Source organism: Exiguobacterium sp. SH1S21, assembly GCF_004337175.1.
Classification (GTDB): Bacteria; Bacillota; Bacilli; order Exiguobacteriales; family Exiguobacteriaceae; genus Exiguobacterium; species Exiguobacterium aurantiacum_A.
The window spans coordinates 1-57671 of sequence record NZ_SJUY01000010.1 but is presented as its reverse complement, the minus strand read 5'-3'; the positions used below and the strand labels follow the sequence as shown (position 1 = coordinate 57671).

Below are 57671 nucleotides of genomic sequence, written 5' to 3'. Positions count from 1 at the left end.
CTCAACAATTGCGGACACGGTCGACACGGTAAGGAGGGGAAACCCTTCTTTTTTTCGTTAACTTACGCGATTGACGGTACATCCAGCCGGTTCAAAACGAGTGATTTCCCATCATTCGTCGACAATTGTTTGATATGATGTTAAAAAATGCTGCAGAGGTGACTAAAATGTACACGATCTATTTAGTCGATGATGAGGTCAATTTAAACAAAATGCTCGTCACGTATTTAGAGCAAGAAGGCTACCAAGTCCGTTCGTTCACGGATGGTGTATCAGCCCAAGCCGCGATTCAAGACGAACCTGACTTATGGGTGCTCGATATTATGCTGCCGGACCTCGATGGTTTTCAGTTGTTGAAGCAAATCAAGGCGACGAACGCCAATACACCGACGATCTTCATTTCGGCCCGTGATGAGGACATCGATAAAATCATCGGACTGGAGATGGGTTCGGATGACTACATCGCCAAACCGTTCTTACCGCGCGAGCTCGTCATCCGGGTCAAAAAATTGATCGATCGGGTGTACGGGTCGAAATCGAACGAACATATCGAGTATGGGGAATACACGATTTATCCGGACAAACGACTGATCAAGCATGCTGCGGATGATATCGATTTGACGTCCAAAGAGTTCGATTTATTGTTGCTCTTCCTCGAACATCCGGGCTCGGCGCTGTCGCGTGAGCAAATATTAGAAGGTGTTTGGGGTCGCGACTATTTCGGCTCAGACCGTGTCGTCGATGACTTGGTCCGACGCTTACGGAAGAAGTTGCACCGACTCGAACTTGAGACGCTGTATGGGATCGGTTATCGACTCGTTAAGCCATGAGACTTCACGATCTTAAGCCGAAACGGCTCATGTGGAAAATCTGGGTATTGATTTTACTCATCATCGTCACCTTGGCGTTGATGATCTTGTTGACGGTCCGCTCCTCGATCACGCAGTTCATCGATGAACAAGTGTATGAGACGCTTCAAGATGTCGATTATTACCTCGGAAATACGAATGAGCTCGAAAATATTCCGAGCAACCCGATCGAGTACGATCGGCGTCAACAAGAATCACGTTCGGTCAATCAGCTTATCTTTTTGCCGAACGGACGCATCATTTACGGCTCGGCCCCGCTCGAGCTGACGAATCGGATGTATCAAGAGGCGCTCGAACAGACGAGCGAGGTCGCCAAATATCAGACGACGATCGATGGGGAAGACGTCTACTATACGATTCGTCAAAACGAATATGACGGTGCCCTCATCTACCAGGCGTCATACGCCTGGGACGCTTATCGCCGTGAGCTCGTCTCGACATTGTACTGGCGTATCTCGATTTTAATTGGTGTCATCAGCCTCCTGTCACTCATCCCGGCCCTTTGGATGTCGAGAGAGTTGACGAAACCGATCGTCGAGATGGAACGGGCCGTTGAGAAAATATCAAACCGCCAATGGGAGACGGTGTTACCACTCGCCAGGGAAGACGAGCTCGGACAATTGGCACGGTCGATCGACGCGATGCGCCAAGAACTGCAAGAGCAAGATTTGGCGCAACAGGCGCTCTTACAAAACATCTCTCACGATTTGAAGACGCCGATCATGGTCATTCGCGGCTATGCCCAGTCGATCGGGGACGGCATCTATCCGACTGGAGACTTGAAAGGGTCGGCCGAAGTCATTGATGAAGAAGCATCGCGTCTCGAGAAAAAAGTGGTCGACTTGTTATACGTCACCAAGTTGGAGTATTTTAAAGGTCAAGAGATGAAACTCGATCCGATCAACCTCGATAAGTTGGTCGAACTGCTCATCGACCGCTTCAAACTCCGAGGAAATCTCGAGTGGACGTTGACCGGCCACGCAGGCGAGATGCTCGGTGACGGGGAACAGGTTCGGGTCGCGCTCGAAAACGTGCTCGACAATGCGATTCGTTACGCCGAGTCGACGATTCAGGTCGAGCTCGAACGAACGGATGCAGGAATCGACATCGTCATCAAAAATGACGGCCCGTCGGTCGATGAGAACCTTGACCTGTTCCATCAATTTTCCCGTGGGAAACAAGGCAAGTTCGGTCTCGGCTTATTTATCGTCCAGCGCATCGTGACCCTCCATGGCGGGTCCGTTACCTTGGGTAATACGAACGACGGAGTTGCTGTCCAATTCCACTTCCCGCACCTGAAAGACACACAAAAATTAAAAACGGATGACAGATTTTAAAAACCAGCCTGCGAACGGCTGGTTTTTTTAGTGGGAAATGTCGACGAGCTGTTTGCACACGTTTAAGGAACTTGTTATGAATAACGTGTAAGTCATATTATACGTTTTGGAGGAAGAACAGATGACACAGTTGACGAATGATACAAGAGCGTTGGTTCCGGTATTTAATGAGTACGGTGAGGCCGAGACACTCGTCTATCAGCCCGATGGCGTGCACCGTCTGAAAGGTTCTCCGATTCACTTGCTCGAATCGGCTTGTCTCTATTATGGATCAAGTATCCAAGGGCGAATTGAAGCGGCCCGTCACGTGCTTGGTCCTCATCGAAAAACCCCTGTCGTCATGGATTGGCATGCCGATGCCGTCTTTTTCCCGACGATCGCCAAAGAGAGTCCTGATTGTGCATGGATCAATTTTCAACATGTCACGGGCATCAAAAAGTTTGGCAACGGGACCCGGATTCAATTTCTGACCGGGGAATCGATTCAAGTCCCTGTCTCCGATCATACGGTCCAACGGCAGAAGCAACGGTCGATTGAATTATCTTATGCGTTCCAAAAACGTTTCCATAGTAGCACATTGCATCACGTTTAAGGATTGAAAACTGATTCAAACCCCTCTATGATGAAGAAGAATAGTTCATATGTGTATTTGCACATCATCCGAAAGCGAGGGGTCAATATGTTTTTTCAGAAAATGATTGAGCGAGGAAAATTGATTATTGTATTTTTACTCGTTGCAATCGTCGTCGGGGTACTCACGTTTTTCCAGCTACCGAAACGTGAAATCCCAGAGACTAGCGTCAATATCATTCTCATTCAGACCCCATATCCAGGGGCGACCGCTGAGACGGTCGAACGGAACGTCACAAACATCCTTGAAACCGAGTTAAGAGGGCTTGAAGGGGTTGAGAACGTATCGTCGCTGTCCGCGTCGGAGTTCTCGAATATCACTGTCGAGTATGAAGACGGATTTGATCAAGGCGAACTGCAAGCGAACGTGAGGCAGGCGATCTCAGACGCGGCGCCTCGGTTACCTGACAACGCCTTAGCACCGACGGTCAACGATTCGATCGGTCAGCTTCCGGTCGCTTCCTATTTGTTGACGTCGAGCGATCGCGAGTCGCTTGAAGCGGTTCGAGAACAAGTCGAACGGCTAGAAGACCGTTTGTTACGAACAGATGGTGTGACCGGGTTCACGATCAAAGGGCTCCCGGAAACAGAATTCGTCGTCTCACTGGATTCCGAAGCGCTTGGGGAACGCCAACTCGCATTCCCAGACGTCTTGACGGCAATCAATGAAGAATATAAGACGACACCGCTCGGTCGTCAATCAACGGACGGCGGTATTTATCAATTGGCGATCGATAACTTGACGAACGTCAACGACATGGATGAAGTCATCGTCGGTTCTGTCGACGGTGAACCGGTCCGCCTTGCCGATGTCGGTACGGTCGAAGAGACGACGAAAGCAGTCACCGACCTCGTCTCACTCGACGGCGAACCAGCAATCTCGCTCACGGTGACAATCGAGCCAGGTCAAGACATCCCGACGCTGCAACAACGCGTCGACGAAGTCGTCGCTTCTGAAGTGGGAGACCTAGACGGGGTCGAACTCGTCACTTATTACGATCAAGCGAAAGCGGTCGATGCGATCTTCTCGTCACTTACGAAAGAATTCATCATCGCCATGATCGCAGTTATCGTCGTCACGACGATCGGGTTGACGTTCACAGGGTCACTCATCGTCAGCCTGGCGATTCCATTGTCATTCTTGATCGCGCTCATCCCGCTCCGCTTCACGGGAGTCGATTTGAACCAAATCTCGATCATCGGGGCGATCATCGCGCTCGGTATTCTCGTCGATGACGCGATCGTCGTCAACGACAACATTTTGCGTCGCTACCGGAAAGGCGATACAGCCATGGTCGGTGCCGTTCGCGGAACGAAAGAAGTCTGGGGATCGATCGTCACGTCGACGCTCGCCGTCGTCTTCGCGTTCTTACCGCTGACACTCTTGTCAGGCGCGAACGGGAACTTTATCCGAGCGTTACCGACAGTACTCGCCTTGTCGGTGCTCGCATCGATGGTCATCAGTTTGACACTCGTGCCGATCGCACAGTATTGGTTGAACCGGAAGAAAGTGAAAGTGTCGAAGCGTGAGCCAGGCTGGCTTGGCGGACCGCTCAACCGTCTCAGCAATTTTTATGCGGATCGGTTGCTCCCAGTCGTCGCTAAACGGCCGTGGACGTTCGGAGTGGTCGGGTTTGTCATCACGACAGCACTATACGGGCTGATTCTGTTGACACCGTTCGAGTTCTTCCCGGCTGCTAACCGACCAGAAGTCGTGACGAGCGTCACGTTCCCGGTTCAAACCGACTTAGAGGAAACAGAACGTCGCCTCCAACAGATCGAGGCCGAATTCCAACAGATTGACGGTGTTACCGAGACCGCTATTTTCGCTGGCGGTGGGCTCCCGAGCTTGTTCACCGGTGGACTCGACCAGTCAGGTGACAATGCAGGACAAGTCGTCGTCCGAGTCGACAACGAACAAATCGATGCGATTCAGTTGATTGATGAGTACACGTCGCAAATACGTGAAAACTATCCGGACGCTGAAATCTTCTTAGATACGCAGCAGCAGGGACCACCAACGTCTGCCCCGGTAGAGTTCACAATGCGCGGTGAAACGATCGAAGAACTTGTCGAGGCACGGGATACGGTCAAGGCTGACCTCGAAGAAATCGATGGTGCGCTCGTGCTCGACAACATTAAAGAACCTTTCCAGACACTCACGTACGAATTGAACCGAGAAGCGATGGCTGCCTCTGGAGTGACCGCGAAAGCAATTAGCGATCAGATCCGGTTAGTCACGGACGGCATCCCGATCGGTACGTTCGACGATGGTGTCGAACAACGCGATGTGAAAATCGTCGTCGATGCGGCCGCAAACCGCGAGGCGCTCGCCCTTGACGAGATTCTCGTTCCGGTCGACACGGAAGCCGGTCCGCCGGTCGCACCGCTCAGTACGTTCGTCACCGAAACGACGACTGAACAGATCCAACAGATTCCGCGTGAGAACGGGGAGCGGATCGTCACGCTTCAAATCTATGCGACTGAAGGAATGGATGAAGATGCGTTCAAACAAGACGTTGAACAGATTCTCGATGACGCAAAAGCAGACTTGACGAGCGATGGCATCTCGTTCGAACAGTCAGGAGCGAGCGATACGCAAAATGAGTTCTTCGTTGAACTCGCGACGTTGTTCATCGTCGTCTTGTTCTTGATTTTCTTAATCATCGCATTCCAGTTCAATTCACTTTCATTACCGCTTCTCGTTTTGTTCACGATTTACTTGGCGATTGCCGGTGCGGTCGTCGGGCTGTTCATCACGCAGACGCCGTTTAGCTTCATGGCATCGATGGGGATGGTCTCACTTGCCGGGATCGTCGTTCGAAACGCGGTCGTCTTGTTCGAATTCATCGAGCAAGGAATTCGCAGTGGAATGTCCGTCACAACAGCGGTATACGAGGCAGGACGTGCACGGATCCGTCCGATTCTCCTCACGGCGTTGACGGCGGTCGTCGCGTTACTACCGGTCGCGTTCGGTGAAGACCCGCTCTTCAAACCGCTCGCCATCTGTATCGTGTCGGGAATTCTGTTCTCGACCGTACTGACACTCGTCCTTGTTCCGGCTTATTACTTGATCTTGGCGAAACGTCGCCATCGGGATAAACCGTTCACGGATTGATCAGCAAGCGAATCGGCGCCCGGTCCAAATTAGGACCGGGCGCTTGTTTGTTTGTCTCGTCAAGACTGATGTTTTCGTCAGATGTTGTATGGGTATAATATGAAGAGATACTTCAGCATATTGGAGGGAATATAGATGAACGATTCATACACTTGGTTAAATCGTCGTAAGATTCGTCCGGCCTATAGCGCGACCGGTGCCCGCACATGGACGAGCGAACGTGTCGTCCGACCGGATGCCGCTCGTGGAAAGACGGTAACAGACGTCAAACGGGTTCGCCGGCCTTACACGGATGAATATGGAAACCGCCGCTATACGACAGGACGTGTCGTCGTGACGGACGCGGCCCGCAAAGCACGGGCGAACGGTCACGGTGAGACGGCCGTTCAACTTGAATTGTCGGTTCCGACACCGTACGAACGTGTCAAAAAGATGATTCCGACGAAGAAAATCCTCGTGCCTGCGATGGCTGGGATCGCCGTCGCCGGAGGAATCGCCGGAGTGATTTACGCGCTTCGCAAGAAAAAACGAAACAAGAAACAATAAAAAAATCGCCCGCGGGCGATTTTTTTATTTGAGTCGATCGGCAAGAATCCGCTTGAGCTGTTGCTCACCGAGTTTTTGCATCTCTGCTTCGTTCTCTTCGTCGTAGGCATCATCTGTGAAACGCCCGACAAATTCGACTTTCCCGTTTCCAAGTTCACGGAACACGAGGTTTTTACGGTCGTGATAAAAGACGACGCGATACTCCCGTCCGTTCTTCTGTGTATAGTTGAACACACCTTTGATGTGGTCCATGTTCTTTTCTTCGGGTAAATCTTCTTCCTCATCCTCTTCAAGGACTTCGGCGAGGACTGCCGTAGGTTCTACTTCTTCCGTTTCCTCTTTAGCTGAAACGGTCTCTTTTTTCTCTTCTTCTGTCATGAAAACCGACCTCCTTTGCTTACTTTCCTATCATACCCGCTTTTTTAAATGATGACTACTCAAAATGGTGCGAGCAGACGCGGATGACGTTTGACGACGACATGATCAGACGTTGAAACAATTGTCGCTTGATCGCTTCCGGTGCGTCGACCGTCTTGAGCGCTTGTTCCATGCACCCGAGCCAATGACCGGCGTGTGTTTCTGAGATTGGGTGATCGCGGTGGATCATCGCCAAGTTGCCGCCGCCACGTCGTTCCGTATACAGTTTTGGTCCTCCGAGCAGTTGCGTCAAAAATTCGAACTGATGTTGTTTTACCCGGTCTTTGTCGTCTGGAAACAGTGGCAACAGTACGGGATCAGCGTAAACGAGTTCGTAAAAAGCGTCGACGAGCTGTTGGACGCCGCGTTCGCCTCCGAATTGTTCATATGCACTCATAGTATTCCCCCTCATACGTTCAGTCTAATCGATTTTCGAACGAATAGGATACGAGAAGGTTGTGTTTTTTTCTTACAAGGTAGCCGGCAGGTTTCCCTCTACAAACAGCAGGCGATACGTCATAATAAAAGAAAAAGGGAAGGGGTGTTCGCCTAAATGACGGTCACTTTTCATGTCGGACGGTCGGGTAGCGGTAAGAGCGAGCGGATGACCAATCAAGTCATTCAAGAGCTAAAGCGCGATCCGAGCGGCCCGACCATCTATATGCTTGTCCCAGACCAAATGTCGTTTGAAATGGAACGGAAGATGGCGATGACAGACGGTTTAAACGGATCGACGCGGATTCAAGTGCTGTCGATGCGCCGTCTCGCATTCTTGATCATGCGCGATCACGGTGTCGCGACCGAGCAGTTTTTAGACCAGACAGGGACCCATCTTTTGTTACGGCGTGTCGTCGAGATGAACGAGGAACGGCTGACGCTGTTCCGACGCACGATGAACCAGTACGGGTTTTACGAAGAGCTGAACGAGTTGATCACGATGTTGAAACGCGGCCTCGTCGAGCCGGAGCAGTTGCTTCGCCTGAGCGAGCAAGACCAACATCGGGCCTTGAAGTTGCAAGACCTCTCCATCCTCTATGAAGGCTTCTTGACGATGACGGCCGGCAAAACGCTTCACGCCGAAGACTACTTCAAAGTGATGTTGCAGTTGTTACCGGAAGTCGATTTAACAGGGACTCACTTTTATGTGGACGGGTTCAACGAGTTTTCGGAACAAGAGCTCGCGGTACTCGTCGCTTTAGCCGAGAAGGCGCCGCTGGACGTCTTGTTGACGGTCGACCCAGACTCGCTCTATCGTCCGCACCCGTTGTTCGGACCGACACAGCGGACGCTGATGCGCTTTAAAGAGCTGCTCTCAGAACGTCAACTTTCGTCGACGGATGAACTGTATCATGGGGTGCATCGCTTTAAACATCCGAGTCTCGCTTATCTCGAGGCGACGTTCGGGCAAGTGAAGGCAGCGCCATATACGCGGCCGGAAAATCAAGTCGCCTTGAATGCAGCCGTCGACCGGACCGTAGAAGTAGCGGCCGCTGTACGCGAGGTCACACGACTTGTCCGCGAAGACGGCTACCGCTTCCGAGACATCGTGTTCATCTCAAGGTCACTTGAAGAATATGGAGATTTGGCGTCACAAGCGCTTCAAAAAATGAACTTGCCGTTCTTCCTGGATGAACGGCAGCCGATGCTCGATCATCCGGTCGTCGAGTTGTTGAAGGCGACGATCGAAGTCGCGCTCCGCGGCTACCGGGAAGAAGCTATATTCCGCGCGTTGAAGACCGAGCTGATCGTGCTCGACCGAGATCATCGGCGTACGTCTGTCGATCGGCTCGAGGCGTTCGTGATTGAGCGGGGCATCAAACATTATCACTGGCATGACGAGTGGCAATTGAAACGCCGGGCCGAAGATGAGGCCAAGTTGACGGGGGAAGAACTCGATACGGAGGCGGCACTCAACGCCTATCGTCAAACCGTCGTCGAAACGTTCGATCCGCTCCTCACCGATTTGAAAGCGGCCAAGACGATGCAGGCTTACACGCACGCCATTTACGCTTTTCTAGACCGAATCGATGTCTCGTCATGCCTTGCCCATTGGCGCGAAGAAGCGCTTGAGGCATCACACCTGATTGAAGCAAGAGAGCATACACAAGTATGGGACGCCGTCCTCCATCTTCTCGAGCAACTCGAGGCGGCTGCGCCGGAAGAGACGCTCTCGACGGAACTGTTCCTGCAAATGATGGACACCGGCCTCGATAGCCTGCGCTATGCACTCGTCCCGCCGTCACTCGATCAATTGACGGTGACCGATTACGTGCGGGGGCGTTTGATTGATAAAAAAATCGTCTTCTTGCTCGGTGCTAACGAAGATCAAATCCCGCTCGTCGCGACGCAATCGAAACTGTTGACGGACCACGATATGGACTTCATGCATGAGAACGGTGTCCGGGCGGGGAAAGCGACCGAGCACTTGTTTGACGATGAGACGTACTACTTGTATAAAGCGTTGACGGCGCCAAGCGACCGGTTGTACGTCAGTTACGCACTCGTCGACCGGAGCGGGAAAGCGATTCAACCGGCGAGTTTCATCGCCGACGTCAAGGCACGGCTCGGTAACGGCAAGGCCATCAAGACCCACTTCGCAGAAGCGGGAGAGCATCGCCCGACAGATCAGCTCGCCTTCATCACGAACGTGAACCAGACAGCGGCCGTGACGGCGCTCGAGTTGCAACGGCTCAGCCGTCACTACCCGATTCAAGAGACGTGGTTCACGGTGTACAACGAACTGTTGAAGCATCCGGAAGGACGCGAGCGAATCCGACTGTTGACGAGTGCGCTGTTTTATCAAAACGTTCCCGAGCCGTTGCCAGAGTCGGTCGCGAAGTCACTTTACACGAACTCGATTCGGGCGAGTGTGTCCCGCCTCGAAACGTTCCAAGCCTGCCCGTTCCGTCATTTTGCGAACTACGGCTTGCGTCTGAAAGAACGACGGCTCTATCGGCTCGAGGCACCGGACATCGGTAACTTGTACCACCGGACGATCGAACATATGTCTCAAACCGTCAAGATGGACGGGAAAGAATGGCGTGACGTGTCGCCCGACCAATGTGCGACACTCGCGGAGTCGGCGGTCGAACTCGTCACACCAGAGATTCAAAATGCGATTTTGATGAGCTCGAACCGCTACGGTTACTTGAAGAAAAAGCTGACGGACGTCGTCAGTAAGACGGCCGAAGTATTGATCGAGCAGTCGAAACGTGACGGGTTCGATCCCGTCGCGTTCGAACTCGCGTTCGGGAGCGGCAACTTCCCGCCGGTGTCGTTCACGCTCAGCAACGGGGCGACGTGTGAACTTGTCGGCCGGATCGACCGGGTCGATACGGCACAGGTCCATGACCAGCTGTACGTCCGCATCGTCGATTACAAGTCGAGCAAACGGGAGATCGACTTCGCTGAGATTTATTATGGTTTGGCGATGCAGATGCTCATCTATTTGAAAGTGTTGATCGAGCAAGCAGATGCTTGGGCGAAAGGGTCCGTAGCACCTGCAGCCGCGCTGTATTTCCACGTCCACCGACCGCTCGTCACACCGGCCGAGACAGATGCCGAAACCGAGCGGAAAGTGCTCGAGTCGTATCAGATGCAAGGGTTACTCGTCGACGATCCAGCCATCCTTGAGGTGATGGACAAGACGGCGAGAGGGGAACAGAAAAAATCGATCGTCATTCCGGTCAAATATAAGAAAGACGGGACACTCGATGCGAACACGACGAAAAAAGTCGTCTCACCTCCTCAGCTCGAGCAGTTGATGGACCACGCGCTCGACCTTGCCGAGACGAGTGTGGAGGCGATGTATGATGGGAAAATTGGTGTCGAGCCTTATGAATATAAAGAACGGCGTCCGTGCCAGACGTGTCCGTATCAAAGTGTCTGTCATTTTGACGAGGCGCTCGCCAACGAGCCCCGTCAGCTGAAAAAGTTAGATAAAGAAGAAGTTTTGTTTAAATTAGGAGGTGACGCCGATGAAGTGGACGAGTGATCAACAAGCAGCCATCGACGCACGGGGGTCTCATGTACTCGTCTCGGCGGCAGCCGGTTCAGGGAAGACGGCCGTGCTCGTCGAACGGCTCGCGAGCCGTTTGCTCGATGAAGCGGACGAGTTGACGGCGGACCGTATGCTCGTCGTGACGTTCACGAACGCCGCAGCGGCCGAGATGAAACGACGGATCGCCAAAGCGCTCGATCAGGCGCTGCGGGAACATCCGGAAAACGACTATATACGAAAACAACGGCAAATGCTGAACCGGGCGCTCATCACGACGATTCATTCATTCTGCTTAGAAGTCATTCGTGAGAATTACTACTTGCTCGACCTCGATCCGGCCTTCAAAATCGCCGAGGAGCGAGACTTGGTGCTTTTGCAAGACGATGTGCTCGAAGACGTGCTCGAAGAACAGTACGGTCAAGAAGACAGCTCGTTTTTCGCACTCGTCGATGCCTATACGTCTGACCGTGGTGACAGTGAAATCGAAGAGCTGATCCTAGGTTTGTATCAATACGCGCGAACCCTTCCGGATCCGGAATCGTATTTAGATGAGCTGGTCTCCCTTTATCAATTTGAAGGCGACCCTGACGAGGAACGGCTTCTCGTCGAGTTCGGGCAGTTGCTCTGGGTCGATATTGAAAAGGCACTTCGGCAACTCCGGCGTGTAGCGATCGAACTCCGGCTTGCCGGTTACGAGGCGCAATCGGAGAACGTGTCCAAAGCGATTTTCCCGTTCCAAAGCATCGACGAAGACACGCTCAAATGGAGTGAACTCGAGACGGCGTCCCGAGCGGTCAAATTCGGAACGATGAAATCGGTCCAGAAAAAAGACGAGCATCACATCTATCACACGGTGTTGAAGCCGGCCTATGACCAAGCGAAAAAACGGCTTGTGGATGCGGTCGGTCAAGCGAGTGTCAGCGGAGCTGATCATTTAGACGTCTTGCTGTCACAGCGTCCGCTCGTCGAGACGCTCGTCCGCACCGTCCGAACGTTCGGGGCCGCTTACGAGCAAGCCAAGCGGGACCGCGCCTTCGTCGACTTCAGCGATCTCGAGCATTACGCGCTCGCCATACTACGTGACGGGGATGCCCCGTCCTCGGTCGCGTCGCTCTATAAACAGCGATTCGCCGAAGTGTTGGTCGATGAGTATCAGGATACGAACGAGATCCAAGAGACGATCATCGGACTCGTCAGCAATGAGAGTGAACAGCTCGGCAACTTGTTCATGGTCGGGGACATCAAGCAATCGATCTATCGGTTCCGGCACGCCGAGCCGAGGTTGTTCATCGAGAAAGCGACGCGGTTCAAACAAGCGGGGTCAGGGCAACGGATCGACTTATCACAAAACTTTAGGAGCCGCTCCGAAGTGCTGCACGGAATCAATGACCTATTCATTCAGTTGATGGACGAAGAAGTGAGTGAGATCGAGTACGACGAGGCGGCACGCCTCGTACCGGGTCGGGCGTATGAAGAACTCGAGGCAAGTCCTGAACTCTTGATCGTCAACGGTGAAAGCCGTGACTTGTCGAAACAGGAGCTTGAAGGCCGTGCCATCGCCACACGTATATTAGAGCTCGTCTCTGGGGATGAGCCGTTCAAAGTGACGGACGAGGCGACCGGATTGCTTCGTTCCTGTGAGTACCGGGACATCGTCATCTTGGTTCGTTCGAAAAAAGAGCGGGTCGAGCAGTTGATGGATATTTTGACGCAGTATAATATCCCGGCTTATACCGATTCGGACGGCGGCTATTTCCAAGCGACGGAAATTCGAATGATGTTGTCGCTCTTGAAGTTGATCGACAACCCGCTCCAAGACATCCCGCTCGCCGGAGCGCTCCGGTCACCGATGTTCGGTTTCACCGATCAAGAGCTGGCCAAGATTCGCTTAGAGTCGGAAGCGTCGTTTTTCGATGCGCTCAAGGCGAAAGCAGACGATGACGACGAGCTCGGATTGAAGTGCGGGGACATGCTCGATCAGTTGTCGGAATGGCGCACGTTCGCCCGCAACCACAGCTTGTCGGAGTTGATTCAGCAAGTGTTCAACGACACTGGGTTTTACGATTTTGCCGGCGGACTGCCGGGCGGGAAAGGGCGTCAAGAGAACTTGAAGGCGCTCTATGACCGGGCCCTCTCCTATGAACGGAGCGGCTACCGTGGGTTGTATCGCTTTTTACGGGTCATGGACCGTCTCCAAGATAACGGTGAAGATCTATCGGAAGCACGTTCACTCGGAGAAGAAGAGAACGTCGTCCGCATCATGACGGTCCATAAATCGAAGGGGCTCGAGTTTCCGGTGACGATCGTCGCCCAACTCGGCAAACAGTTCAATAAACGTGATCAAATGCAACGTGTCATCTTCCATAAACGATACGGCATCTCCCTCGACGCGATCGATGTCGTCACACGGACGAGAACCGAGACGTTCGTGAAAGAGATGATCCGTCGCGATCTCGATGCGACGATGAAAGCCGAAGAGATGCGTGTCTTGTACGTCGCGTTGACCCGGGCAAAAGAAAAATTGATCTTAGTCGGTACGGTCGCAGAACCGGTTAAACAGATCAACCAATGGCTACAAGTCGAAGCGACGGGTGAGACGTTGTCCGCTGACGCACGACGCGAGGCGAAGACGTATCTGGACTGGGTCGCGCCGGCGCTCCTCAAACTAGAAGGCGCGGTACCGTTCATCGAGGAGATGGGCTTACCGGTCTTTTCGCCGATACGGGAAGCGACGAGCTGGACGTATCGCATCATCGGACAAGACGATTTAGCGGAAGTGGCCACACTCCAAGCGATGATGGCCCAGCTTCATCATGTGCAACAGTTCGAGGCGATTGATTTTCCAGTCAAAGACGAAGAAGCGACGATGCAAGTCGTCAATCGAGCCTTTTCGTACAGCTATCCGGCCCAAGCCGCGACCGAGACGGCAGCGAAACAGACGGTGACGGAATTGAAGCGAGCGATGCAACTCGAGCAAGCAGCGTTCGAAGACACGTTCCGCCCGAGCGATACCCCGTATCGGGAGCCGAAATGGAAGCAGACGAAGCAGACAGGTGCCGAGCGCGGGACGACGCTACATCTCATCTTCCAATTGTTTGAGCCGACTGAACCGCTCGACATACAAATCGACCGGTGGGAAAATAATGGGATGCTCGGTCCGATCGAGGCAGAGACGGCACGGCTAGCGCTGCCTGAAATCGAGTCGTTCTTCAACTCGGAGATCGGTCGGGCGCTGTCTGAAGCGCTACAAGCCGGGCGAGGATGGCGCGAGCTACCGTTCACGTATACGGTGCCTGCGGAGCGAGTGAATCCGAAGGCGACGTTCACGGACGAGCACGTGTTGATTCAAGGGATCATCGATTGCCTGTTCTTCGATGGTGAGACGTATGTCCTGCTCGACTATAAATCGGACTCGGTCTTGTTCACGAGCGCATCGCGAGAAGAGGCAAGACAGTTGCTTCGTGACCGCTACGCTGTTCAGCTGTCGCTCTACCGCGAAGCGATCGAGTCGATTTGGAATATCCAAGTCGGGACGACGGTCATTTATTCTTTGGAATTGCAGGAAACTGTTGTACTATAATGTAGACGATATGATTGTAAAGGTGTACGGTTATTAACCGTGCATCTTTTATTTTTGTGATTACGAAATAGATTAGGTAAAATAATGGAATGAGATAATAATGGAGGAAACGTCATGGTGAAAATTCTACTAGCAGAAGATGAAGAAGTATTGCGCATGCTCGTATTAGATACGTTAGAAGATGAAGGATACGATATTGATGAAGCGCCAGACGGTCTTGAAGCCTATCGGCTGATCGAACAGAACGAGTACGATCTCGTGATTGTCGACCATATGATGCCAGGAATGACAGGTCTTGAAGTCATTGAGAAAGTGAGGAAGTTGCCGGGACGTCAACATACGAAAGTGATGATGTTGACGGCGAAGAGCCAACAATCTGACCGTGATTGCGCGAATGAGATTGGGGTCGATTATTTCATTTCGAAGCCGTTTAGTCCGCTTGAACTTGTGAAGATCATAGGAGGCATCGTGAAGTGAATAAATGGTTTAAACAAAAACTAGGACGTGACATCATGACCGTCCTGTATTCGTTCCTCGCGCTCGCGCTCGTCGGATCGATGATCATGTACGTACAGATGGAAACGAGGGTCAGAGAGAATGAAGCCCGTCTCCAACAAGTCGATGAACGGATCAACCGATTGAATACACTTTGGGACGAATGGCAGAGCGCGCAGTATGACTCACGGGGCTACCTGCTGTTCGGCGATACGGAAGCGCTCGAGCGGGCCCAAAGTAAAGAAAATGAGTTTCAACAAGAAATCAACTGGTTCAAGGGCGCTGTCGAAACAAAACAAGGTGAGATTTTTGCAGCCGACTTACAAACCTTTCACGATTTTTACTTCGATGTGATCATGCCGGTCACGGCGGAATATGGTCAACTGCGAGCTTCTGGTGAAATCACCGAGAACACGATTGATCCTGAAACCATATTGGCGTTGCCGACGGCCGAACGGTTGATTGAACAAGGAACCGTACCGTACGATCCGGAACGCGGTATCGATACACTCGGTCCGATCCAACAGATCGAATCGTCACTCATTGACTACAAGGCGTTGATGAACAGCGAGAAAAACAGAGTGTACGCCGACTGGAAAGTGAACAATGATGTCTTACAGTTCTTATGGATTGCGAGCATTTTCTCGTTCGCGGCGTTGATTTTACTATTCGTCCAACCGTTCTTGCGTCGTCAGTCCCGTCTGATCTCTCGCTTGTCGGTCGCATCTGACCGCTTATTGAAAGGTGAGATCGTCGACTTGAGCGATCAAATGGAGCGTGAAGACGAGATCGGGACGATGTCCCGTTCGTTCAATAAGATGGCGGAGACGCTCCGTGAAAATGAACGTCACTTGATTGAAAAGAACCATGAGTTGCAGGCACAACAAGAAGAATTGATTGCCCAGCAAGAAGAGCTACAAGCGCAGCAACAAGAGCTTGAAGAGATCTTGGAGCAGACGCAACAAAACGAACAGCACTTGGCGTACCGAAACGAATTGACCGAGACGCTCGCGGCTCGCGATTCGTTGACGGCTTACCCGGAAATCATCGAGAAACTTGTCGCCATCACCGACTCAGAAGTCGGGGCGCTCGTCTTCCTCGATGCGACAGGCTCGTTCTCTATCACGAGCCACGGGCTGAACGAGACGTTGTCACGTAAATTGCTCGATAGCGAGAACTCCGTGTTGACGCGGGCGATGACGCTGCGGACGACGGTCCATTCTTCGAAACAAGTCGCAAGCGACCATCCGCTGCCGTATCCGTACTACATGTATGAGACGGCCGTACCGGTCCACGACCCGACTGATGATTCAATCATCGCCTTCATTTATCTCGTCCGTTACAAAGACCGCTTCACGCAGACGCAAATGGGCGATATCATGTCGTTCGCACGTCAGCTGTCGTTGTCGTTACTTCGGATGCGTCTGTTTGAAGAGATGACCCGTGAAAAAGGCAAGACCGAACGGATCCTCGATTCAATCCGAGAAGCTGTCATTTACGTCGAACATTCGACCGATGATGTGTTCGTCAACCGACCGCTTTACGAGATGTTCCCAGAGCTCGATGCGATCACATCGAGTCAGCTCGCGGAATTGTCTTGGAACGAGTGGCGGGAGACAATCGCGACGACGGTCGACCAAGACGATGACTTCATGACATATACAGACCGTCTGTTCACAGACGACTTCCCGCACGATAGTGTCAGTTTCTCGATCCGTAAAGGGGAGATGAACTTACAGATGTATGCCGAGCGGATTGTCGTCGGCGGTTTGTCGAAAGGGACGCTGCTCGTCTTCCGTGATATTACGAGTGAGACCGAGGCTGAGCGCTTGAAGAGCGAGTTCATCTCGACGATCTCGCATGAGTTGCGGACACCGTTGTCTTCGATTTATGGGTTCACCGAGCTCATGGTCAAGAAACAGTTGCCGAACGAGAAACAGGCGAAATATTTGCAGACAATCCACGCTGAGACGGAGCGGTTGACGCATCTCGTCAACGACTTCCTCGACGTACAGCGCATGGAATCAGGTAGCCAAATGTATGACCGGGAACAGCTCGATATCGAGCCGGTCATCCAAGACATGATGACGTTCTACGAAGCGTCGTCATTGAAACACAAGTTCGAGCTTGTCACGGTCGACGACCGACCGTACGAACTGTTCGCAGACTGTCAGAAGTTCAAACAGCTGATGAGTAACTTGATCTCGAACGCCGTGAAGTACTCACCGCGTGGCGGGAAGATCACGGTCGAGCTGGCCCATCACGACCAATCGATCTCGATTAAAGTGAAGGACCAAGGGATCGGCATTCCGAGCGACGCCCTCGATCGTCTGTTCGATAAGTTCTATCGGGTCGACAACTCGGATAGCCGTGAAATCGGCGGCACGGGACTGGGTCTCCCGATTTGCCAAGAGATCGTGCGCGGTCACGCTGGTCAAATCCATGTCGAGTCTGTCCAACATAAAGGCTCGACGTTCACTGTTGTGATTCCGAGTTTCGAACACGCTATTCGGGAAGAAGAACAAACGACGGCTTGATCAAAACAAGAGGAGGAGACGTGCCGTTCAATCTTGACCGGTACGTCTCTTTTTATCGTTTGTGTACAGCTTGACCGAAAAGTGGCTTGTTCGTGTACAATAGTAGTTGTACATAATAAAAAGGGGGATTTTAAATGCCATTGACAGCATTTCTACACACGCACGTCACGAGTTGGATTTTATTACTCGTCTTGTTCGCTGTCGCCTACATCGGCTACAAGAACGGAAACAAGAGCGGCAAGATCGCGCATATGGCGTTTCGGCTCATGTTGCTCATCGCGTTCGGCACGGGACTTTATTTGTACTTGCAACTGAACGGAGGCGGCATGTTCTACCACGTGAAAATCACGGTTGGATTGCTGACGCTTATCTTCGGTGAGATGACGCTCATTCGTTTGAAAAAAAGAAAACCGTCGGGCGCTATGCTTGGCGGCTTCGTTGCACTGTCACTCGTGACGATCTTTATCGGTTACGCGTTGCCGTACGGTCAGTCGTTCTTCAGCAACTTTATTTGAGTCGAATCCCACTTCACACACTGAAGTGGGATTTTTTTGTTTGTCCGCAAATTATTAGGGGAAAATAAAAAAATCAGTGATAACGATGATGAGGTGAAACAATGGATCAACAAATGAATGAATGGTCGCGTGTATTACATGCGCGTAGATGGATGAAGCAAACCGAATCGTTCCTGCCGTTATGGCACGGCTATATCGGCTATAAATACGGATTGTTCGACGCGCTTCAAGGCGGGGCGAGCTTCGCTGAAATGACGCTTCGCTTGAAGCAGCCACTCACGAAACTCGCACTCGAGCGTTGGCTAGAAGTCGGGGTCGCCGTGCGCCATTTGAAGAAGAAAGGGTGGCGTTATTTTCCGACACGTAGCTTGAAGTATCAACTTTCGCTCAAAGACGAGCGCAGCATCGGGTTCATGCTTCAAGAGATGATGGAACTTCATATCCCGGCACTCATCGCATACCCAGACTTTTTAGAGTCCGGCAAACAGAAGACGTTCGACGGTGCGACACACGGGAAAGTCGTCGCTCAGACGTCGACACTCGTCGAAACGGTCGCTTTCCCGGTCGTCCAACAGCTGCTCCGCCAAGCGGACGTCAAGACGATGCTGGATATCGGATGCGGCCACGGGGGCTATTTGCGAAAACTCCACGGTCTTGAGCCGGAGTGGAAGTTGACCGGGATTGACCTCGAACAAGAAGTGATCGAAGAGGCACGTGAGCAAGATGAGACGGGTGAGATTCGTTACGAAGTGGCCGATTTCATGGAATGGGATCACGACGAGCGGTTCGATGCCGTCATGATGAACAATATGCTTTACTACTTCTCGCCCGAGCAGCGGATCGGACTGTTAGAACGGATGCTCAGTAATCTCGATACGGCAGGTGTCGCCGTTCTCGTCACGCCGCTCGCGGAGTCACCACTCGGCGCCCGCTTCGCTTCGGCGTTCAATGCGTTCATGACGCTCCACGATAACCTCCATCCGCTCCCGACGACTCGTCAGTTGCGCCGGCAATTGGAACAGGTCGGCTTTGAGAAAGTACGTTTCATTCCGTTTATACCGGAAGGATCTTGGTATATCGTCATCGCCGAACGAGGAGATTGAAACGTCTAGCGCACAGCGAACCGATTCAGATTTGAACTTGTGTCCAGTCATTTCTATAATAGAATAGAAGCATAAGAGACTTTTCACATAGGGAGTTGTTCAACGTGTCGGAAAAAAGAGTCGCAGTGATCGGTGCTGGGCCAGGTGGGCTTGCTGCCGCAATGATCTTGTCGAGCCGTGGTGTGGATGTAACCGTATTTGAGAAACAACCGTTTGTCGGTGGACGGACGTCACGTCTGCAAGTCGGGGAGTTCGCGTTCGATCGTGGCCCGACTTTTTTGAATATGCCGTATATTCTTGAAGAGATGTTTGAGGAGACGGGACGGGATTTGGCTGATTATGTCGATATGAAGCGATTGGAACCGATGTACGATCTTTACTTTGATCGCGGACAAAGCGTGCTATCGATGACGACCGACCGCGACCAGATGCGTCAATCGATTGAAGAGATGTTCCCCGGCAACGGTGAAGGATATGACCGGTTCATGGCCGACCAGGCGGTCAAACTATCGAAGCTCATGCCGGTGCTCCAGACCGCCCATGATAAGCTGACGGATTACGTGTCGACACGCGTCTTGAAGGCGCTGCCGTTCCTCTCGATCGGAAAATCGCTATACGACGTGCTGTCTGAATACTTTACGAGTGAAGAACTCAAATACTCGTTCACGTTCCAAGCGAAGTACCTCGGGATGTCGGCTTGGGACTGTCCGGGCGGGTTCTCGATCTTGTCGTATATGGAACACGCGTACGGCGTCCATCACCCGATCGGCGGGGTGAACCAACTCTGTTCGGCGATGGCCCGTGTCATCGAGGAGGAAGGCGGGACGATCCGGTTAGGTGAAGCGGTCGACCGTCTATTGCTCGACGGGAAACGTGTCAACGGACTCGTGGCAAACAACGTCCATTACGCGTTTGACGAAGTCATCGTCGGGGCGGATTTTGCCCATGCGATGACGACGCTCGTACCGAGCGATACGCTCACGCGCTGGAGTCCGAAACAGTTGAAGAAGAAGCGCTATTCATGCTCGACGTTCATGCTCTACCTCGGACTCGATCGCGTCTACGATGAGGTCGGCCACCATTCGATTCACTTTGCGGATGATTATGAGCGCAACGTCAAAGAGATGACGCAAGACTTGAAGCTGAGCGAGGATTTCTCGTTCTACGTCCAAAACGCGTCACGGATCGACCCGACGCTCGCGCCAGCCGGCAAGTCGTCGCTCTACGTACTCGTACCGGTGCCGAACAATCTGTCAAACCTCCCATGGGAGACGCTTCAGGCGAAGATGACGGAGAGTGTGTTGGACGCACTCGAGACACGTTCGCCTTACCGGAACGTCCGCGACCATATCGAAGTGATGCAGGCGCTCACCCCGAACGATTGGGAAGCGTTTGGGGTCTATGAAGGGGCAACGTTCAACCTGGGACATAACTTGTCGCAAATGATGTACTTCCGTCCGCACAATCAGTTCGAAGAGCTCGACCATGTCTGGCTCGTCGGCGGTGGGACGCATCCAGGCAGCGGACTGCCGACGATTTTTGAATCGGCACGAATCACGGCCAACTTGCTTCGGGACCGGGCGGGTGTCGGACGATGAACATCAGTTTCGTTGGTGCCGGTATCGGGTCGCTTTACGCCGCCTTGTTGTGGACTCATAAGCATCCATCGACCCAAGTGACGATTTATGAGAAAGAGGACCGGGTCGGTGGGCGCCTCAACTATGTCGAGTTCGAGAACGGTGCTCGCATCGACGAAGGACCGACAATCGTCTTGCTGCCGAGCAAGCTGAAGAGCCAACTGCAAGAAGCAGGGTTTCCCGAACAGGAACTCGAACTGCTCGAAGTCGATCCGCTCTATCGCCTCCGTTACGAAGATGGGACGACGTTTCATAAATATCACGACATCGATCGTCAAGCCGAAGAGATTGAACGATTTTTCGGCGAAGGCGAATCGTTCCGTCGCTACATGGGGCAAAAGCGCGAGGAATACAAAATCGGTTTTGACACGTTTTTAAACCGAGGCTATAAAGGTAAGACCGACTTGTTCGAGCCGAGACTGCTCATGTTGCTCATGCGCCTGAAAGCGTATGAATCGGCTCATGAGAACATGAAGCGATTTTTTAAAGATGAGCGGCTCCGGGTCGCCTATAGTCTGCAGACGCTCTACATTGGCGGCAATCCTTATGAGACGCCGTCCCTGTATGGCTTGATCCCATATCGCGAGCAAGAGGAAGGAATCTGGTATGTAAGAGGAGGATATTTCTCGCTTGCGACGAAGTTAGAACAAGAGCTGAAGAAGCGGGGCGTCACGTTCAAGCTGAACACGCCCGTAGACCGCGTCCGCGTCCAAGACGGCCGTGCTAACGCCGTCGTCGTCGATGGCGTCCCTCATCCGTATGATGCGGTCATCGTCAATGGAGATTTCCCGCTCATGGAACGTCTGATCGATGGAATCAAGCCGAAAGCGTACGAACCGTCGAGCGGCACGCTGCTCCTCTATTTCACGGTGGACGGCGAGATCGAACTCCCGGTCCACCAGTTCGATTTGCCAAACGACTTTGCCGGGTCGATGCGTACGATCTTTGAAGATGGTAAACTGAGTAAGTATCCGGCGATGTATACGTTCAATCCATCGCTCATCGATTCGACGCTCGCACCAGTCGGGACGAGTGTGCTTTATGTCCTTGTGCCGGTACCGCGCAAGTTAGAGCGACAAGATTTTGAACAGAGCGGGGCGATTGAACATCTCGTGTCCCGGATCGAAGGGATGGTCCCTGAATTTAGAGACCGTGTCATCGAGATGAAAGTCCGGACACCGATGGACGCGGAACGGTTTGGGTTGTTCGAAGGCGGAAGTTTTGGGATTGCCCCGAAACTTTCACAGTCGGCCGCATTCAAGCCGCAAGCCCGACCATACGCTCAAATCGAGCGTCTCTATGCCGTCGGTGCCTCCGTACATCCATGCGGTGGTGTCCCGATCGTGATGATCGGCTCACAGTTGTTAGTGAAAAGAATGGAAGAAGAAATGGGGGCATTGTACCATGACGAGGCAAGAAGCGTATCGTCAATGTGAAGAAGTGATGAAGAAAGGCTCGCTCACGTTTTATCGAGCCTTCTCCCTGCTTTCAAAACCGGACCGCCAGGCTGTCGCCGCGGTCTATACGTTTTGCCGGACGTTAGACGATGCGGTCGACGAGTCAGCGTATCCTGAGGAAAGTTTGACCGCATTTCTGGCGGAGTTCGACCGCTTTTTAGCCGGTAACGACCCAGAAGGCGCTCTTTGGGTTGCTTTACGCGACGTTTGGCAGCGCTATGACATGGACGTCGAGCCGTTCTTCGAGTTAGCGGAAGGGATGAAGTGGGATTTACATAAGACGCGCTACGCGACGCTTGAAGAGACGGAACAGTACGGTTATTACGTGGCTAGCACCGTCGGTTTGATGTTGTTACCAATCCTTGTCCCGGGCGCGAACATGGAAGCGCGACAACAACTGAAGCAAGGCGCGATCGACCTCGGTATCGCCATGCAGTTGACGAACATCCTTCGCGACGTCGGTGAGGACTTGGACCGGGACCGGATTTATGTACCGCGTACGCTCTTAGCGCAGCACGCGATGTCAGAGACCGATCTGTTCGAACGGAAAGTGACGCCTCAGTTCGTTGAAGTGTGGGAGACGATGGCCACCCGAGCGGAGATGCTATACCGCAGTGCCCGTGAGACGCATCACTTGTATCCAGTGACGAGCCGAAAGCCGGTCCAAGCAGCGGCGCTCCTCTATGAAGGCATATTAGACGCGGCCCGAAGTAACGACCATGATGTCTTTACGAAGCGCGCTTACGTATCGACACTTCAAAAAGGAAAGCTGTTAGCAAGACTTTGAAAGAGACCCGATTGCGAGAGCAATCGGGTCTCTTGCTGAACATACTCGAGCCTGTAGACACCGTCTGCAGGCTTTTAGGATACAAAAAAACCACTTTTGGCGGGGGACCAAAAGTGGCGTAAGCGTTATGTGATCCGTTCATCGGGGAAACGAACGAATCGGACGTGATGAACCCTAAAGATGTGCCTCGTTTCATGGGGAATGAAACGATGGGGCATCTTCGCTGAAGTAGGATGCTTGATGGACTAAGGGGGAACATCAGACGCATGCTATTCCAGCAACGGGAAACGAGTGGGGAAACTCGCTCATCACTTTTTTCTCGGGTGTGACAAGTTCAAAACGCGATTGGCTCGGGGAAGCCATTCGATCGCTACAGGTGTAACAAACGTTACAATACTGCTTGAACTCGATATGATGTTATCACGTCTGTGACTTGTCGACAAGTGTCGAATCCTCTGTTCACAAAATGTTCAAATTGTCAGAGGTATGTCCTCCAACATCGAACGAGCAGCGAATTGTCCTGAAAGCGTCACCATTGGGCTGCCGCCTCCAGGGTGGGTCGATCCACCCGCAAACCAGATGTTTGAGACGTCTTCCGAGCGCGAGGGCGGACGGAAAAACGCACCTTTTTTCGAGTTTGCCGACGTTCCGTACAACGAGCCGTAATACGCATAAAAATCACGCGTCAAGTCAAGCGGGGTCACGCGGCGGTGGAACAAGACGTCAGCATCGTCCCAGTCGACGCCGAATGTGCGCAGCCGTCGACGGATCAAATGTTCATACGTCTCGGCATCGATGTCGGTCAAGTGGGCCGGAGCGTTGACGAGGATGAACAGATTGTCCCCGGCCTCACCCATGGACGGGTCGGTGTAGGACGAGTTCGAGATGTAGATCGTCGGTTCGTCGGCGTAGCGTTCTTCGTCGAACAAGGCACGGAACTCAGCCTCGTAATCGTCCGCGAAGTAGACGTTATGATGAGCGAGATTTAGACGTTTGTTCAGTCCGACCATCATGACGAAAGCAGAGACGGATGGCTCGACCGTATCCCGGGTCGGTACCGGGAACGATGGACGATGGACCGCATCGACGAGCCGAGGATATTGGGTCAGCAGTTCCCCGTTCAAAAGGACGGCATCGCAAGACATGACTTCTTCATGGTCGATGACGACAGCATGCGCCTTACCGTTCATCACTTCAATCTTTGTGACCTCATGGCCGAGTCGGAATTCGACACCGAGCTCGCTCGCACGTTTGGCGAATCCTTTGGCAATCGTCCAGTTCCCGCCTTTGGCGAAATAGACGCCATCGTTCAACTCGAGATGTGAGATCAAGGCGAACGTGCCGGGTGTGACGTAAGGGCTGCTGCCGATATACGTCGCGTAACGGTCGAGTGCTTGGATGATGCGCGGATCTTTAAAATATTTTTTATGGAGCGCGTGCAAACTCTTAAGCGGATGGACTTTCATCATATCAGCCCAAAGACCGGTATCGATTTTTGTGTCCATTCGAGTGAAGAAACGATTGTTGGCAATCTCAAATAGCTTTTCAGCCTCGTCCAAGTACGCCGCCAATTGATTTTTGTCGGCTTTGTCACCGGTCAAGCGCCGGACTTCAGCTTCCATTTGTTCCCGTTCGGAGTGGAACGTGAACGTCGACCCGTCGGAGAAGTGATTGACCGTATGCGAGTCGAGTTTGACGAGTTCGAAATAATCCTCTGGGTTGGCTCCGCTGTTCCGGATGACGGAACGGAACACGTCCGGCATCGTGATCGTGTTTGGCCCGAAGTCGAAGCGGTGACCGTCCGTGATGATTGGCATGAGCTTACCACCGACGTGTTCATTTTTTTCGATGACGGTCACATCGTACCCGCGAGCCGCTAGTGTGACGGCGGCGCTCAGGCCTCCGAGACCGGCCCCGATAATAGCGATTTGTTTCATTGCAATGCGCCTCCTAACAATTTTCTAATGATACATCCGGCCTTTCCAAGTGATCGGCTTTCGTCTCCATTTTCGGACGACCGCGTTCGTGAGTAGGACGAGGTAGGCAACGAGACTGAACGGATGGAGCCAAAAATGGCGTCCGCCCGACTTCAAGTCGATGGCTAGCCGTGCGAACAAGACGAACAGGCTCGCTCCGAGCGATATCCAGTCTGGTCGGATGAGCAGGAAGACGAACGCCGATAACTGGACGCCGTAGTAAAGGGAAAAATAAAGGGCGATGCCCACTGCTTCATTCATTCCCTTGAATACGTTTTTTGAAAACCCGTTCCAGACTTCCTCGTTCGTCGCATACATATCGCATGTGATATAAGGCGAGACGTTGACGAGCGACGTCACTTTTTTACGGCGCTTAAATTCGCGGCATAAATCGATATCATCAATCAGGGAGTCGTGGATTGAGGCGTGACCGCCGACTTCCTCGTAACTAGCCCGTTCGACCAAGACGTTCATCCCGTTCGCGGCGGCGAAGGCGGGATGTCTCACTTTTCGCCAAAACAGCGGCAAGTGCTGGGCGATCAAGACGTGTTGCATCGGAATGAGCAGTTTACCGAGCCACGTCGGCGTCGGAAAGCGGGGGAAGCCGGATAGAAAGACGGCGCCTTCCCGGACGAGCGTTCCGTGCATGCGACCGACAAAGCTCGGATCAATGGTTACATCGGCGTCGAGAAACAATAAGTAAGGCTCACGGGTCTGCGTCGCCAATTGATGACAGGCGTGTACTTTTCCGGACCAGCCGTCGGTGAGCGGCACACCGCGCAAGATCGTGAACCGGTCGTCCGAGGCGATTTCCCGCACGAGCGCGTCGTACGTCCCGTCCTCAGAGCGATCCTCATATAAGTAGACGTGACAGCCGGCGGTGAGGGCCGGCTTTAAACTGTTGATCAATTTCGGGACGTTCCGCTCTTCGTTGCGGAGAGGAATGCAAATCGCGGTCGGCGGCACCGGGATCGGGGCCGTGAGCGGACGAAGAAATGCCAAGTTGACCAACGTGAAGAGAAACATGAGTCCAGTGAGCACGAATAGGATCATCGTTGCCTCCTCCCGATGTTGAGCAAGTGCTCCGTCCAGTCGGCGAGCCCGCGTCGTGGCGGGAACAACGACATGTACCGGTCCGACTGGGTGATCACATCGGCGCGCGTGTCGTCATAGAGCCGTTCGAGCGCTTTCGCGAGCTCTTGCTTTTGCTCCCGACGTGTCGTCGAGACGACGGTGTGGGTCCGGAACCGGACGTAGACGACCGGGGACGCATGCGACGCGAACGCGTAGTAGATGGCACAAAGCCGGACCTCAGGTTTTGCGAGTAGCATCGTCGCACCCGTCCCAATCTCAAGCGGCCGGTGCTCTTGCGGGTATTCGCGGCCTTGCGGGAACACCCACACCGATTTCCCAACGGACAAGAGCTGATTGGCATAATTGAGAGAAGCACGAATGTCGGATAACTTGCCTTTTTTGATTGAAAAGGCGCCTAAGTGACGGAAGAACGGAAAGCGTCGCAATCCGTCCTCATCCATCAGGACATGAACATCGTGGCGTAAATAGTACTCGTTCAACATGAGCAAGATGAGTCCGTCCCACCACGAGCTGTGTGTGCTTAAAAAGAGGCCTGGTGTCGGAACGTCATCAGCCCGAACGTTGATCGTGTGAAAGAACGGTCGAATCTGGTGTTCTTTGACGAACGTTGAAAAGATGTTACTGAACCATTTCTTTTTGTTCGCTTCGATCATGACGCAACCTCCGTTCCAAATAGATGACGCTTGCCGTTACAAGACTTAGCACACCGATTCCGTAAAGACCGGCGTTGACCGCGGTGACGCCGAACAAGGCGTGAAGCATGACGAACAAGTAGCGTCCGTGCATAAGTAAAGTCGGCTCCGCTTCGATTTCGAAGCGGTCGAGTAACCATGAGAAGATGAGCGACAGTCCGAACCATCCGACGAAGTTTTGCGTCGGGATGTCATAATAGAGACCATCATTTGCCCATTCCCAGTAACCTTTCACGTTGGCTGCGACCGGATCGATCGCCATGTCTAACCAGACCGCGAGGAATGGGACGAGCCAGAGCGTCCGTCGCTTGAACGCGAACAGGCGGGCGACAGCGAAGCTCGCGCCGATGACGGCGAGCCAAGCCGCGCCAATCGTGACCGGTACGCCGAACACGGTCGGACCGAACGCTTCGGCATAAAGGTACTCGCTGAACGGGAACCCGGTTTTGACACCGAGCGTCTCGACGGCGATCGAGCCGAAAAAGATGAACGGCACGATGAAACGGGCGTGACGGACCCCGTCGGCAATAACAAATCCTCCGATGAGGCCGGCAAGCCATAAGAAGACCGGGTTCGCCCATTCGAGCCAACTCGGCAGTAAATCAAAGCCGACGAGAACAACGCCGACGACGTACCAGACTAAAAACAATTTCCAAATCCATGGATACACTTTCATCAAATCACCTCACCTTCTATTCTAAAGAGGTTTTCGACATCCGTCTAATGAATGCATGCACAAAAAAAGAGCCCCTGTTAGAGGGACTCATTAATTCGCCATGCGCTTCCGTTTTTTCACAAATGAGAAAGCGATGAACAGGATGTAGAACGGGATGGCGATGAACCAAAATGTCGGCCATTCTTTCCACCGGGCGAACGTCATATATGTCAAATAGACGAGACTGAACGTGATGATGAACGAGTGACGCGGCAACGGCACGTCTTTAAAACTCGGAATACGAACCCGGCTCACCATGAGCAAGGCGAGACCGGTAAAGAAGATCGGGGTGAGCAGTTCGTTGACGCGGTCGCCAAACGTCGTCACGACGGCGAGCAGTCCACCGGCTGCCGTGATCGGGACGCCTGAGAAATAGCTGGCCGTGACGTTCGTCGCCGACAAGTTGAACCGGGCTAGGCGATAGGCGCCGAAGAGCGGGAATAGGGCAGCGAAGAAGAGCCCGTAGTTTCCGTAATCGATAAAGAACGTATAGTAAGCGAGCAGCGCCGGGGCGACGCCGAACGTGACGACGTCAGCGAGCGAATCAAGCTCTTTTCCGAAGTCACCGTCTACCCCGAGCATACGGGCGAGGCGGCCGTCGAGGCTGTCGAGCATCATCGCGATGATGATCAGGAGTGTCGCATTCGAGAAATCGCCACGCGCGGCGTAGACGATGGCGAGGACGCCACAAAATAAGTTACCGAATGTAAATGAGTTAGGAACCCACGATCGGATTCGTTCTTTCCACATAGTATTGCCTCCATCTTTGTCATTGAGTAAACCAGCGGCCGTCCGTGAAGCGGATCAAGTCGTCCGGTGTTAATTCGATCTGATAGCCGCGTTTTCCAGCCGAGATGATGATCTTGTCTTTTTGTTTCGCGCTGTCATGCAAGAAGACGGGGAAGCGCTTTTTCGCTCCGATCGGTGAGACGCCGCCGCGGATGTAGCCGGTCAGCGTTTCAAGCTCTTTCATCGGGACGGGCGACGCTTTCTTCGCGCCCCACGCTTTAGCGGCCGCCTTTAAATCGATATCTAAATCTCCTGAGATGAGGAAGAAGGCGTACTTCCGCTGCTCGTTCTCGAGGCAAATCGTCTTATACAGTTGGTCGAGCGGCTTATCGAGTGATGCGGCGACATGTTTTGCGGAGACATCGGACTCATCCACTACATAAGACAGATAAGTGAACGGGATGTTCCGTTGTTTTAATTGTCTTGCGGCATTCGTCAGTTGCACCAGTCCCACCCTTTCGTTGAACGACTCCCCTAAGAATAGCAAATAGTGGTAGCGTCGGGCAATCGAACTTGAAAAGTTTTGGTGTCAGGAAGGAAACAGAATGGCCGATAGAGAAATGAACAGTGATTCATTTTTTTAAAGGGGGATTATTTCATGGAAACAATTCAAGTGGAACGGCACAACGGGGTAGGCTGGCTCAAATGGAACCGTCCGGAAAAGTTGAACGCGCTGAACGAGACGTTGTTGCGCGAAGCGAGGCAGGCGCTCGAACAACTTGAAGCCGACGAATCGGTCCGGGTCATCGTGCTGATCGGGGAAGGGCGCGCCTTCTCGTCCGGTCAAGACTTGACGATCGAGAGTGACGCCGATTATGGCACGTATTTAGAGGACGTCTACCATCCGCTCGTCCGGGCACTCTCGGATTGCCGGAAGCCAATCATTGCCGGCATCCACGGTGTCGTCGCTGGGGCAGGACTCAGTCTAGCGCTTGCTGCCGACGTTCGCCTCGTCGCCCGTTCGACGAAGTTCAGCTCGGCGTTCATCAAGATCGGCCTCGTAGCCGACGCCGGTGGTCCATATCATTTGCGTCGTTTGATGCGCCAAGACGTCGCGCTCGATTGGATGTGGAGCGGCAGCACGATCGACGCCGAACGGGCTGAGGCGTTCGGTCTCGTCACTGAACTCATCGAGGATGAGGCGTATCTTGCCCGTCTCACGGCCTACGCCGAGACGCTCGCGGCAAAATCACCGACGGCCGTACAAGGGATGAAGGCGCTCCTTCGCGAGTCATCGTTCGAAGATGGGCTCGCACAAGAGATCCACTGGCAACGGGAATGCGGCAAGACCGAGGTACATCAACGGGCGATGCAAGCATTTTTAAGTAAAAAATAAGGGAAGCGGTCGTGTTGACCGCTTCCCTTATTCGTTCAAGAGGATGGTTTGGCTTCGAACTGGAAGCCTTTTTGTTGCCATTTGCCGTACTTCCACCGTCGGAAAGCGAAGAAGCCGCGGAACCACTCGTCGAGCGAGAACGCAAGCCAAATCCCGAGCACACCGAGTCCCATTTGAATCCCGAACAAGTAACTGAAGACGACGGCGACGCCCCACATCGAGGCGATCCCAATCATGACCGGGAAGCGGACGTCTCCGACCGACTTGAGTGACCCCATTAGAACGATGTTCATGGCGCGACCCGGCTCAAGAATGAGCGTCGCCCATAGGATCGGGATACCGACGGCGATGATGTCCGGGTTCGACGTGAACAAGCCGAGCAAGGATTTCCCGAACACGGCGAGGCCGAGCGAGGCGACGAGCGAAGAGAACATGGCAATCTTCAACGTCCGGACTGCTCGGGTATACGCCTCCTTGAACCGCTTCCCGCCGACGTCGCGGGCAATCAACAGCTGTGTCCCTTGGGCGATGGCGACCGTGAACAAAAATGCGAGCATCGATAAGTTCATCACGTAGACGCGAGCGGCGAGGGAGGCGTCACCCATCGTCGCGATGAAGCCGGTGATGACGATTTGTGAAAACTGATACGACAAGTTCTCTCCCGCCGACGGAACACCGATTTGTAAGAGTGCCTGAATATCATCGCGTTTTGGACGGATTAACTCTTTGATCGGGAAACGCATCAGGAGGCGGCGTTTAACGATCCAAAACAACAGTACCATGGCCGAGAAGCGAGCGATGACGATGGCCCAGGCGACACCGGCGACACCTGTCACCGGGAGACCGAACCAGCCTGTCACGGCGAGCATGGCTCCTACCGCCGTGATGACATCGATCAAGAGCGTCGCGAGCATGGCGTGTTTTGTCATACCATGACTGCGCAACACCGCGCTGAGCGCCATGATGAGCGCTTCGGTGAAGAGCGATAAGCCGACGATTTGTAAGAACAATAGGCCGTAGTCGAACAGTTCATCCGACAGGCCGAACAGGCGAAGAAACGTCTCGCCGAACAAGAAGACGACGACGACCATGACGACGCCGAGCCACATGTTCAAGCTGACGGCAGAGCGGGCAAGGTCCCGGCTCTTCTTCATCCGACCGGCACCGATCGCCTGACCAATCAAGATCGTCGCACCGACCGAGGTGACGCTAAAGACGATCAAGAAAACGTTCAACAATTGGTTGGCGACGCCGACCGCTGAAGCGGCGGCATCGGAATACTGGGCGAGCATGAGCGTGGCGATGATCCCGGTCCCCATGTGGAGCGCGAGCTCGATGAAGATCGGCCACGAGATTTTAAATAGGCTGAGCTGTTCAGTGTCTTTGGTTGGCATGAATGTTCCCCTTTTGTTCAAAAATTCTTTATATGAAATATTTATCTTTTAAAAATTACAATGGTCATGTTACTCCTTTTGAAATGAAAAAGAAAGGGGGTTTACTAAATTATTTTCATGGACAGGGTGATGAACATCTTGTTGCGAAAGAAATATTCATCTGTGGAAACAGAATTCCAAAGATGATGATCTAGAACAACTTTTTTAATACTTTTAACTTGTGTTCTGACAACAAGCATAAGTACCTTAGTTAGGACTTTATGAAGTGAGAATATTTTTCGTTTATAATAGAAATGATATGTGACTGATGTGTAGTGCAAAATAGGAGGAGCGGATATGGAGAGAAAGATTTGTATCATGATCTGTGATGATAATATCGCTGTTCATGAAAGCATTCGTGCATATTTGGAAGCCGAGCGTATGGAATCTATCTCAGTCTATAATGGAGAAGATGCGTTAAAAATGATTGGCAGCAAGACGGTTGATTTGATTGTATTAGACATCATGCTACCGGGACTATTTGGAACTGAGGTCTGCAAAAAAATTCGGGAATCAAGTAGCCTGCCTATTCTGATGTTGAGTGCCCGTGGGGAAGAAAACGACCGCATATTAGGACTGGAAATCGGAGCAGATGATTACTTGACGAAGCCTTTTTCACCTAGGGAAGTTGTCACCAGAATAAAAACGATTTTAAGACGAGTCCACGGTCCAAAAGAACACGAACCTAAACATAGAGCCGGAAACTTTACGATCAGCTTGGAAACATATGAAGCTAGAATTCAAGGAGAAACCGTCGATTTAACGCCGAAAGAAATAAAACTTATGGCTAACTTGATGACCAACGTAGGGAAAGTCATGAGTCGTGAAGAACTTCTCGATCGAGTATTCGGTTATGATTACCCCGGAGATATTCGCGCGGTCGATACGTTGATTAAACGGATAAGGCAAAAGATTGGCGATCTAGATACTGGATTTATAATCAGATCTGTTTATGGGGTCGGATATAAAATCGAGATAATGGGATGAAGAAAGTTTATGGGAGAAAGTTGTTTATTGTTCTAATTATTCTATTGATCTTTATTATTGGCCAACTTCTGGGAGCGATGGCAATCCGATATTATTTCCTTCAATCGAAAATCGAAGAACTGCAACCGCACTTGCTTGAAATTGAGGAAGACGTTTCGAACGGCGATAAACTCTCGAAGTACAACTTTTATATCGTCAAAGCCTATGATATTTATGGCGAAGAAATAGATAGCTTCAACGAGACGGTCGACACAGATTTTTTATTCGAAGATGTGCGAATCGATGAAACGCTGGTCTCATATATCCCTTCGTTGATTAACGGAAACGAGATAGCTGAGCTTAGGGACATTCCTGGACTTCCATCGAGTTCGATCGTTATAGGTGAGCCGCTCGTTCAAAATGGAAATGTGACCGGGGTGATTTTTTTATTAAAGCCTGCTTCTGATTACAAAGCCGCGCTCCAAGGATTTTATCTCGTCTTCTTCACTACATTGACGATAGGGACACTTGTGATTATTATCTTTTTGCGACTTTTTATTAAAGAGCGAAATCAGCTCGATCAAATGCGGAAAGACTATGTGGCAAATATTAGTCACGAGCTAAAAAGTCCGATATCATCAATCAAGGCTTTGACCGAAACATTGGCAGACGGGATGGTGAATTCGCCTGAAAAGACTCATCATTACTATCGAATCATCTTGAGGGAAAGTGCACGGTTAGAAAAGCTGATCAACGATTTGTTAGAGTTGTCTCGGTTGCAAAGCGGTACGTCGGTCTTTGATCGAACAAGTGTAGACACTGGACAAGTGGTCGGAAATGCAGCTGAACCATTCCTTGCTTTGGCCGAAGATTTAGATATCCAGTTACAGATTGCTGATAACATCCCTACACTACCACTGGTATATACGAATGAGGACCGAATCATTCAAGTCCTCACCATTTTACTTGACAACGCGATCAAATTCTCTCGTGGAAATATCTTTATCGAAGCCAAATATGACAGTCAACGGGTAACGATTTCAATCCGAGATGATGGGCCTGGTATTCCAAAAGATCAACTCTCGCTTATTTTCGAACGATTTCATAAGGAAGACCTATCCAGAGATAGTCGGGGGAGTGGACTAGGCTTGTCGATTGCCTATGAAATTATGAGGCAACTGGGTGAGGAAATAACTGTGGAAAGCAACATAGAAGCAGGATCAATATTTTCTATCACGTTGAAGCGATCCTGAAAACTTAATAAAAATCATCGCTTCACATGTTTATGCCATTTTTATGCCCAACTCTCTTGCTACGATGTTCTTAAGGGACTGTAGTCCTTATAAAAACATTAAATCAATGGGAGTGGTAAGACATGAAAAAGACAGGATACTTATTACTATCAACTACTTTAGTGATGGGACTTTTGGCAGGTTGCTCAGGAGAGACGACAGAAAATTCAACTTCTTCCAACGTTTCCGAGAGCCAGACGGCCGAAAGTCCAACTGTAGCGAATGAAAAAAGTGGACAAAAACCTCAAGGGGACGGTTCAGGCGGTGGAGGATTTGGAATGGATCAACTGGATACATCAAACATCGAGACGAAATATACCGATTTATCTTATGCCGACCAATCGGATACACAAAAATTAGATATTTATTTGCCAAATGAAGGTGAAGGTCCTTTCCCTGTCATCGTGGCAATCCATGGTGGAGGCTTCATGATGGGAAGCAAGACTGGGGGAGATGTCTCATCCATGCTAAAAGGCGTGGAGAACGGCTACGCGGTAGTATCTGTAGACTATCGCCTGTCGGAAGAGGCTGCTTTTCCGGCCGCTATCAGTGATGTAAAAGCTGCAATCCGCTACGTCAAAGCAAATGCCGAAAAGTACAACCTGGATCCCGAAAATATTGTGGTCTGGGGTGACAGCGCAGGAGGAAACCTTGCAGCTTTGGCGGGTACAAGTTCGAATGACGAATATTTGAACGGTGACAACGAAGAAAACTTGGAATACAGCTCTGAAGTCCAGGCGGTTGTCGATTGGTTCGGCCCACTCGAGTTCTTAAAAATGGATGAGCAGTTTGAAGCAGCAGGTGTCACACCTAAGATGGGTGCGACAAGCTCGGATTCGTCTCCCGAGAGCAAATATATTGGGGAAAACATTACTGAAAATGTAGAACAGACCGAGAAGGCTAACCCCGCAAACTATATTTCTAAGGATGATCCGTATTTCTTCATCCAACACGGGACAGCGGACCAAAACGTTCCGACCCAACAGTCAATCGACTTCGCTGAAAAACTTAAAGCAGTTTTAGGAGAAGAAAAAGTGTCATTAACTCTCCTTGAGGGTGCCGGACATGGTGGCGAACAGTTTGATGCGGAAGAGAATGTTCAATTAGTTTTCGAGTTTCTGGACAGTGTCTTAAAATAATTGGTAGCCCCGTTTTCGCGAACACAAGGTAGAAAGGGCGAACTCAATCATGAAAGCAGAGGAGCGTCATCCCATCCGGGATGACGCTCCTCTGCTTAAAATCATTTGAAGTTGTTCAGTATTCTCGCAAATGGGTGGTCAAACGTCGTCATTTCAGTTTCAAAATGGATGCGCTATACGGTGCGAGTTCAAGTTCGAGCGAGTCGACGTCCCGGTCGTTCAGTAAATCATGGGCACCGCCTGTGTGCCAAAGCGGGTTGAGTTTAGACACCGTATCTGAGTTATTGAAGTAAATCAAATACGTATCGTCTTTCGAACTCCGTTCGACGATGAGGGCGTTGTCTTCATCATCGACGAGGTTGAACCGGTACGATCCGCCGTTCGCGAGCACCGGATGATCTTTGCGGAGCTGGATCAACTTCTGGACGAAGCGGAACAAGTCACGGTCTTCCTCGGCCTCGTCCCACGGCATGCAGCGGCGGCAGCCCGGATCTTGCTCGCCTTCGAGCCCGATCTCATCACCATAGTAAATACATGGACTACCCGTATACGTGAGCATCGAAGTCATGAGGAGTTTGAACTTCCCTTTATGCCCTTTTGCCCGAGTGAGGGCTCGTGGGGTGTCGTGAGAGTCGATCAAGTTGAACGTCACTTCGTTCACGTTCATCGTGTTCATCATCTCGACGCGCGTCAACTCATCCCGGAACTCCGACGCCGTCGTCCGGTCGAGCGCGAAGTAGTTTAAGCTCGCGTTCGTGAACGGATAGTTCATAACCGCATCGAACTGGTCGCCTTGAAGCCACGGTTGGGCATCGTGCCAAATCTCACCGAGGATGTAAGCTTCGGGATTCGCTTCTTTTACAGTGCGACGGAAGTCACGCCAGAACGCGTGGTCGACCTCGTTCGCGACGTCTAGGCGCCAACCGTCGATGCCGAACTCTTCGACCCAATAACGGGCTACATCTAATAGATAAGCTTTCAACGCCGGGTGTTCGGTGTTGATCTTCGGCATGTTCTTCTCAAAAGCGAACGTATCGTAGTTCGGCTTCGGTGCCGTCTCGATCGGGAAGTCGCGGAGATAGAACCAGTCGCGATACTCGGAATGAGGCCCGTTCTCGACGACGTCTAAGAACCAAGGATGATTGTAGCCGACGTGATTGAACACCGCATCGAGCATGACTTTGATCCCGTTCTCATGAAGCAAGTCGACCAATTGTTTGAACTGCTCTTTCGTCCCGAACTGCGGGTCGATTTCCATATAATCGAGCGTGTCGTATTTATGGTTCGTCGTCGCTTTGAAGATCGGGCAGAAGTAAATGCCGGTGATCCCGAGTTCGACGATGTGGTCCATATGATCGATGATGCCTTGGAAGTCGCCACCGAAGAAGTTTGTGATCGTTGGCTCGGTGCTGTTCCAGGCGAGCGTCCCTTCAGGATCGAGTGACGCGTCGCCGTTCGCGAACCGGTCAGGGAAGATTTGATACCAGACCGTATCCTTGACCCATGACGGGGCATGGAAGATGTCGATCGGGTTGATGAACGGGACACAGAAGTAATAACCCGTATCGTCGAGCGGTTTATCTTCGAACCAGCCTTTTTCCGTATAGACGGCCGTCTCGTTGCCGTCATGGAGCCGGAACCCGTAACGGAGGCGACGGAACGGCGGCTTGATCGCGATGAACCAGTAGTCGTACTGGTCGTCGTGGCCGATTTGTTCCATTGGTGTCTCGAACGTGCGCCAGTAGCTCGGCTTGTCCGGGTCAAAGTTCCACATCGCCGGGTCTTCTGAATGCCAGTCGTATGGGTCGTTCCAAATTAAGTCAACAGATTGGATATCATTTCTTTTCGTATGAAACCGAATATGGATCGTTTCCCGGTCGTACTTATAAACGAAAGGGGACATGGCGCGATGATAAATAGCTTCTTTGATCAAGTGAAATCGTTCCTTTCTCGATTGGAGTTGTAACCATTTTACACTGTCTGTTCCGAAAAGAAATGACAGTTGCGAAAACGTTTGCTCAAGCAAAGGGTAATAAAGCGTTTACATTTTGTCAATCACTGTTCACGACAATTATTGAACAATTGAACGTATAAAAGTTAAAAAAGAGATAAATGGGATACCTACGAGAATAAATCGAAAAAAAAAGTCTTGTAAAACGCTTACACAACTGTATAATAAAAATTGAGGTGAGGATGCAAACGTTTTCACTGAATGACTGATTTCGTAGCGGAGTTGATTAAAATCAGTCGTTCAGTACGTGTGCGCAAATCTGACCATACTAATTTCCTTGGGGAGGTTTTTCATCATGAAGATGAAAAAAATGGTAGCAGGACTTTCAACAGCAGTATTAGCATTCGGTGCACTTGCTGCATGTGGTGGCGGTACGGATAACGGTTCTACTAACGAAGGCGGTTCTACTAGCGAGAACAAGCCAGAAAAAATCGTAATTTGGGAAGATATTGAAAAGTCGGAAACGACGAAAGAAGTTGCGAAAGCGTTTGAAGAAGAACACGGCGTCGCAGTAGAAGTCGTCGAAGTTCAAATGACGGACCAAAAAGACAAGTTGGCGCTTGACGGCCCAGCTGGTAAAGGTCCAGATATCGTTCTCGTACCGCATGACCAAATCGGCACGATCGCTGACCAAGGTCACTTGGCACCGCTCGCTGACGAAGGTGCGCTCGAAGCATTCACAGATGCTTCGAAATCGGCTGTCATGTTCGACGGACAAGCTTACGGCTATCCTAAATCAGTTGAAACACCAGTCCTCATGTACAACAAGGATTTGGTTTCAGAAGCTCCTGCTTCAATGGACGACCTTTACAAGTTGTCTACAGATCTTAAAGATAAAGGCGAGTACGGCTTCCTCGGTCTTTGGGATAACTTCTACTTCGCTCACGGTGTAGTTGCTGGCTTCGGCGGTTACGTCTTCAAAGAAGACGGCGGCGCGCTCGACCCAACCGACATCGGCTTGAACAACGAAGGCGCAGTTGAAGGATTCGACTACATCGGCAAATGGTACCAAGAAGGCCTCTTCCCTAAAGGATTGATCGGCGAGTCTGGTGGCCAAGCGATGGACCAACTCTTCACTGAGAAGAAAGCACACACAGTTATGAACGGACCTTGGGCTGTTGCTGGTTACGAAGATGCTGGCGTCAACCTCGGAGCGGCGGCGATGCCAACACTTCCGAACGGTGAGCCAATCAAGACGTTCATGGGTGTGAAAACATATGCACTCTCTGCTTACACTGAGAACCAAGAGTGGGCTGAAATGTTCCTCGCAGAACTTACAAATGAAGAGAACGCATTGAAAATGTTTGAAGCATACAACGAGATCCCACCGGTAGCAGCACTCGAGACGAATGAGACAATCACGGCGAACGAAGTTGCGAAAGCGGTATTCGATCAAGCGACAAATGCAATCCCAATGCCTAACATTCCTGAAATGGGACAAGTTTGGGAGCCAATGGCACAAGCGCTTCAGCTCGTAGCGACTGGCAAGCAAGATGCACAAAAATCAGCTGACGATGCTGTTAAAGTCATCGAGCAACAAATCCAAGCAAACAACCAATAAGGATGTGAAATGACGGGGTACGCCACATGGCGTTCCCCATCATTTTCTGAAATTGAGCAAACGCTTGCTCGATTGATTTGCTCAAATTGAAAGGAGAAATTGAGGATGGCTTCAATTCCGAACCCAAAAACACCGGAACAACGACCGGACAAACCGACCAATCATGCTCGGAACGCCGCATTACTCTCGATCATTCCGGGAGCAGGGCAGTTCTATAACAACCAACGTGCGAAGGCGATCGCGTTCTTTATCGTCATCATGTCTTATTTTGCAGTAAACTACGATCTGTTTTTCAAAGGGGCGGGCGCCGGACCTGGTGACCGTGGTGGCCTTTGGGGATTGATCACGCTTGGCGAAGTAGCAGGACCTCGTAACGACCACTCCATCTTCTTGATGGTAGAAGGTATTGTCGCAATAATCTTACTGTTCTTCGGTATCGCGTTCTACATTTGGAACATTCGTGACGCTTACCGAGTCGGTCGCATTCGTGATCAGCACCTAAACGTGCCAACGTTCCAAGTGCAACTTCGCAACTTGCGCGACCATGGATTCCCATACTTGATGTTGATCCCGTCGCTCATCTTGCTCGTCTTCACAGTCGTGTTGCCGCTGATCTTTACGTTCTTGATCGCGTTCACGAACTATCGTTACAACAACGCCCCACCGGCAAAACTCGTCGAGTGGATCGGGTTCGAAAACTTTACGCGCATCTTTGAAATCGACATTTGGCGCGACACGTTCGTCGGCGTTCTCGGTTGGACGCTCGTCTGGACGGTCGCTTCGACGGTAGGTGTCATCGCAATCGGGATTTTCCTTGCCGTTCTGTTAAACCAAGAAGGACTTCGGTTCCGTCGCTTGTTCCGTTCAATCTTGATCTTGTCATGGGCCGTACCAGCGTTCATCACGATCTTGATTTTCCGCTCGATGTTCAACGAGTCGTTCGGTGTGTTCAATACGACAATCCTGCCGGCCTTCGGTCTCGATCCGATTAGCTGGATGACCGACCCGACAGCGACACGTAGTGCGCTCATCTTGATTCAATGGTGGCTCGGTTTCCCGTTCATCATGACGCTCATGACCGGTGTCTTGCAGTCGATTCCGGGTGACTTATATGAAGCTGCGACGATTGACGGCGCGAACATCTTTGATAAGTTCCGTCTGATCACATTGCCGATGCTCTTGTTCGCAACAGCACCGATTCTCATCACGCAGTTCACGTTCAACTTTAACAACTTTAACATCATCTATCTCTTCAACGGTGGTGGGCCGGCTGTCCCAGGACAAACTGCCGGTGGTACCGACATCTTGATTTCATGGATTTACAAATTGTCGCTCGGGGCTAACCCGCAATACGGACTTGCGGCTGCGATCACGCTCATCTTGTCATTCTTCATCATGACACTAGCCGTCATCCAGTTCCGTCGGACAAAATCTTTCAAAGACGAGGATATGGTCTGATATGAAAAAACAAAAACGAATCAATTTGGCGTTCTCTTATGTCATCTTGACGCTTGCGTCGATCATTATTCTCTATCCGATGCTTTGGGTAGTAGGAACGTCATTTAACCCGGGTCGTACGATCACGTCAACGATCATCCCATCAAACCCAACGCTCATTCACTATAAAAACTTGTTTGATCTAACAATTTCGGATTATAGTTTATGGTATGTGAACACATTGAAGATCGCTTTCATCACGATGGCGCTCGCTGTAATTTTAGTTACGATTACTGGTTATGTGTTCTCGCGTTACCGTTTCGTCGGACGGAAGAACTCGCTCATCTTGTTCCTCGTCTTGCAGATGGTCCCGCAATTCGTTGCCATCATCGCGATTTTTGTGTTACTCAACATGCTCGGCCTTCTTGATACGCATACAGCGCTGATCTTGCTGTACGCCGGTGGGGCGATTCCGATGAACACGTACCTGGCGAAAGGTTACTTCGATACGATTCCGAAGGAGCTCGATGAGGCTGCTCGGATGGATGGTGCCGGTCACCTCCGTATCTTCTGGCAAATCATTTTGCCGCTCGCGAAGCCAATTGTCGCAACGATCGCCTTGTTCAACTTCATGGGCCCGTTCAACGACTTCATCTTGGCATCGCTCGTCCTTCGTACTCCTGAGAAGCAGACGCTAGCGGTTGGACTTTACAATATGATCTCGCGACAATTCGACAACAACTTTACGTTGTTCGCGGCAGGAGCCGTCCTTTCGGCCCTCCCGATCGTCCTCTTGTTCTTCATATTCCAACGTTACTTCGTCTCCGGTCTCACTGCGGGTGGTACGAAAGGTTAATACTCAAAAAGGGGGAAGCGATATGAGGCGAGGCGTCGTGCTCGTTCTCCTGTCGCTTCTTTTGTTTCCTACAATCGTCGGAGCGAAAGAAGCAGCAACATGGGAACAAGAACGCATGTACTTTATTATGGTCGACCGTTTCGTTGACGGGAATCCTGACAACAACGACCAAGTCGACAAGAATGATCCAAAAGCGTTTCACGGAGGCGACATTCAAGGTGTAATCGAGAAGCTCGACTACATCGAGTCGCTCGGATTTACGTCGATTTGGTTGACGCCGGTGTTTCAGAACATGCCGGACGGGTACCACGGCTACTGGATCAAAGATTTTTATGACATCGATCCCCAGTTTGGGACGAAAGAAGATTTGCAAGAACTCGTCGATGAGGCGCATAAGCGCGATATGAAAGTCATTCTTGACTTCGTCGTCAACCATGTCGGTCCGAAACATCCGTGGGTCGAGGAACGACCGGACTGGTTCCATGACGAGTTGCCGATCGTGCTTTGGCAAGACCAAGAGCAAGTCGAGACGCACTGGTTGTTCGACTTGCCGGACTTTAAAACGGAAGACCCGGAAGTGAAAGACTATTTGATCGACGCCGCTACCTATTGGATTGAAGAGACCGGCATCGATGGCTATCGACTCGATACGGTCCGCCACGTCGACAAACCGTTTTGGAAAGATTTTGTCGAAGCGGTGCGGGCGGTCGACCCTGACTTTTACTTGTTGGCCGAAGTGTTCGACCCGAATCCACAATACGTCGCTGAGTACGACGATTTAGGATTTAACAGCGTCACAAACTTTACGTTCTATGATCGCGTCTCGAAGACGATGACGCAAAAGCACGCCAACGTCGACGAAATCGATGTGGCTGCAAGCTACGCTGAGACGTTTTTCAACGATCCGAACCAAATGGCGACGTTCCTAGACAACCATGATGTCGAGCGGTTCATGCACGTCGCTGGACTTGGTGGAGCCGAGTCGGCAGAACGGCGACTTCGCCTAGCACTGTTCACGCTCTATGCGTCGCCTGGTATGCCGATTTTATTCCAAGGGACAGAAAACGCGCAAACCGGTGGGGCCGATCCGGCCAACCGGGTGATGACGGATTTCCCAGGGAATGAAGAGTTACATGAATACGTCGCGACGATGAACCGGATGCGGGAAGACTATCCCGTCTTCGCCACTGGAGAGCAACGGATGATTGCATCGAAAGACGGCATGGCCGTGTTCGAGCGTCGCGAGGGCGATGAGGTCGCCTTGTACGCCATCAATATGAACGATGAGGATACAGAGATTGAATTCGAGGTAAGCGAAGTCGGTGAAAATCAACGGCTCCGCGGTCTCTTGTTCTCACAACTTGTCACGGAAAAACGTGGCACGTTCACCATCAAGCTCGCTGGCGAAAGCGCCAACGCCTATGTCGTCGAAGAATCGGAAGTGAACATGTGGACGATTGGTCTGCTCGTCGTCGCGATTCCGCTGTTCTTGACGGGTCTGGTCATGTGGAAGCGCCGCAAGAGCGTGAGCTGAATACCCTGTCGCAGGGAACAATGAATTAACGGAAGCAAGGGGGAGCACCATGCAAATCACGATCAAAGATGTCGCCAAGCACGCCAACGTCGCACCGTCGACAGTGTCCCGCGTCATCGCCAACAGTCCGCGAATTAGCCAGAAAACGAAAGAACGTGTTCGTAGTTCGATGGAAGAACTCGGGTACCATCCGAACATCCATGCAAGAAGTCTCGCCAACCGCTCGACACAATCGATTGGTCTTGTCATGCCGAGCGCGGCGACGAAAATACTCCAAAATCCGTTCTTCCCGGAAGTGTTGCGCGGAATCAGTACGAAAGCCCATCAAAACGGTTATTCGTTGTACATGACGACTGGTGTGACCGAAGAAGAAGTGCTATCGGGTGTCATCGAGATGGTCCAAGGTCGCCGGGTCGACGGTGTCATCGTCCTGTATTCACGCGAAGACGATAAAGTCGTCCAATATTTGCGCCAGACGAAGTTCCCGTTCGTCGTCGTCGGGAAGCCGTTCGGGGACGCCTCGTCGATCACGTACGTCGATACGGACAACTACTTGGCTGGCCGTGAAGTGACGAAGCACTTGTACAACCTCGGCCACCGCCGCATCGCCTTCATCGGCGGATCGGATAAATTGGCCGTCACGCAAGACCGTCGCAACGGGTACGCGACGGCGCTTATGGAAGCCGGGATCCCGGTACGGGAAGACTACATCGCCCGTGCCGAGTTCATGACGAAAGGCGGCGCTAAAGCGGTCCGGGAGTTGCTTCACGTCGATGAGCCACCGACGGCTGTCGTCGTCAGTGATGATATGATGGCGCTCGGTGTCATCAGCACGCTCAGTGAAATGGGTCTAAAAATCCCTGAAGACGTCGCTGTCGTAAGTTTCAACAACGTTTATATCGCTGAGCATTCGAATCCGCCGCTCACGTCAGTCGAGATCAACATCTTCGGTCTCGGTTTCGAGGCGACGAACTGCCTGATCGAACAAATCGGCGATAGTGCACCACCGTATGGGAAACGTGTCATCGTCCCGCACTATCTAGTCGTCCGCCAGTCTTGTGGTCAAAAAAAGAATAGCCATGCGGCTGAATGAGTTGAAACCTTCCGTTTTCGTGCGGAAGGTTTTTTTGTGCGGATTCCGATGCATATAAAGGAAGAACGTTCAATCCGACAAAAGTCCTGGCGTTACAAACAGATTACAGTTGTGCGAGAAGCGGTTGAAAACAAAGTCCGAGGGAACACTTATACTACCGGCAGAACAGCAAATCACAATAGAGCAGCCCGGCCAATAACCAAAAAATATAGAATTTGAAAGGGAGATACAATCATGGATAACAAACGTTACGTAGGGACTTACTATCAAGAAGCAGAGCTTGTTTCGAAAATTGATGAACTTCGCGCGGCGGGACACCGCGAGGACGACCTGTACGTTGTTGTAAAAGATAAATCGAACCTTTCGATGGTTCGTGGCGAAACGGACGCAGAAGTAAAAGAAACGAAAGCATCGTGGCTCGATCGCTTCTTTGGAGTCGCAGACGGCGGCGATGAAGTGCGCCATACGTTTGATAAACTCGGCTTCTCAGAAGAAGAGACGGCACGCCACCATCAAGATATCGAAAACGGCGGCTTCGTCCTATTATTAGATACAGACGACGGCGTCTTGGACAACGGTCGCAACGACACGTTCGAAGGCGGTCGCACGTCAGCCGGCTATGGTTCTGAAGGGAACGAGGCTGGAAACATGACGGCACGTGACCCGCTAACAGCGGCAGGAACAGGTGTCGGGGCAGCCGGCACTGGGCTTGACGCGACGGGAACGAATCATGATTCGACGCGTCACCATGACATGGACGAGGACATTCGCAACCGCACCGATTTGACGGACGAGCAAAAACTTCAACTACACGAAGAGCGTCTCCAAATCAATAAAGAACGCGTTCAGACCGGTGAAGTCCGAGTCGAAAAAGAAGTCGTTGAGCACGAAGAACGGGTCGACGTCGAAGTCGAGCGTGACGAAGTGTACGTCGAACGACGTCAAGTCGACGGAGACCGTGAAACGACGGGACATTCGTTCGATGCGACGACAGACCGCGACGAGATTCGTGTGCCAGTCACAGAAGAGCGCGTCGACGTCACGAAGAAAGACGTCGTGGCCGAAGAAATCGTCGTCGGCACAGACAAAGTGAAAGATACAGAGACGGTACGCGAGACGCTTCGTAAAGAAGAAGCCCATATCGAAGGCGAAAACAGTCATCGGAAACATGACGCTGACCATACGCGCCGTGATGAGCGCGACCGGATCTAATTGGATGACCAAGCACCTCGACAAGGATGGCTCTCTCTGAGGGACCATCCTTTTTTTCGCCAATCCATCTTACAGGAGGAACGAATGTTATGAAACATGCCATCATCTCTGAAGTATTTGACCAGCCCGAGGTGTTGCTCAAGCGGACGGTCGATTTGAAGCAAGAAGGATATAAAGAAGAAGACATGTATGTCTTCGTCAAACGAACTGAGACGGCTGACGCCATCCGACGCCATTCAAAACTATACGTACTCGTCGCGGATGAGCCGGATACGGTGGCGTCTCTCGTCACGTCAAGCGAACGGCCGATTGAGCGCTGGCTCGGCAGTATGCGGTTGACGCGCGAGCAGCGGGAACGATTCGTGGGTGAAGTCGAGCGAGGGCGGTTGTTCCTTTATGTCGACGCGGATCAAAACGAGGAGATGGCGGACATTAAACGATTGCCGCGCGCCTCTTCCAAGGAGCACGAAGAACAGACGCTTGAACTGCACGAGGAGCGACTCGCGGTTGAAAAAGAAACGGTGCAGACAGGGGAACTCGTCATCGACAAGCATGTAACAGAGACCGAACAGACGATTGAAGTACCTGTTCGGAGGGAACACTTACATGTAGAGCGCCATGCTGGTTCTGAAGATGTGATTGAAGACTACGACTTCGACAAACCCGGCATCCGGACAATTGACGAAGGGGACCAGCTACGTATTCAAGTCATCGAAGAACGCGCCTTCATCGTCAAGCGTCCGGTCGTAGTCGAAGAGATCATCGTCCGCAAGCAAGTGGATGAAGATACGAAGACGGTCACCGAGACGCTCCGTAAAGAAGAGATCGATATTAGGCAAGTGGGACAAGGCAAGATCACGATCGAGGACAATCCAACATCTAGAAAGGATGATAAATGATGAGTAACAAACGATTTGTTGATACGTACAAAGACGAGGCGGCACTCGTCTCAAAGATTGATCAACTGAGCCAAGACGGGTACGACGAGAAAGACCTTTACGTCGTCACGAGAGACAAGGACAACGTGTCGCTCGTCAAACGGAACACTGACGCGAAAATCGAGGAAGCGAACGCTTCTTGGATGCAGAAGTTCGCGGGCGTCGCCGAAGGAGAGCAGGAAGTGAAACGGGCGCTCCTCGATCTCGGTTTGGCTGATGACGACGTCAACAAAGCGTACGGGGATATTATGGACGGGGGGTATGCCCTCATTCTCGATGAGCCCGATACCGGATTCAATGATGGCGACAACCCGGCCTTTGAAGGTCATGAAGCGAACGCCGCCTTCGGTCGCGATTCAGACGTGTGATACAGATGTACCTACTCTGGATCAATGAGCCAGAGTAGGTTTTTTTTCGTTCCAAAAGTGACGAAAAAAAGAAAGAAAAACTTTTATGCAAACGATTGCATTATCTGTATAGTCGTGTAAAATGAGAGGTGAGATTAAAATACAGCGCTTTCATAGACAAGCGGTTGCACGATTTGGTTGTCTACTGACAAGTAGCCTTGTAGAGAAAAAGGAGTGGCAGACAGATGAAACGATTGTTTGCAGTCGACGAATGGAAAGTAACGGAAGAAGGGCTTCACCCGAACGAGAACCGTCTCGCAGAATCGATCACCTCGCTCGGTAACGGGCACATGGGGATGCGCGGGAACTTTGAAGAAGATTATTCAAATGATACGCACCAAGGATTTTACGTGGCGGGCGTCTACTATCCCGACAAAACGCGTGTCGGTTGGTGGAAGAACGGATATCCGGAATACTTCGCCAAAGTATTGAACGCGACGAACGTGGCCGGCCTGCGTGTCGCCATCAACGGGACGCCTGTCGACTTGGCGAAGTGGGAAGTCAAAGGCTTCACACGCGAACTCGATATGCAGCGCGGTGTCCTCACGCGGACGTTCACGCTCGTGAACGGATCCGAGGAGACGAACGTCGAAGTCGTCCGCTTCTTCTCGATCGTCGACAAAGAGATTTTGGCGATTCGCTACAACGTCACGCCGGTGAACTATGAAGCGAAAATCGAATTCACTCCTTATCTAGACGGGGACGTCGTCAACGAAGACTCGAACTACGATGAGAAATTCTGGTTGCCGGTCGAACACGGCGTCGAAGAACGGTTCGGTTTCGTCACGACAAAAACGAAGAAACTTGATTGGCACGTCACGGCGTCGATGATTGCTGACGTCGAAGGTGCACGCTGTGAAGTGCTCGATGCGACCGACCTCTACGTCGCTAACCGTTTCACGGTCAAAGCGGCAGCGGGTGAGACGGCAACGGCGTACAAGTACGTCTCGGTCGTCACGAACCGTGACCATGAAATTGACAATTTGCAAGGAGTCGGCATGCAGCGCGTCGAAGCCGCGTTCGAGAAAGGGTTCGAGACGCTCTTGGCGGAACAGATGGAAGCTTGGCTCGCCCGTTGGGAAAACGCGGACGTCCGCATCGACGGCGACGCGGAAGCGCAACAAGGCATCCGTTTCAACATCTTTAACATGTATCAAACGTATACGGGTGAAGACTCACGTCTCAACATCGGACCGAAAGGGTTCACGGGCGAGAAGTACGGTGGCGCCACGTATTGGGACACGGAAGCGTATTGCCTCCACTTCTACTTAGCGACGACGAAGCCAGAAGTGTCGTGGAACTTGCTCAAATATCGTCATAATCAATTGCCGCAAGCGAAAGAGAACTCGGTCAAAAACGTCGGGATGAAGGGCGCCTTGTATCCGATGGTGACGATGAACGGGGAAGAGTGCCACAACGAGTGGGAGATCACCCATGAAGAGATTCACCGGAACGGTGCGATCGCCCATGCGATCTTTAACTACACGAACTTCACGGGCGACAAGTCGTACCTAGGTCAATACGGACTTGAAGTATTGGTCGAGATCTCGCGTTACTGGGCTAGCCGCGTCAACTTTGTACCACACAAAGACGTGTACATGATCCTAGGCGTCACAGGTCCGAACGAATACGACAACAACGTCAACAACAACTGGTACACGAACTTGATCGCCGCTTGGACGCTCGAGTACACGCAAGAAGTGTACAACTACTTGAAAGAAGCAGAACCGGCACGACTCGACGAGTTGACAGCAACGCTCAACTTGACGGATGCGGAACTCGCGAAGTGGGCTGATATCCAAACGAAGATGTACTATCCGAAAGACGACCTCGTCCCGGACGTGTTTATGCAGCAAGACGGGTTCATGGATAAAGAACAGATCTTAGTGAAAGACCTCGATCCGAAACACTTGCCACTTAACCAAAATTGGTCATGGGACCGCATCCTCCGCTCGAACTTTATCAAGCAGGCGGACGTGCTCCAAGGCCTGTACACGTTCAGCGACCGCTTCACGCTCGAGCAAAAACGTGCGAACTTCGACTTCTATGAGCCGCGCACGGTGCATGAGTCGAGCTTGTCGCCTTGTGTCTACTCGATCGTGGCAGCTGAAGTCGGTTATGAAGACAAAGCGGTCGAGCTGTACCAACGCTCAGCCCGACTCGACCTTGATAACTACAACAACGATACAGAAGACGGTCTTCACATCACATCGATGGTCGGTTCGTGGATGGCAATCGTCCACGGCTTCGCAGGAATGCGCGCCCTCGAGACCGAACTCACGTTCAGCCCGATGATCCCGAAAGATTGGGACGGTTACTCGTTCAACGTGCTCTGGCGCGGCCATCACTTGACGGTCACATCGACGCGTGAACAAGTGACGATCAAACAGACAAATGGAACGGACGTTACGATTCGTGTGTACGGAAACGCGGTAACGGTTCCAGCGAATGATTCAGTGACAATCGAGACAGTGAAAGCGTAACCAAACGTATCAGGTCAACAAGTCGGCTTCGGCCGGCTTGTTTTTTTGTGATACAGGTGGGCACATCGCAGTATTTTTGTTGTAGGCATGGCTTTGAATGTATGTTATCTTGATGCTTAGCTAATTTTGAAAGGGGAGACAGAACTTGACGGAATCCGTTAAAGAACACGCGCGCATCGGGATCGTTTCGATCATCGGGGGAGTGTTCGTCGCATTATCCATGACATTATTCTTAATCCCGGCGGGGGTTTACTCGACTGGGTTTACGGGCTTGGCCCAAATTTTCACGACCTTATTTGCCGGTACGCCGTTTGAGCTCGGTGAAGGCATTTGGTTCTTCATCTTGAACATACCGCTCTTGATCGTCAGTTATTTTATGCTCGGAAAGAACATGATGATCCATACGTTGATCAGCGTCGCCTCGGTCACCTTGTTCATTCGCGTACTTCCGCAAACGCCTCTCCTCTCGGACGACCCGCTGTTGAACGCCGTCTTCGGCGGGGTCTTGCTCGCCATCGGGTCAGGCATCACGATTCGGTTCGGTGCCTCGACCGGAGGGTTTGATATCGTCGCCCTCATCCTAGCGAAGTTCACGAACAACTCGGTCGGCGTCTACTTGTTCCTCATGAACATGATGATCGCGCTTGGGGCCGGTGCTTTGTTCGGATGGCCGACGGCGCTGTATACGATCGTCTTCTTGTACGTGACGTCGAAAGTCATCGATGAGATTTACACGAATACACAGCGGCAGACGCTCTTCATCGTCACGAATCATCCGGACGAAGTGACGCAAGAGTTGCACCAACACGTGTTCCGCGGCATCACACTCATGCCGTCGATCGGTACGTATTCGAAAGTCGAGAAAGCGACGCTTATGATGGTCGCCCAACGCCACGAAGTGCGTGAGATCACACGTATCTGCAAAGATGCCGATTCACACGTCTTTATTAACGTCGTTCCGACTGAAGACGTTGAAGGGGCGTTCCGACGCTAAACAAACCCCCGCTGAACACTCAGCGGGGTTTATTATATAGGAGAGCAACAAACTAGTTATGGGGTGAATCAATGATGATTGGAGTCAGTATTGCGACGAAGTGGGAATACGAAGCGACATTGAATTATTTTGACGTCAAAGACCACGAACGCGCCAGTTATCCTTATGGCGATTATTTCACGAGGATGTTTGACGACGTTGAACTCATCTTTTACAGTACCGGTGTCAGGAAAGCAAACGGTGTTGGCGGCAATCAGTATATGATGTCTCGCTTCAATCTAACGAAAGTGATCGTTGCTGGAACGTGTGCCGGAATCGATGATACGTTCAGTAATTTGGATATCCTTGTACCTCATCGAGCCGTTCAATATGATTGTACAGTCAAAGAGGTGGAACCTTTGATTAAACAATCTTTCGTCGTCGAGATTGCACTAGCAAATTACGGAAATGATTATTTGACCGGGACAATCGCCACCGCCGATCGAGCAGTTGTGATGTGGAAGGATTATTTAGAGCTTAAGGAGCATGAAATCACCATCGCGGATACGGAAGCGGGTGCAATCGCATATATCTGCAAGAAAAATGACGTCGAATGTATCATTATCAAAGGAATCTCTGACTTTCCGACAGATGAGGGACATGATGATCCAGGTGATTCGAATGCTGAACAAATCAATGTGTACTTAGCAAACACACCGAAAGTCATGGCCAAGATTTTTGACGAATATTTATTGCGTTTTATTTAATCATATGTGGAGATCGAACACAAAAAACACCGACTGTGGATTAGTCGGTGTCTTGGTTATGACTTGATGCCAAATTTTTCTTCGAGGTAGATGGCGATGCCGTCATCCATGTTCGAAGCGGTCACTTCGTTAGCGACGACTTTGAGCTGGCTGATGGCGTTGCCCATCGCGACGCCCGTGCCAACGTAGTCGAGCATTTCGAGGTCGTTCTCTTCATCGCCGAAAGCGATGATGTTCTCACGGCTGATGTTCAAGTGCTTCGATACTTCGCGAAGGCCGAGCGCCTTCGATGTATTTTGGCTCATTACTTCGATCATGTGCTCGGGCATGCGCCATTGACGGTTCAAGACGGCTTCGGCGTGCACTTTGTTCAAGCTGGCCCGGACGTTGTCGACGTGTTCTTTCGTCGCGTGGATCAAAAGCGACGTCGGCTCGTCTTGCAAGTGCTTGAGCAAGTCACCAGACGTGACGCTGAGTGCCCGTTCGGCGTAAGGACCGTAAAATTCTTGCGGATCTTTATGGAAATAGACGTGGTCGGTCACTTCGACGACGATGTTGTGTGCTTTCGTCTCCGATACTTCTTCGATGATGTCGTGTGCTGTTTTAAGTGGGATCGGACGGTGTGTGACCGCGTAGGACGTATCTTTCGGGTGATGGACGAGCGCTCCGTTGAAATTGATCAAAGGCGTCGTCAAGCCGAGTTGTTCATAATACATGATCGAGTGGCGATGGGGCCGTCCTGTTGCGATCATGACTTCATGGCCGGCATCACGAGCCGCTTGAAGAGCGCGGATGTTCCGTTCGCTGATCGTCTTGTCATCTCGTAACAACGTACCGTCTAAATCGACTGCGATTAAATAACGTGACATAAGTCATCCTCTTTTCTACATTGTGTACTATTTCTCTGACCGTACCATATTTCACGTTTCGACGGAAAGAATATACAATCGAGGTCGCATATTGTACGGCAACAATGATATACTATTGCCGTATGGAATTTTATGAATCATCTGTGAGATGGAGGGGACTTTCGATGCGTTACTTAGTCACATTGTTCTGGGCGATCTTGCTTTCGAATACAGCAGTCTTTATCATTTCAGCTGTCGATGGCGTGACGTTCAATGCGGTGCTCGCAACAGCCTTTGGCGTGGTCATCACAATCTTTATCGCGTTCTTGGATACGCTTAACCAAGACATGGGAATCAACGACGTCGCCCAAGAAAAGTAAGACGTCCACAACCAAACTGGCTCATATCCGAGTCAGTTCTTTTTATACACATTTAGGAGGGATCGACCATGAAAAACAGTGCCAAACGCGCCAACTTCATTACGTTCGCCATCATCGGTGCCATCATCGTGATCGGGATCGCGCTTTTATTCTTCTTGAATAATGCGAATGAAGAGACCGGCGTCAACGCCGTGTCAGCGGACGAGCTCGAACAGAAAATTGACGAAGAAGAAGAGGTCGTCGTCTACTTCTGGCAGACAGGTTGCGAATATTGTGAGCAAGTCAAACCGTATGTCGAACCACTCATCGAGGAGTATGACGCCGTCTCGATCAACTTGGCCGATCATGACGTCTGGACGACTTATGGCATTAACGGAACACCAACGATGATTCGTTTTAAAGACGGTCAAGAAACGGGTCGTGTCGAAGGGGCCGTCTCGGAACAACAATACGAAACGTTCTTTAAAAACGAGGAGGCCGCACAGTGATCAAAAGCCGCTTGTATCAGACGTTGTTTGAATTGAATGCGACACCGTTCATCTCCAAGCGGCTCCGTCAGTTCGCCGAGTCGAAGGCGAGCCGCACGTTCATCCCGTCGTTCGCGAAAACGTATCAAATCGATATCGCTGAAGCGGCAGAGCCGATCGACGCCTATCCGAGTCTGCACGCCTTTTTCACGCGCCACTTGAAAGACGGGGCGCGCCCGATTGATGCAAACACGGACACGGTCGTATCACCGTGCGACGGACAATTGTCAATCGTGTCCGCCATAACAGACGAGAGTCGGTTTGAAGTGAAGGGGCAGTCGTATACGCTCGCCGAGATGCTCGGTTCACAGTCAGAGGCGAGACGGTATGCCGGCGGGACGGTTTGCGTGCTCTACTTGAGCCCGCGTGACTACCACCGTGTCCATGTCCCGCTCGCAGGCCGAGTGCTCAGTCATTACGAGCTCGGCGACCGTTCGGCGCCGGTGAATGAACTCGGTTTGACGGAAACGGTCCGCCCATTGTCACGTAACTATCGTCGTGTCACGCGCTTTGAGAGTGTGGCCGGACGTTACGAGCACATCATGGTCGGCGCTTTGAACGTCAATACAATCGAATGGACCCATGACGGCGAACGCGTCGATAAAGGGGCCGAGGTCGGTTACTTCTCGTTCGGCTCGACCGTCATCCTCTGTTTTGAGAAAGATCGTGTCGTCATCGACCCGGCGAAAATCGGTCCGGTCCGGCTCGGTGAAGTCATCGGTTCGATTCAATCGAACGCGTGACTGGTAAGTGAATAGACAACAATTTTCTGGCCGGTCAAACGAGACACTAGTCGTTTGGCCGGTTTTCGTATAACATAGAAGGGATATCAATACTTGTATAAGCTGTTGAATCGCTTTAGCTAATTGGAGGAATACAAACGTGTTTAATCGACTTTATCCGAAACAGTTCGTCGCGTCAGTATTTGACATCGACCTTGAAGACTTGAAAGACCGTGGTGTCCGCGTCATTTTGACGGACCTTGATAATACACTCGTGGCCTGGGACGTCCCGCACGCACCTGAGCTTCTTTTGCTATGGCTCGAGAAAGTGAAATCACATGGACTCGATGTCATCGTCGTCTCGAATAATAACGAGAACCGCGTGCGCACGTTTACGGAACCGCTCGGTCTTCATTATGTGGCGCGTGCGAAAAAACCGTTGCCGTCTGGGTTCAAGCAAGCACTTGCCAAGTACGGCTATTCAACCAAAGAAGCGATTTTCTTAGGCGATCAAATCTTCACCGACGTGCTCGGAGCCAATATGGCAGGTATTCACGTCGTTCACGTGCAGCCTGTCGTCAAGACGGACGGTCTCGTCACGAAGTTCAATCGCATGCTTGAGAAAGTCGTGTTCGCGCATATGAAGCGTCGCGGGAAGTACGTGTTGATCACGAAAAAAGTGGAGGAAATCGCAGTCGATGCGAAGCGGGCTAAAGTGGCCGTCGCTGAAAAAATCGGCGAGGCGATGCACTCACGTTCAGAAGATTCACATAAAAAAGATAAATAAGGGCCTCGAACGCATAGGAAGAAGGAGGCTGTCTTGTACGGCGCGTAAGACGTCGGAATTAACGCTTCAGGAGTAGCGGCGAGGCGCTACGAAGAATGAAGAAGAGGAAACTTAAAGGACAGCACATACGAATATGGAAGAAACGAAACGTTATTGCGCCGGTTGCGGCGTTCTCATTCAAACAGAAGACCCGACAGCAGTCGGTTATGCACCAAAATCGGCACTGGATCGCGAGATTGTCATATGCCAACGCTGCTTCAAATTGAAGCATTACAACCAAATTCAAGACGTCGAATTGACGGACGATGATTTCTTGCGCATCTTGAACGGGATCAGCGCCAAAGAAGCGCTCGTCATCAAAATCGTCGATATTTTTGATTTCAACGGAAGCTGGCTTCCGGGACTTCAACGTTCGGTCGGATCGAACGATGTCTTGTTAGTCGGGAACAAAGTCGATCTACTGCCGAAGTCGGTCAACCCGAACCGAATGGCCAACTGGATGAAGACCGAGGCGAAAGAACTTGGTTTGACGCCGGTTGATGTCCATTTGATCAGCGCTAAAAAAGGTCACGGTATCGACGAACTAGCAGAGAAGATCGAGTACTATCGCAAAGGGAAAGACGTCTACGTCGTCGGTTGTACGAATGTCGGGAAATCGACACTCATCAACCAAATCATCAAGCGCTTCGGTGCTGAAGATGAAGCGATCATCACCGTCAGTCATTTCCCGGGAACGACGCTCGACTTGATCGACGTCCCGCTCGACGATGATGCGAACCTGTACGATACGCCAGGGATCATCAACCGCCATCAAATGGCGCATTACGTCGACGCGCGCGATTTGAAGACGATCACACCTAAAAAAGAGATCAAGCCGCACGTGTTCCAATTGAACCCGCAGCAAACACTCTTCTTTGGTGGTCTGGCTCGTCTCGATTACCTGGAAGGCAATAAGCGTTCATTCGTCGTCTACATGTCGAACGAGTTGAAGACACACCGGACGAAGCTCGACAAAGCAGATGAGCTTTATGAAAACCATATCGGCAAAATGCTTAACCCGCCGAACGAGAAGACGTTGCAATTGTTGCCGCCGCTCGTGCGTCATGAATTTAGTCTCCGTGACGGCGTCAAGACGGATATCGTCTTTAGCGGACTCGGTTGGGTCGCCATCCACGGAAAAGGTGGACGGATTGCCGCTTGGGCACCAAAAGGAGTCGTCGTCACATTACGCGAGGCGCTCGTATGAGACTGGCCGTCATCGGTCACCCAATCGCTCATTCGCTCTCTCCCTCCCTGCACGAGCAGTGGCTGAGAGCGTCTGGGCTTTTCGGGCGGTATGACGCGCTCGACGTTACAGCGGACGAGCTCGCCCCGTTGTTTCAGGCGATGCGGGATGGGGACTATGACGGGTTCAACGTCACGATCCCGTACAAGGAAGCGGTCATCCCGTTGTTAGACGACTTGGAGGACTCAGCCAAGTCGGCCGGTGCCGTCAACACCGTCTATAAGCGGGACGGCCGTTTGATCGGGGCGAACACGGACGGCGTCGGTCTTGTGACCGCACTCGACCCGTACACTGACTGGTCTGGTCGTGTGCTCGTCATCGGGGCGGGTGGAGCGGCCCGCGGGATCATCAGCGCGTTGCCGACCCGAAACGTCACGGTCACGAACCGGACGATCGACCGGGCCGAGCGTCTCGCGAAGACGTTCGGCATCGAGTCACAACCGCTCGGTGATGTCGACGTCGCCTGCTACGACGTCATCATCCAAACGACATCGGTCGGCATGGATGGGGTACAATCCCCGCTTCCGTTAAATGGATTACGACAAAACACCGTCATTTGTGATATCATATATCGTCCACTCGTCACACCGTTTTTAAGCGACGCCACAATCCGAGGCGGTAAAACCGTGAACGGGACTGCCATGTTCGTCGGGCAGGGAGCGTTGGCGTTCGAACGCTGGACAGGTGTGAAACCGGATCAAATTGTCGGAATGAAGTTAATTGAAAGCTTATTGGAGGAATAAAAATAATGTTATCAGGTAAACAGAAGCGATTTTTACGCGCCGAGGCACACAACCTCTCGGCCATCTACCAAGTCGGAAAAAACGGCGTCAGTGAAGCGATGTGCAAAGACATCGGCGATGCGCTCGAAAAGCGTGAACTGTTAAAAGTCCAAGTTCTTCAAAACTGTCTCGACACGCCGAAAGACGTGGCTGGAGAGTTGGCTGAAGGAACGAAGGCAGAAGTCGTTCAAGTCATTGGAAAAGTCATCGTCTTGTACAAACAGGCGAAAGAGAAAGAGAATCGCCAAATCAAGCTTCCATGAGTCGCATCGGGCTGATGGGGGGCACGTTCGACCCGCCTCATCTCGGTCATCTGTTGATCGCCGAGCAGGCGAGAGAACAACTCGAGCTCGACGAGGTCTGGTTCTTACCGGCAGCGATCCCGCCCCATAAGGCCGGGTTCAGCCGGGCGGACGACCGGATCGAGATGACGCGGCGGGCCATCTCCGGTCACCCGAATTTTAGGCTTAACTTGATCGAGTTCGAACGAGCTGAACCGTCCTACACGGTCGAGACGATGAAACGGTTGCGGGAGAAGTATCCGGATGACACGTTCTTCTTCTTGATTGGAGCCGATTCACTCGACGCGCTCGAGAAGTGGCACGATTATGAGACGCTGACTACGCTCGTGACGTTCGGTGCGGTCGCACGGCCCGGAAGTCGCTACCGGATCCCGAGCCGAGCTGACGTCCGTACGATTGACATGCCGCAGCTTGAGATCTCGTCGACCGACATTCGGGAACGGGCGAAGCGGAACAAGTCAATCACGTATCTCGTCCCGTGTGAAGTCGAAACTTATATCAAGGAGCACGATTTGTATGACGTATGAACAGGCACAGGCATTGATTGAACGAACGTTGCCTGAGAAACGGTACATCCATACCCTTGGTGTTGTCGAGACGGCAGAACGTCTCGCCCGAACGTATGGAGAAGACGTAGACCAGGCCCGGCTCGCGGCAATGTTGCACGATTATGCGAAGTACCATGACCGTGACGAGATGCGTCAAATCGTCTTAGACGAGCATCTCGACCCGTTGTTGCTCGAGTTTGATGACGAACTGCTTCATGCGCCGGTCGGAGCGGTCTTGTTAGACCGCGCCTACGACCTCGACGCTGAAGTCATATCGGCCATCAAAAACCATACGACCGGCGAACCAGGCATGTCGCGCCTCGATCAAATTTTATTTGTCGCGGATGCGATTGAACCGAATCGTCGGTATCCCGGTGTCGACGTGTTGCGCGATTTGGCAGACGTTTCACTTGAAGCGGCCGTCGTCGCGACACTGCGCCATACGATTAACTATTTATTGAAGAAGTCGGTGCGGATTTTCCCGCAGACGATTACGACATATAACTATTATTTGAACACACCTTAGGAGGGTCTATATGACTGTAAAAGAAGAACTTGAATTGATTGTAAAAGCTGTTGACGATAAACGTGGGGAAGACATCGTCGTCCTCGACATGGAAGGTATCTCACCGATCGCCGATTATTTCGTCATCTGCCACGGTAACTCAGAGAAGCAAGTCGAAGCGATCGCACGTGAAATCAAAGACGTGGCGGGCGAGAACGATTTGCCGCTTAAAAAATTCGAAGGCATGGACTCGGCACGTTGGGTGCTCGCTGACCTTGAAAACGTCGTCGTCCACATCTTCCACCGTGACGACCGTGACTACTACAACCTCGAAAAATTATGGGCTGACGCGCCGCACGTCGACGTGGAAGTCGGCTAATGACGTACGAAGGGTTCGCCTACGTATACGATGAGTTGATGAAAGATGCCCCGTACGCGGATTGGGTCGCGTTCGTGCGGCGCCACGTCGCGGACGGTGCATCGCTTGCCGACGTCGGATGCGGGACGGGCTCAGCGACGATCCGGCTGGCCGAGCATTACGACACGATCGGTCTCGACTTATCCGAGTCAATGCTCGAAGTCGCCCAAGAGAAAGCGCTCGAAGCGGGCGTCACGCTGCCGCTCTGGCAGCAAGACATGCGCGAGCTCGAACTGCCGGCTCCGGTCGATGCCGTGACGATCCTTTGTGACTCGCTCTGCTACCTTGCAGACGAGGCAGACGTCGTCGACACGTTCGAGGCGGTATATGAGCAACTGAAGCCGGGCGGGACGTTCATCTTTGACGTCCATTCACCGAACAAGATGGAGACGCTTTTCAACCAGAAGACGTACGCGTCGAACGGGGAAGACTGTTCTTACATCTGGTTCGCTGACCCGGGCGAGAAGCCGCTCTCGGTCATCCACGATTTGACGTTTTTCGTCGCGCTCGAGGATGGCGCGTACGAACGCGTCGAAGAGACGCACGAACAGCGGACGTATGAGCCAGGGCAGTATATGCAATGGCTCATCGGTGCCGGCTTCCACGTGAAATCGGTCACGGCCGACTTCACGGATCAAGCTCCGGGCCAAAACGCCGAACGAATTTTCTTCGTCGCCCAGAAATAAACGAGACCCCATCGCGAGAAGTGAACTGCTCCCCGTCAAGTAGACAGGGTAAATAATGAAAACCAGCCTAGGCGGCTTGAGCCCTGTATTCGACAGGGCTCAAGCCGTTTAGTCGTTTCTGGAGACGATCATGGTTGTAGAACGATAT

At 51.8% G+C, this 57671-nt stretch carries 52 protein-coding genes; 40 read left to right on the top strand and 12 right to left on the bottom strand.

Annotated features, from left to right (window positions below; all coding sequences use genetic code 11):
* Window positions 1-167: 167 nt before the first annotated feature.
* The 5 genes from EVJ24_RS12985 (at window position 168) to EVJ24_RS12965 (ending at window position 6500) form a co-directional block, all read left to right on the top strand.
* Window positions 168-830 carry a response regulator transcription factor gene (locus tag EVJ24_RS12985; protein ID WP_070327853.1) on the top strand — a complete coding sequence of 221 codons (663 nt, stop codon included), beginning with the start codon at window positions 168-170 and terminating at the stop codon, window positions 828-830.
* Complete coding sequence (locus EVJ24_RS12980; protein WP_131441593.1) at window positions 827-2206, top strand: sensor histidine kinase; 1380 nt, start codon at window positions 827-829, stop codon at window positions 2204-2206. Before EVJ24_RS12985 ends, EVJ24_RS12980 begins: the two co-directional genes overlap by 4 nt.
* A gap of 121 nt (window positions 2207-2327) precedes the next feature.
* The gene (locus EVJ24_RS12975) at window positions 2328-2798 is read left to right on the top strand and encodes a competence protein ComK (RefSeq protein WP_070327851.1); all 471 of its coding nucleotides are present in this window, start codon (window positions 2328-2330) and stop codon (window positions 2796-2798) included.
* Between the two features lie 102 nt (window positions 2799-2900).
* Window positions 2901-5954 (top strand): efflux RND transporter permease subunit, encoded by a 3054-nt coding sequence (locus EVJ24_RS12970; protein ID WP_442899265.1) that lies wholly within the window; start codon window positions 2901-2903, stop codon window positions 5952-5954.
* Between the two features lie 135 nt (window positions 5955-6089).
* On the top strand, window positions 6090-6500 hold the full coding sequence (locus EVJ24_RS12965) for a hypothetical protein (protein WP_131441591.1): 411 nt from the start codon (window positions 6090-6092) through the stop codon (window positions 6498-6500).
* Between the two features lie 24 nt (window positions 6501-6524).
* On the opposite strand, the gene EVJ24_RS12960 is transcribed toward EVJ24_RS12965, so the two are convergent.
* Together EVJ24_RS12960 and EVJ24_RS12955 are read right to left on the bottom strand one after the other, a co-directional pair.
* Window positions 6525-6878 (bottom strand): hypothetical protein, encoded by a 354-nt coding sequence (locus EVJ24_RS12960; protein WP_131441590.1) that lies wholly within the window; start codon window positions 6876-6878, stop codon window positions 6525-6527.
* 55 nt (window positions 6879-6933) lie between these two features.
* A complete protein-coding gene (locus tag EVJ24_RS12955) occupies window positions 6934-7314 on the bottom strand; it encodes a truncated hemoglobin (protein ID WP_070327848.1) in 381 nt (126 codons plus the stop codon).
* Between the two features lie 156 nt (window positions 7315-7470).
* On the opposite strand from EVJ24_RS12955, the gene addB reads away from it, so the two are divergent.
* The 9 genes from addB to EVJ24_RS12910 all read left to right on the top strand — a co-directional run bounded on the left by addB (window position 7471) and on the right by EVJ24_RS12910 (window position 23028).
* Complete coding sequence (gene addB / locus EVJ24_RS12950) at window positions 7471-10911, top strand: helicase-exonuclease AddAB subunit AddB (protein WP_131441589.1); 3441 nt, start codon at window positions 7471-7473, stop codon at window positions 10909-10911.
* On the top strand, window positions 10895-14497 hold the full coding sequence (addA, locus tag EVJ24_RS12945; protein WP_131441588.1) for a helicase-exonuclease AddAB subunit AddA: 3603 nt from the start codon (window positions 10895-10897) through the stop codon (window positions 14495-14497). Before addB ends, addA begins: the two co-directional genes overlap by 17 nt.
* Before the next feature lie 114 nt (window positions 14498-14611).
* Window positions 14612-14974: a response regulator gene (locus EVJ24_RS12940; RefSeq protein ID WP_070327845.1), complete on the top strand. Its 363-nt coding sequence runs from the start codon at window positions 14612-14614 to the stop codon at window positions 14972-14974.
* Window positions 14971-17529 carry a sensor histidine kinase gene (locus EVJ24_RS12935; protein ID WP_131441587.1) on the top strand — a complete coding sequence of 853 codons (2559 nt, stop codon included), beginning with the start codon at window positions 14971-14973 and terminating at the stop codon, window positions 17527-17529. Before EVJ24_RS12940 ends, EVJ24_RS12935 begins: the two co-directional genes overlap by 4 nt.
* 134 nt (window positions 17530-17663) lie before the next feature.
* A complete protein-coding gene (locus tag EVJ24_RS12930) occupies window positions 17664-18044 on the top strand; it encodes a YisL family protein (protein ID WP_131441586.1) in 381 nt (126 codons plus the stop codon).
* A gap of 101 nt (window positions 18045-18145) precedes the next feature.
* Complete coding sequence (locus EVJ24_RS12925) at window positions 18146-19147, top strand: class I SAM-dependent methyltransferase (RefSeq protein ID WP_131441585.1); 1002 nt, start codon at window positions 18146-18148, stop codon at window positions 19145-19147.
* 104 nt (window positions 19148-19251) lie between these two features.
* Window positions 19252-20745: a phytoene desaturase family protein gene (locus EVJ24_RS12920; protein ID WP_131441584.1), complete on the top strand. Its 1494-nt coding sequence runs from the start codon at window positions 19252-19254 to the stop codon at window positions 20743-20745.
* Window positions 20742-22220 (top strand): phytoene desaturase family protein, encoded by a 1479-nt coding sequence (locus EVJ24_RS12915; RefSeq protein WP_131441583.1) that lies wholly within the window; start codon window positions 20742-20744, stop codon window positions 22218-22220. The genes EVJ24_RS12920 and EVJ24_RS12915 overlap by 4 nt, the downstream gene beginning before the upstream one ends.
* The gene (locus EVJ24_RS12910; RefSeq protein WP_131441582.1) at window positions 22189-23028 is read left to right on the top strand and encodes a phytoene/squalene synthase family protein; all 840 of its coding nucleotides are present in this window, start codon (window positions 22189-22191) and stop codon (window positions 23026-23028) included. The genes EVJ24_RS12915 and EVJ24_RS12910 overlap by 32 nt, the downstream gene beginning before the upstream one ends.
* Before the next feature lie 470 nt (window positions 23029-23498).
* Here EVJ24_RS12910 and EVJ24_RS12905 read toward each other — a convergent pair whose 3' ends face one another.
* The 6 genes from EVJ24_RS12905 to ybaK all read right to left on the bottom strand — a co-directional run bounded on the left by EVJ24_RS12905 (window position 23499) and on the right by ybaK (window position 28740).
* Entirely contained in the window at window positions 23499-24965 is a 1467-nt protein-coding gene (locus EVJ24_RS12905; RefSeq protein WP_131441581.1) for a phytoene desaturase family protein, read from the bottom strand.
* Window positions 24966-24989: 24 nt separating this feature from the next.
* Window positions 24990-26057, bottom strand: coding sequence for a glycosyltransferase (locus EVJ24_RS12900; protein ID WP_131441580.1), 1068 nt, complete (start codon window positions 26055-26057; stop codon window positions 24990-24992).
* Complete coding sequence (locus EVJ24_RS12895) at window positions 26054-26752, bottom strand: lysophospholipid acyltransferase family protein (RefSeq protein ID WP_131441579.1); 699 nt, start codon at window positions 26750-26752, stop codon at window positions 26054-26056. The genes EVJ24_RS12900 and EVJ24_RS12895 overlap by 4 nt, the downstream gene beginning before the upstream one ends.
* A complete protein-coding gene (locus tag EVJ24_RS12890) occupies window positions 26718-27467 on the bottom strand; it encodes a carotenoid biosynthesis protein (protein ID WP_131441578.1) in 750 nt (249 codons plus the stop codon). The genes EVJ24_RS12895 and EVJ24_RS12890 overlap by 35 nt, the downstream gene beginning before the upstream one ends.
* Before the next feature lie 90 nt (window positions 27468-27557).
* Complete coding sequence (pssA, locus tag EVJ24_RS12885) at window positions 27558-28256, bottom strand: CDP-diacylglycerol--serine O-phosphatidyltransferase (RefSeq protein ID WP_016508135.1); 699 nt, start codon at window positions 28254-28256, stop codon at window positions 27558-27560.
* A gap of 19 nt (window positions 28257-28275) precedes the next feature.
* Window positions 28276-28740, bottom strand: coding sequence for a Cys-tRNA(Pro) deacylase (gene ybaK / locus EVJ24_RS12880; RefSeq protein WP_084813064.1), 465 nt, complete (start codon window positions 28738-28740; stop codon window positions 28276-28278).
* A gap of 153 nt (window positions 28741-28893) precedes the next feature.
* Here ybaK and EVJ24_RS12875 point away from each other — a divergent pair, with 153 nt between their 5' ends.
* Window positions 28894-29631 (top strand): enoyl-CoA hydratase/isomerase family protein, encoded by a 738-nt coding sequence (locus EVJ24_RS12875; RefSeq protein WP_131441577.1) that lies wholly within the window; start codon window positions 28894-28896, stop codon window positions 29629-29631.
* 35 nt (window positions 29632-29666) lie between these two features.
* Here the strand turns inward: EVJ24_RS12875 and EVJ24_RS12870 are convergent, their stop codons facing one another.
* Complete coding sequence (locus EVJ24_RS12870) at window positions 29667-31025, bottom strand: MATE family efflux transporter (RefSeq protein WP_131441576.1); 1359 nt, start codon at window positions 31023-31025, stop codon at window positions 29667-29669.
* Between the two features lie 336 nt (window positions 31026-31361).
* Between EVJ24_RS12870 and EVJ24_RS12865 the strand changes: the two genes are divergently transcribed.
* From EVJ24_RS12865 to EVJ24_RS12855, 3 genes are all read left to right on the top strand, one after another.
* On the top strand, window positions 31362-32051 hold the full coding sequence (locus EVJ24_RS12865; protein WP_131441575.1) for a response regulator transcription factor: 690 nt from the start codon (window positions 31362-31364) through the stop codon (window positions 32049-32051).
* Window positions 32048-33283 (top strand): sensor histidine kinase, encoded by a 1236-nt coding sequence (locus tag EVJ24_RS12860; protein WP_131441574.1) that lies wholly within the window; start codon window positions 32048-32050, stop codon window positions 33281-33283. Before EVJ24_RS12865 ends, EVJ24_RS12860 begins: the two co-directional genes overlap by 4 nt.
* A 122-nt stretch (window positions 33284-33405) precedes the next feature.
* A complete protein-coding gene (locus tag EVJ24_RS12855) occupies window positions 33406-34461 on the top strand; it encodes an alpha/beta hydrolase (protein ID WP_236637658.1) in 1056 nt (351 codons plus the stop codon).
* A gap of 148 nt (window positions 34462-34609) precedes the next feature.
* Here the strand turns inward: EVJ24_RS12855 and EVJ24_RS12850 are convergent, their stop codons facing one another.
* Window positions 34610-36394 (bottom strand): glycoside hydrolase family 13 protein, encoded by a 1785-nt coding sequence (locus EVJ24_RS12850; RefSeq protein ID WP_131441573.1) that lies wholly within the window; start codon window positions 36392-36394, stop codon window positions 34610-34612.
* A 373-nt stretch (window positions 36395-36767) separates the two neighbouring features.
* Here EVJ24_RS12850 and EVJ24_RS12845 point away from each other — a divergent pair, with 373 nt between their 5' ends.
* The 11 genes from EVJ24_RS12845 (at window position 36768) to EVJ24_RS12795 (ending at window position 49733) form a co-directional block, all read left to right on the top strand.
* Window positions 36768-38033 (top strand): extracellular solute-binding protein, encoded by a 1266-nt coding sequence (locus EVJ24_RS12845; protein WP_084813065.1) that lies wholly within the window; start codon window positions 36768-36770, stop codon window positions 38031-38033.
* A 105-nt stretch (window positions 38034-38138) separates the two neighbouring features.
* The gene (locus tag EVJ24_RS12840; RefSeq protein WP_071399255.1) at window positions 38139-39491 is read left to right on the top strand and encodes a carbohydrate ABC transporter permease; all 1353 of its coding nucleotides are present in this window, start codon (window positions 38139-38141) and stop codon (window positions 39489-39491) included.
* A gap of 1 nt (window position 39492) precedes the next feature.
* Complete coding sequence (locus tag EVJ24_RS12835) at window positions 39493-40326, top strand: sugar ABC transporter permease (RefSeq protein WP_071399256.1); 834 nt, start codon at window positions 39493-39495, stop codon at window positions 40324-40326.
* A gap of 22 nt (window positions 40327-40348) precedes the next feature.
* Window positions 40349-41860 carry an alpha-amylase family glycosyl hydrolase gene (locus EVJ24_RS12830; protein ID WP_131441572.1) on the top strand — a complete coding sequence of 504 codons (1512 nt, stop codon included), beginning with the start codon at window positions 40349-40351 and terminating at the stop codon, window positions 41858-41860.
* A 49-nt stretch (window positions 41861-41909) separates the two neighbouring features.
* Complete coding sequence (locus EVJ24_RS12825; RefSeq protein ID WP_070327828.1) at window positions 41910-42953, top strand: LacI family DNA-binding transcriptional regulator; 1044 nt, start codon at window positions 41910-41912, stop codon at window positions 42951-42953.
* A 234-nt stretch (window positions 42954-43187) separates the two neighbouring features.
* On the top strand, window positions 43188-44165 hold the full coding sequence (locus EVJ24_RS12820; protein WP_131441571.1) for a YsnF/AvaK domain-containing protein: 978 nt from the start codon (window positions 43188-43190) through the stop codon (window positions 44163-44165).
* 89 nt (window positions 44166-44254) lie between these two features.
* Entirely contained in the window at window positions 44255-45064 is an 810-nt protein-coding gene (locus EVJ24_RS12815) for a YsnF/AvaK domain-containing protein (protein WP_161568078.1), read from the top strand.
* A complete protein-coding gene (locus EVJ24_RS12810; RefSeq protein WP_236636137.1) occupies window positions 45064-45471 on the top strand; it encodes a general stress protein in 408 nt (135 codons plus the stop codon). The genes EVJ24_RS12815 and EVJ24_RS12810 overlap by 1 nt, the downstream gene beginning before the upstream one ends.
* 224 nt (window positions 45472-45695) lie before the next feature.
* A complete protein-coding gene (locus EVJ24_RS12805) occupies window positions 45696-47993 on the top strand; it encodes a glycoside hydrolase family 65 protein (protein WP_131441568.1) in 2298 nt (765 codons plus the stop codon).
* Between the two features lie 145 nt (window positions 47994-48138).
* Complete coding sequence (locus tag EVJ24_RS12800; protein ID WP_131441567.1) at window positions 48139-48987, top strand: YitT family protein; 849 nt, start codon at window positions 48139-48141, stop codon at window positions 48985-48987.
* 74 nt (window positions 48988-49061) lie between these two features.
* Complete coding sequence (locus EVJ24_RS12795) at window positions 49062-49733, top strand: 5'-methylthioadenosine/S-adenosylhomocysteine nucleosidase family protein (protein WP_131441618.1); 672 nt, start codon at window positions 49062-49064, stop codon at window positions 49731-49733.
* A 56-nt stretch (window positions 49734-49789) separates the two neighbouring features.
* Here EVJ24_RS12795 and EVJ24_RS12790 read toward each other — a convergent pair whose 3' ends face one another.
* Window positions 49790-50602, bottom strand: coding sequence for a Cof-type HAD-IIB family hydrolase (locus tag EVJ24_RS12790; RefSeq protein ID WP_070327821.1), 813 nt, complete (start codon window positions 50600-50602; stop codon window positions 49790-49792).
* A 164-nt stretch (window positions 50603-50766) separates the two neighbouring features.
* Here EVJ24_RS12790 and EVJ24_RS12785 point away from each other — a divergent pair, with 164 nt between their 5' ends.
* The 11 genes from EVJ24_RS12785 (at window position 50767) to EVJ24_RS12735 (ending at window position 57523) form a co-directional block, all read left to right on the top strand.
* Window positions 50767-50961, top strand: a complete 195-nt coding sequence (locus EVJ24_RS12785; RefSeq protein ID WP_131441566.1) for a YjzD family protein — start codon at window positions 50767-50769, stop codon at window positions 50959-50961.
* A gap of 68 nt (window positions 50962-51029) precedes the next feature.
* Entirely contained in the window at window positions 51030-51449 is a 420-nt protein-coding gene (locus EVJ24_RS12780) for a thioredoxin family protein (RefSeq protein WP_131441565.1), read from the top strand.
* Window positions 51446-52231: a phosphatidylserine decarboxylase gene (locus EVJ24_RS12775; protein ID WP_131441564.1), complete on the top strand. Its 786-nt coding sequence runs from the start codon at window positions 51446-51448 to the stop codon at window positions 52229-52231. The genes EVJ24_RS12780 and EVJ24_RS12775 overlap by 4 nt, the downstream gene beginning before the upstream one ends.
* A 139-nt stretch (window positions 52232-52370) precedes the next feature.
* Window positions 52371-52997, top strand: coding sequence for a YqeG family HAD IIIA-type phosphatase (locus EVJ24_RS12770; protein WP_070327818.1), 627 nt, complete (start codon window positions 52371-52373; stop codon window positions 52995-52997).
* Window positions 52998-53130: 133 nt separating this feature from the next.
* Window positions 53131-54243 carry a ribosome biogenesis GTPase YqeH gene (gene yqeH, locus EVJ24_RS12765; RefSeq protein ID WP_016508207.1) on the top strand — a complete coding sequence of 371 codons (1113 nt, stop codon included), beginning with the start codon at window positions 53131-53133 and terminating at the stop codon, window positions 54241-54243.
* Window positions 54240-55025: a shikimate dehydrogenase gene (gene aroE, locus EVJ24_RS12760; protein ID WP_131441563.1), complete on the top strand. Its 786-nt coding sequence runs from the start codon at window positions 54240-54242 to the stop codon at window positions 55023-55025. The genes yqeH and aroE overlap by 4 nt, the downstream gene beginning before the upstream one ends.
* Before the next feature lie 5 nt (window positions 55026-55030).
* The gene (gene yhbY, locus EVJ24_RS12755) at window positions 55031-55327 is read left to right on the top strand and encodes a ribosome assembly RNA-binding protein YhbY (protein WP_016508126.1); all 297 of its coding nucleotides are present in this window, start codon (window positions 55031-55033) and stop codon (window positions 55325-55327) included.
* Window positions 55324-55893, top strand: a complete 570-nt coding sequence (locus tag EVJ24_RS12750; protein WP_131441562.1) for a nicotinate-nucleotide adenylyltransferase — start codon at window positions 55324-55326, stop codon at window positions 55891-55893. The genes yhbY and EVJ24_RS12750 overlap by 4 nt, the downstream gene beginning before the upstream one ends.
* Window positions 55883-56440, top strand: coding sequence for a bis(5'-nucleosyl)-tetraphosphatase (symmetrical) YqeK (yqeK, locus tag EVJ24_RS12745; protein WP_070327815.1), 558 nt, complete (start codon window positions 55883-55885; stop codon window positions 56438-56440). The genes EVJ24_RS12750 and yqeK overlap by 11 nt, the downstream gene beginning before the upstream one ends.
* A 10-nt stretch (window positions 56441-56450) precedes the next feature.
* The gene (gene rsfS, locus EVJ24_RS12740) at window positions 56451-56798 is read left to right on the top strand and encodes a ribosome silencing factor (protein WP_070327814.1); all 348 of its coding nucleotides are present in this window, start codon (window positions 56451-56453) and stop codon (window positions 56796-56798) included.
* Entirely contained in the window at window positions 56798-57523 is a 726-nt protein-coding gene (locus EVJ24_RS12735) for a class I SAM-dependent DNA methyltransferase (RefSeq protein WP_071399268.1), read from the top strand. Before rsfS ends, EVJ24_RS12735 begins: the two co-directional genes overlap by 1 nt.
* A gap of 67 nt (window positions 57524-57590) precedes the next feature.
* Here EVJ24_RS12735 and EVJ24_RS15605 read toward each other — a convergent pair.
* The coding region (locus tag EVJ24_RS15605) for an IS3 family transposase (RefSeq protein ID WP_131440828.1) at window positions 57591-57671 on the bottom strand (81 nt) is incomplete at its 5' end.

Coding starts and splice junctions, on each gene's coding strand:
- EVJ24_RS12985 (WP_070327853.1), top strand. CDS start 168: ATGTACACGATCTATTTAGTCGATGATGAGGTCAATTTAAACAAAATG.
- EVJ24_RS12980 (WP_131441593.1), top strand. CDS start 827: ATGAGACTTCACGATCTTAAGCCGAAACGGCTCATGTGGAAAATCTGG.
- EVJ24_RS12975 (WP_070327851.1), top strand. CDS start 2,328: ATGACACAGTTGACGAATGATACAAGAGCGTTGGTTCCGGTATTTAAT.
- EVJ24_RS12970 (WP_442899265.1), top strand. CDS start 2,901: ATGATTGAGCGAGGAAAATTGATTATTGTATTTTTACTCGTTGCAATC.
- EVJ24_RS12965 (WP_131441591.1), top strand. CDS start 6,090: ATGAACGATTCATACACTTGGTTAAATCGTCGTAAGATTCGTCCGGCC.
- EVJ24_RS12960 (WP_131441590.1), bottom strand. CDS start 6,878: ATGACAGAAGAAGAGAAAAAAGAGACCGTTTCAGCTAAAGAGGAAACG.
- EVJ24_RS12955 (WP_070327848.1), bottom strand. CDS start 7,314: ATGAGTGCATATGAACAATTCGGAGGCGAACGCGGCGTCCAACAGCTC.
- addB (WP_131441589.1), top strand. CDS start 7,471: ATGACGGTCACTTTTCATGTCGGACGGTCGGGTAGCGGTAAGAGCGAG.
- addA (WP_131441588.1), top strand. CDS start 10,895: ATGAAGTGGACGAGTGATCAACAAGCAGCCATCGACGCACGGGGGTCT.
- EVJ24_RS12940 (WP_070327845.1), top strand. CDS start 14,612: ATGGTGAAAATTCTACTAGCAGAAGATGAAGAAGTATTGCGCATGCTC.
- EVJ24_RS12930 (WP_131441586.1), top strand. CDS start 17,664: ATGCCATTGACAGCATTTCTACACACGCACGTCACGAGTTGGATTTTA.
- EVJ24_RS12925 (WP_131441585.1), top strand. CDS start 18,146: ATGGATCAACAAATGAATGAATGGTCGCGTGTATTACATGCGCGTAGA.
- EVJ24_RS12915 (WP_131441583.1), top strand. CDS start 20,742: ATGAACATCAGTTTCGTTGGTGCCGGTATCGGGTCGCTTTACGCCGCC.
- EVJ24_RS12910 (WP_131441582.1), top strand. CDS start 22,189: ATGACGAGGCAAGAAGCGTATCGTCAATGTGAAGAAGTGATGAAGAAA.
- EVJ24_RS12905 (WP_131441581.1), bottom strand. CDS start 24,965: ATGAAACAAATCGCTATTATCGGGGCCGGTCTCGGAGGCCTGAGCGCC.
- EVJ24_RS12900 (WP_131441580.1), bottom strand. CDS start 26,057: ATGATCCTATTCGTGCTCACTGGACTCATGTTTCTCTTCACGTTGGTC.
- EVJ24_RS12895 (WP_131441579.1), bottom strand. CDS start 26,752: ATGATCGAAGCGAACAAAAAGAAATGGTTCAGTAACATCTTTTCAACG.
- EVJ24_RS12890 (WP_131441578.1), bottom strand. CDS start 27,467: ATGAAAGTGTATCCATGGATTTGGAAATTGTTTTTAGTCTGGTACGTC.
- pssA (WP_016508135.1), bottom strand. CDS start 28,256: ATGTGGAAAGAACGAATCCGATCGTGGGTTCCTAACTCATTTACATTC.
- EVJ24_RS12875 (WP_131441577.1), top strand. CDS start 28,894: ATGGAAACAATTCAAGTGGAACGGCACAACGGGGTAGGCTGGCTCAAA.
- EVJ24_RS12870 (WP_131441576.1), bottom strand. CDS start 31,025: ATGCCAACCAAAGACACTGAACAGCTCAGCCTATTTAAAATCTCGTGG.
- EVJ24_RS12865 (WP_131441575.1), top strand. CDS start 31,362: ATGGAGAGAAAGATTTGTATCATGATCTGTGATGATAATATCGCTGTT.
- EVJ24_RS12860 (WP_131441574.1), top strand. CDS start 32,048: ATGAAGAAAGTTTATGGGAGAAAGTTGTTTATTGTTCTAATTATTCTA.
- EVJ24_RS12855 (WP_236637658.1), top strand. CDS start 33,406: ATGAAAAAGACAGGATACTTATTACTATCAACTACTTTAGTGATGGGA.
- EVJ24_RS12845 (WP_084813065.1), top strand. CDS start 36,768: ATGAAGATGAAAAAAATGGTAGCAGGACTTTCAACAGCAGTATTAGCA.
- EVJ24_RS12840 (WP_071399255.1), top strand. CDS start 38,139: ATGGCTTCAATTCCGAACCCAAAAACACCGGAACAACGACCGGACAAA.
- EVJ24_RS12835 (WP_071399256.1), top strand. CDS start 39,493: ATGAAAAAACAAAAACGAATCAATTTGGCGTTCTCTTATGTCATCTTG.
- EVJ24_RS12830 (WP_131441572.1), top strand. CDS start 40,349: ATGAGGCGAGGCGTCGTGCTCGTTCTCCTGTCGCTTCTTTTGTTTCCT.
- EVJ24_RS12825 (WP_070327828.1), top strand. CDS start 41,910: ATGCAAATCACGATCAAAGATGTCGCCAAGCACGCCAACGTCGCACCG.
- EVJ24_RS12820 (WP_131441571.1), top strand. CDS start 43,188: ATGGATAACAAACGTTACGTAGGGACTTACTATCAAGAAGCAGAGCTT.
- EVJ24_RS12815 (WP_161568078.1), top strand. CDS start 44,255: ATGAAACATGCCATCATCTCTGAAGTATTTGACCAGCCCGAGGTGTTG.
- EVJ24_RS12810 (WP_236636137.1), top strand. CDS start 45,064: ATGAGTAACAAACGATTTGTTGATACGTACAAAGACGAGGCGGCACTC.
- EVJ24_RS12805 (WP_131441568.1), top strand. CDS start 45,696: ATGAAACGATTGTTTGCAGTCGACGAATGGAAAGTAACGGAAGAAGGG.
- EVJ24_RS12795 (WP_131441618.1), top strand. CDS start 49,062: ATGATTGGAGTCAGTATTGCGACGAAGTGGGAATACGAAGCGACATTG.
- EVJ24_RS12790 (WP_070327821.1), bottom strand. CDS start 50,602: ATGTCACGTTATTTAATCGCAGTCGATTTAGACGGTACGTTGTTACGA.
- EVJ24_RS12785 (WP_131441566.1), top strand. CDS start 50,767: ATGCGTTACTTAGTCACATTGTTCTGGGCGATCTTGCTTTCGAATACA.
- EVJ24_RS12780 (WP_131441565.1), top strand. CDS start 51,030: ATGAAAAACAGTGCCAAACGCGCCAACTTCATTACGTTCGCCATCATC.
- yqeH (WP_016508207.1), top strand. CDS start 53,131: ATGGAAGAAACGAAACGTTATTGCGCCGGTTGCGGCGTTCTCATTCAA.
- aroE (WP_131441563.1), top strand. CDS start 54,240: ATGAGACTGGCCGTCATCGGTCACCCAATCGCTCATTCGCTCTCTCCC.
- yhbY (WP_016508126.1), top strand. CDS start 55,031: ATGTTATCAGGTAAACAGAAGCGATTTTTACGCGCCGAGGCACACAAC.
- EVJ24_RS12750 (WP_131441562.1), top strand. CDS start 55,324: ATGAGTCGCATCGGGCTGATGGGGGGCACGTTCGACCCGCCTCATCTC.
- yqeK (WP_070327815.1), top strand. CDS start 55,883: ATGACGTATGAACAGGCACAGGCATTGATTGAACGAACGTTGCCTGAG.
- rsfS (WP_070327814.1), top strand. CDS start 56,451: ATGACTGTAAAAGAAGAACTTGAATTGATTGTAAAAGCTGTTGACGAT.
- EVJ24_RS12735 (WP_071399268.1), top strand. CDS start 56,798: ATGACGTACGAAGGGTTCGCCTACGTATACGATGAGTTGATGAAAGAT.